At 61.9% G+C, this 54735-nt stretch carries 59 protein-coding genes and 2 tRNA genes (1 of these 61 only partly in view); 23 read left to right on the top strand and 38 right to left on the bottom strand.

Features of this window, described 5'->3' with window-relative positions; all coding sequences use genetic code 11:
* On the bottom strand, positions 1 to 1358 hold the 5' portion of the coding sequence (locus M3N55_RS02390) for a YcjX family GTP-binding protein (protein ID WP_249056036.1). 64 nt of this gene lie to the left of the window's left edge; 1358 of the gene's 1422 nt are visible here — the first part of the coding sequence; the start codon lies at positions 1356 to 1358; its stop codon lies beyond the left edge, outside the window.
* A 45-nt stretch (positions 1359 to 1403) separates the two neighbouring features.
* On the bottom strand, positions 1404 to 2021 hold the full coding sequence (locus M3N55_RS02385; RefSeq protein ID WP_249056034.1) for a glutathione S-transferase: 618 nt from the start codon (positions 2019 to 2021) through the stop codon (positions 1404 to 1406).
* A gap of 88 nt (positions 2022 to 2109) precedes the next feature.
* Between M3N55_RS02385 and M3N55_RS02380 the strand changes: the two genes are divergently transcribed.
* Positions 2110 to 2727 carry a class I SAM-dependent methyltransferase gene (locus tag M3N55_RS02380; protein WP_249056032.1) on the top strand — a complete coding sequence of 206 codons (618 nt, stop codon included), beginning with the start codon at positions 2110 to 2112 and terminating at the stop codon, positions 2725 to 2727.
* Positions 2728 to 2745: 18 nt separating this feature from the next.
* Here the strand turns inward: M3N55_RS02380 and M3N55_RS02375 are convergent, their stop codons facing one another.
* Positions 2746 to 3615, bottom strand: a complete 870-nt coding sequence (locus tag M3N55_RS02375) for a branched-chain amino acid aminotransferase (protein ID WP_249056030.1) — start codon at positions 3613 to 3615, stop codon at positions 2746 to 2748.
* A gap of 168 nt (positions 3616 to 3783) precedes the next feature.
* Here M3N55_RS02375 and M3N55_RS02370 point away from each other — a divergent pair, with 168 nt between their 5' ends.
* Positions 3784 to 4290 (top strand): MarR family winged helix-turn-helix transcriptional regulator, encoded by a 507-nt coding sequence (locus M3N55_RS02370; RefSeq protein ID WP_249056028.1) that lies wholly within the window; start codon positions 3784 to 3786, stop codon positions 4288 to 4290.
* Entirely contained in the window at positions 4290 to 5009 is a 720-nt protein-coding gene (locus tag M3N55_RS02365; RefSeq protein ID WP_249056026.1) for a response regulator, read from the top strand. The genes M3N55_RS02370 and M3N55_RS02365 overlap by 1 nt, the downstream gene beginning before the upstream one ends.
* Before the next feature lie 39 nt (positions 5010 to 5048).
* Here the strand turns inward: M3N55_RS02365 and purD are convergent, their stop codons facing one another.
* On the bottom strand, positions 5049 to 6311 hold the full coding sequence (gene purD / locus M3N55_RS02360; protein ID WP_249056023.1) for a phosphoribosylamine--glycine ligase: 1263 nt from the start codon (positions 6309 to 6311) through the stop codon (positions 5049 to 5051).
* Between the two features lie 82 nt (positions 6312 to 6393).
* On the opposite strand from purD, the gene xseA reads away from it, so the two are divergent.
* Complete coding sequence (xseA, locus tag M3N55_RS02355; protein WP_428982588.1) at positions 6394 to 7809, top strand: exodeoxyribonuclease VII large subunit; 1416 nt, start codon at positions 6394 to 6396, stop codon at positions 7807 to 7809.
* A gap of 87 nt (positions 7810 to 7896) precedes the next feature.
* Here xseA and M3N55_RS02350 read toward each other — a convergent pair whose 3' ends face one another.
* The 6 genes from M3N55_RS02350 to M3N55_RS02325 form a co-directional block, all read right to left on the bottom strand.
* The gene (locus M3N55_RS02350; protein ID WP_249056020.1) at positions 7897 to 8145 is read right to left on the bottom strand and encodes a hypothetical protein; all 249 of its coding nucleotides are present in this window, start codon (positions 8143 to 8145) and stop codon (positions 7897 to 7899) included.
* Between the two features lie 111 nt (positions 8146 to 8256).
* Entirely contained in the window at positions 8257 to 8871 is a 615-nt protein-coding gene (gene plsY / locus M3N55_RS02345; RefSeq protein ID WP_249056579.1) for a glycerol-3-phosphate 1-O-acyltransferase PlsY, read from the bottom strand.
* Positions 8871 to 10154 (bottom strand): dihydroorotase, encoded by a 1284-nt coding sequence (gene pyrC, locus M3N55_RS02340; RefSeq protein WP_428982587.1) that lies wholly within the window; start codon positions 10152 to 10154, stop codon positions 8871 to 8873. The genes plsY and pyrC overlap by 1 nt, the downstream gene beginning before the upstream one ends.
* A 9-nt stretch (positions 10155 to 10163) precedes the next feature.
* Positions 10164 to 10595, bottom strand: a complete 432-nt coding sequence (locus M3N55_RS02335) for a hypothetical protein (protein WP_249056017.1) — start codon at positions 10593 to 10595, stop codon at positions 10164 to 10166.
* A 3-nt stretch (positions 10596 to 10598) separates the two neighbouring features.
* A complete protein-coding gene (locus M3N55_RS02330; protein WP_249056015.1) occupies positions 10599 to 11066 on the bottom strand; it encodes a hypothetical protein in 468 nt (155 codons plus the stop codon).
* Positions 11059 to 12027, bottom strand: a complete 969-nt coding sequence (locus M3N55_RS02325; RefSeq protein ID WP_249056013.1) for an aspartate carbamoyltransferase catalytic subunit — start codon at positions 12025 to 12027, stop codon at positions 11059 to 11061. The genes M3N55_RS02330 and M3N55_RS02325 overlap by 8 nt, the downstream gene beginning before the upstream one ends.
* Positions 12028 to 12136: 109 nt before the next feature.
* Between M3N55_RS02325 and M3N55_RS02320 the strand changes: the two genes are divergently transcribed.
* From M3N55_RS02320 to M3N55_RS02305, 4 genes are all read left to right on the top strand, one after another.
* Positions 12137 to 12934, top strand: coding sequence for a uracil-DNA glycosylase (locus M3N55_RS02320; protein ID WP_249056578.1), 798 nt, complete (start codon positions 12137 to 12139; stop codon positions 12932 to 12934).
* A complete protein-coding gene (gene moaB / locus M3N55_RS02315; protein WP_249056012.1) occupies positions 12931 to 13473 on the top strand; it encodes a molybdenum cofactor biosynthesis protein B in 543 nt (180 codons plus the stop codon). The genes M3N55_RS02320 and moaB overlap by 4 nt, the downstream gene beginning before the upstream one ends.
* A 75-nt stretch (positions 13474 to 13548) precedes the next feature.
* Positions 13549 to 15027: an efflux RND transporter periplasmic adaptor subunit gene (locus M3N55_RS02310; RefSeq protein WP_249056010.1), complete on the top strand. Its 1479-nt coding sequence runs from the start codon at positions 13549 to 13551 to the stop codon at positions 15025 to 15027.
* A gap of 3 nt (positions 15028 to 15030) precedes the next feature.
* Positions 15031 to 18465, top strand: coding sequence for an efflux RND transporter permease subunit (locus tag M3N55_RS02305; RefSeq protein ID WP_249056008.1), 3435 nt, complete (start codon positions 15031 to 15033; stop codon positions 18463 to 18465).
* Here the strand turns inward: M3N55_RS02305 and M3N55_RS02300 are convergent.
* Positions 18441 to 19256 carry a protein-disulfide reductase DsbD domain-containing protein gene (locus M3N55_RS02300; RefSeq protein WP_249056007.1) on the bottom strand — a complete coding sequence of 272 codons (816 nt, stop codon included), beginning with the start codon at positions 19254 to 19256 and terminating at the stop codon, positions 18441 to 18443. The genes M3N55_RS02305 and M3N55_RS02300 overlap by 25 nt on opposite strands.
* Before the next feature lie 141 nt (positions 19257 to 19397).
* Here M3N55_RS02300 and M3N55_RS02295 point away from each other — a divergent pair, with 141 nt between their 5' ends.
* Positions 19398 to 19991, top strand: coding sequence for a YqgE/AlgH family protein (locus M3N55_RS02295; protein WP_249056005.1), 594 nt, complete (start codon positions 19398 to 19400; stop codon positions 19989 to 19991).
* 60 nt (positions 19992 to 20051) lie between these two features.
* On the top strand, positions 20052 to 20609 hold the full coding sequence (locus M3N55_RS02290) for an NYN domain-containing protein (RefSeq protein WP_249056003.1): 558 nt from the start codon (positions 20052 to 20054) through the stop codon (positions 20607 to 20609).
* Here M3N55_RS02290 and paaZ read toward each other — a convergent pair.
* From paaZ to M3N55_RS02250, 8 genes are all read right to left on the bottom strand, one after another.
* A complete protein-coding gene (paaZ, locus tag M3N55_RS02285; RefSeq protein ID WP_249056001.1) occupies positions 20606 to 22657 on the bottom strand; it encodes a phenylacetic acid degradation bifunctional protein PaaZ in 2052 nt (683 codons plus the stop codon). The two genes, M3N55_RS02290 and paaZ, sit on opposite strands and share 4 nt — an antisense overlap.
* An 11-nt stretch (positions 22658 to 22668) precedes the next feature.
* Positions 22669 to 23736: a 2Fe-2S iron-sulfur cluster-binding protein gene (locus tag M3N55_RS02280; RefSeq protein WP_249055999.1), complete on the bottom strand. Its 1068-nt coding sequence runs from the start codon at positions 23734 to 23736 to the stop codon at positions 22669 to 22671.
* Between the two features lie 10 nt (positions 23737 to 23746).
* Complete coding sequence (gene paaD, locus M3N55_RS02275) at positions 23747 to 24253, bottom strand: 1,2-phenylacetyl-CoA epoxidase subunit PaaD (RefSeq protein ID WP_249055998.1); 507 nt, start codon at positions 24251 to 24253, stop codon at positions 23747 to 23749.
* Positions 24247 to 25017 (bottom strand): 1,2-phenylacetyl-CoA epoxidase subunit PaaC, encoded by a 771-nt coding sequence (gene paaC, locus M3N55_RS02270; protein WP_249055996.1) that lies wholly within the window; start codon positions 25015 to 25017, stop codon positions 24247 to 24249. The genes paaD and paaC overlap by 7 nt, the downstream gene beginning before the upstream one ends.
* A complete protein-coding gene (gene paaB, locus M3N55_RS02265; RefSeq protein ID WP_249055994.1) occupies positions 25017 to 25301 on the bottom strand; it encodes a 1,2-phenylacetyl-CoA epoxidase subunit PaaB in 285 nt (94 codons plus the stop codon). The genes paaC and paaB overlap by 1 nt, the downstream gene beginning before the upstream one ends.
* Positions 25302 to 25372: 71 nt before the next feature.
* Positions 25373 to 26350 (bottom strand): 1,2-phenylacetyl-CoA epoxidase subunit PaaA, encoded by a 978-nt coding sequence (paaA, locus tag M3N55_RS02260; RefSeq protein WP_249055992.1) that lies wholly within the window; start codon positions 26348 to 26350, stop codon positions 25373 to 25375.
* 15 nt (positions 26351 to 26365) lie between these two features.
* Complete coding sequence (gene pcaF / locus M3N55_RS02255; protein WP_249055990.1) at positions 26366 to 27571, bottom strand: 3-oxoadipyl-CoA thiolase; 1206 nt, start codon at positions 27569 to 27571, stop codon at positions 26366 to 26368.
* A 98-nt stretch (positions 27572 to 27669) separates the two neighbouring features.
* On the bottom strand, positions 27670 to 28527 hold the full coding sequence (locus M3N55_RS02250; protein WP_249055988.1) for a PaaX family transcriptional regulator: 858 nt from the start codon (positions 28525 to 28527) through the stop codon (positions 27670 to 27672).
* Between the two features lie 190 nt (positions 28528 to 28717).
* Between M3N55_RS02250 and M3N55_RS02245 the strand changes: the two genes are divergently transcribed.
* The 4 genes from M3N55_RS02245 to M3N55_RS02230 all read left to right on the top strand — a co-directional run bounded on the left by M3N55_RS02245 (position 28718) and on the right by M3N55_RS02230 (position 32198).
* Positions 28718 to 29761 (top strand): TRAP transporter substrate-binding protein, encoded by a 1044-nt coding sequence (locus M3N55_RS02245; protein ID WP_249055983.1) that lies wholly within the window; start codon positions 28718 to 28720, stop codon positions 29759 to 29761.
* Positions 29762 to 29836: 75 nt separating this feature from the next.
* On the top strand, positions 29837 to 30421 hold the full coding sequence (locus tag M3N55_RS02240) for a TRAP transporter small permease (RefSeq protein WP_249055981.1): 585 nt from the start codon (positions 29837 to 29839) through the stop codon (positions 30419 to 30421).
* Complete coding sequence (locus M3N55_RS02235; protein WP_249055979.1) at positions 30418 to 31914, top strand: TRAP transporter large permease; 1497 nt, start codon at positions 30418 to 30420, stop codon at positions 31912 to 31914. Before M3N55_RS02240 ends, M3N55_RS02235 begins: the two co-directional genes overlap by 4 nt.
* A 131-nt stretch (positions 31915 to 32045) precedes the next feature.
* The gene (locus tag M3N55_RS02230) at positions 32046 to 32198 is read left to right on the top strand and encodes a hypothetical protein (RefSeq protein ID WP_249055977.1); all 153 of its coding nucleotides are present in this window, start codon (positions 32046 to 32048) and stop codon (positions 32196 to 32198) included.
* On the opposite strand, the gene M3N55_RS02225 is transcribed toward M3N55_RS02230, so the two are convergent.
* The 12 genes from M3N55_RS02225 to M3N55_RS02170 all read right to left on the bottom strand — a co-directional run bounded on the left by M3N55_RS02225 (position 32188) and on the right by M3N55_RS02170 (position 41478).
* The gene (locus M3N55_RS02225; RefSeq protein WP_249055973.1) at positions 32188 to 32997 is read right to left on the bottom strand and encodes a division plane positioning ATPase MipZ; all 810 of its coding nucleotides are present in this window, start codon (positions 32995 to 32997) and stop codon (positions 32188 to 32190) included. The two genes, M3N55_RS02230 and M3N55_RS02225, sit on opposite strands and share 11 nt — an antisense overlap.
* Positions 32998 to 33126: 129 nt before the next feature.
* Positions 33127 to 33348, bottom strand: a complete 222-nt coding sequence (rpmE, locus tag M3N55_RS02220; protein WP_249055971.1) for a 50S ribosomal protein L31 — start codon at positions 33346 to 33348, stop codon at positions 33127 to 33129.
* Between the two features lie 11 nt (positions 33349 to 33359).
* A complete protein-coding gene (gene rplS, locus M3N55_RS02215; RefSeq protein ID WP_249055969.1) occupies positions 33360 to 33740 on the bottom strand; it encodes a 50S ribosomal protein L19 in 381 nt (126 codons plus the stop codon).
* Positions 33741 to 33970: 230 nt separating this feature from the next.
* Complete coding sequence (locus M3N55_RS02210) at positions 33971 to 34402, bottom strand: cupin domain-containing protein (RefSeq protein ID WP_249055967.1); 432 nt, start codon at positions 34400 to 34402, stop codon at positions 33971 to 33973.
* A 10-nt stretch (positions 34403 to 34412) separates the two neighbouring features.
* Complete coding sequence (locus M3N55_RS02205; protein ID WP_249055963.1) at positions 34413 to 35198, bottom strand: sulfite exporter TauE/SafE family protein; 786 nt, start codon at positions 35196 to 35198, stop codon at positions 34413 to 34415.
* Complete coding sequence (guaB, locus tag M3N55_RS02200) at positions 35198 to 36646, bottom strand: IMP dehydrogenase (RefSeq protein ID WP_249055961.1); 1449 nt, start codon at positions 36644 to 36646, stop codon at positions 35198 to 35200. Before guaB ends, M3N55_RS02205 begins: the two co-directional genes overlap by 1 nt.
* Before the next feature lie 70 nt (positions 36647 to 36716).
* Positions 36717 to 37706, bottom strand: coding sequence for a TDT family transporter (locus M3N55_RS02195; protein ID WP_249055959.1), 990 nt, complete (start codon positions 37704 to 37706; stop codon positions 36717 to 36719).
* On the bottom strand, positions 37703 to 38362 hold the full coding sequence (gene gph, locus M3N55_RS02190; protein WP_249055957.1) for a phosphoglycolate phosphatase: 660 nt from the start codon (positions 38360 to 38362) through the stop codon (positions 37703 to 37705). Before gph ends, M3N55_RS02195 begins: the two co-directional genes overlap by 4 nt.
* Positions 38359 to 39057, bottom strand: a complete 699-nt coding sequence (rpe, locus tag M3N55_RS02185) for a ribulose-phosphate 3-epimerase (protein WP_249055955.1) — start codon at positions 39055 to 39057, stop codon at positions 38359 to 38361. The genes gph and rpe overlap by 4 nt, the downstream gene beginning before the upstream one ends.
* A gap of 145 nt (positions 39058 to 39202) precedes the next feature.
* Entirely contained in the window at positions 39203 to 40150 is a 948-nt protein-coding gene (gene lipA, locus M3N55_RS02180) for a lipoyl synthase (protein ID WP_249055953.1), read from the bottom strand.
* Positions 40151 to 40232: 82 nt separating this feature from the next.
* Positions 40233 to 41174: a hydrogen peroxide-inducible genes activator gene (locus M3N55_RS02175; protein ID WP_249055952.1), complete on the bottom strand. Its 942-nt coding sequence runs from the start codon at positions 41172 to 41174 to the stop codon at positions 40233 to 40235.
* Positions 41175 to 41220: 46 nt separating this feature from the next.
* On the bottom strand, positions 41221 to 41478 hold the full coding sequence (locus tag M3N55_RS02170; protein WP_249055951.1) for a BolA family protein: 258 nt from the start codon (positions 41476 to 41478) through the stop codon (positions 41221 to 41223).
* A gap of 118 nt (positions 41479 to 41596) precedes the next feature.
* Between M3N55_RS02170 and M3N55_RS02165 the strand changes: the two genes are divergently transcribed.
* Together M3N55_RS02165 and M3N55_RS02160 are read left to right on the top strand one after the other, a co-directional pair.
* A complete protein-coding gene (locus M3N55_RS02165) occupies positions 41597 to 42232 on the top strand; it encodes a J domain-containing protein (RefSeq protein ID WP_249055949.1) in 636 nt (211 codons plus the stop codon).
* A 317-nt stretch (positions 42233 to 42549) separates the two neighbouring features.
* Positions 42550 to 42624, top strand: a tRNA-Gly gene (locus tag M3N55_RS02160).
* Between the two features lie 34 nt (positions 42625 to 42658).
* Here M3N55_RS02160 and M3N55_RS02155 read toward each other — a convergent pair.
* From M3N55_RS02155 to rpmB, 4 genes are all read right to left on the bottom strand, one after another.
* On the bottom strand, positions 42659 to 43189 hold the full coding sequence (locus M3N55_RS02155; RefSeq protein WP_249055947.1) for a Crp/Fnr family transcriptional regulator: 531 nt from the start codon (positions 43187 to 43189) through the stop codon (positions 42659 to 42661).
* 160 nt (positions 43190 to 43349) lie between these two features.
* Positions 43350 to 45455, bottom strand: coding sequence for a DEAD/DEAH box helicase (locus M3N55_RS02150; RefSeq protein ID WP_249055945.1), 2106 nt, complete (start codon positions 45453 to 45455; stop codon positions 43350 to 43352).
* 33 nt (positions 45456 to 45488) lie between these two features.
* Positions 45489 to 45565 (bottom strand) — tRNA-Arg (locus tag M3N55_RS02145).
* Positions 45566 to 45678: 113 nt separating this feature from the next.
* On the bottom strand, positions 45679 to 45966 hold the full coding sequence (gene rpmB / locus M3N55_RS02140) for a 50S ribosomal protein L28 (RefSeq protein WP_249055942.1): 288 nt from the start codon (positions 45964 to 45966) through the stop codon (positions 45679 to 45681).
* Positions 45967 to 46255: 289 nt separating this feature from the next.
* Between rpmB and M3N55_RS02135 the strand changes: the two genes are divergently transcribed.
* On the top strand, positions 46256 to 46987 hold the full coding sequence (locus M3N55_RS02135) for a hypothetical protein (RefSeq protein WP_249056607.1): 732 nt from the start codon (positions 46256 to 46258) through the stop codon (positions 46985 to 46987).
* On the opposite strand, the gene meaB is transcribed toward M3N55_RS02135, so the two are convergent.
* Both meaB and M3N55_RS02125 read right to left on the bottom strand, forming a co-directional pair.
* On the bottom strand, positions 46966 to 47955 hold the full coding sequence (meaB, locus tag M3N55_RS02130; RefSeq protein ID WP_249055940.1) for a methylmalonyl Co-A mutase-associated GTPase MeaB: 990 nt from the start codon (positions 47953 to 47955) through the stop codon (positions 46966 to 46968). The two genes, M3N55_RS02135 and meaB, sit on opposite strands and share 22 nt — an antisense overlap.
* A gap of 70 nt (positions 47956 to 48025) precedes the next feature.
* Positions 48026 to 48481, bottom strand: a complete 456-nt coding sequence (locus M3N55_RS02125; RefSeq protein WP_249055937.1) for an Lrp/AsnC family transcriptional regulator — start codon at positions 48479 to 48481, stop codon at positions 48026 to 48028.
* Between the two features lie 138 nt (positions 48482 to 48619).
* On the opposite strand from M3N55_RS02125, the gene hppD reads away from it, so the two are divergent.
* From hppD to M3N55_RS02100, 5 genes are all read left to right on the top strand, one after another.
* Complete coding sequence (gene hppD / locus M3N55_RS02120; RefSeq protein ID WP_249055935.1) at positions 48620 to 49711, top strand: 4-hydroxyphenylpyruvate dioxygenase; 1092 nt, start codon at positions 48620 to 48622, stop codon at positions 49709 to 49711.
* 164 nt (positions 49712 to 49875) lie between these two features.
* On the top strand, positions 49876 to 50667 hold the full coding sequence (gene paaG / locus M3N55_RS02115; RefSeq protein ID WP_249055933.1) for a 2-(1,2-epoxy-1,2-dihydrophenyl)acetyl-CoA isomerase PaaG: 792 nt from the start codon (positions 49876 to 49878) through the stop codon (positions 50665 to 50667).
* 2 nt (positions 50668 to 50669) lie between these two features.
* Positions 50670 to 51101: a hydroxyphenylacetyl-CoA thioesterase PaaI gene (paaI, locus tag M3N55_RS02110; protein WP_249055931.1), complete on the top strand. Its 432-nt coding sequence runs from the start codon at positions 50670 to 50672 to the stop codon at positions 51099 to 51101.
* 3 nt (positions 51102 to 51104) lie between these two features.
* Positions 51105 to 52418 carry a phenylacetate--CoA ligase PaaK gene (gene paaK, locus M3N55_RS02105; RefSeq protein WP_249055930.1) on the top strand — a complete coding sequence of 438 codons (1314 nt, stop codon included), beginning with the start codon at positions 51105 to 51107 and terminating at the stop codon, positions 52416 to 52418.
* A gap of 1 nt (position 52419) precedes the next feature.
* Entirely contained in the window at positions 52420 to 53016 is a 597-nt protein-coding gene (locus M3N55_RS02100) for a TetR-type transcription factor C-terminal domain-containing protein (protein WP_249055929.1), read from the top strand.
* Positions 53017 to 53067: 51 nt separating this feature from the next.
* Here M3N55_RS02100 and rpsO read toward each other — a convergent pair whose 3' ends face one another.
* The gene (rpsO, locus tag M3N55_RS02095) at positions 53068 to 53337 is read right to left on the bottom strand and encodes a 30S ribosomal protein S15 (protein ID WP_249056576.1); all 270 of its coding nucleotides are present in this window, start codon (positions 53335 to 53337) and stop codon (positions 53068 to 53070) included.
* A gap of 246 nt (positions 53338 to 53583) precedes the next feature.
* Between rpsO and M3N55_RS02090 the strand changes: the two genes are divergently transcribed.
* Positions 53584 to 54543: a calcium-binding protein gene (locus M3N55_RS02090; RefSeq protein ID WP_249055927.1), complete on the top strand. Its 960-nt coding sequence runs from the start codon at positions 53584 to 53586 to the stop codon at positions 54541 to 54543.
* The last annotated feature ends 192 nt before the right edge of the window (positions 54544 to 54735 follow it).

The following is a 54735-nucleotide window of genomic DNA, read 5'->3' as shown; positions in this document are numbered from 1 at the left end:
CCGGGGCGACGGGTCAGCCCGACGGGGGCAAACTGCATGACGCCGAAATCGGCATCGAGCCATTTTGCCGCCCCGTCCCGCGCAGGTCCGATCAGCGCCATAGGGTCTTCGGGCAAGGCACCGGCGAAGAACGCAGCTTGCTTGCCACTTTCCATCAATGTGCCACGGACGCAATCAAGCGTTTCGCCCTCACGGGTATGCTGTTCCTCGACCGTGGCGCGCACGGCGGCAATGGCCATGGCTTCTGTTCGTGCGCCCGCGAAATCAGCCCGGTCGCGGGCTTGGCGCAGCAGCGCCGCCATCAAACCGGTCAATCGCGCGTGTTGGCTGTGGTGCAGGTGGTCGGCCTTGGTTGCGGCAAAAAGCAGGCGTTCCACGCGCTTTCCGCCCAGCAGTCTGGTCAGCCACGCATTGCGACCGGGGCGGAAGGCGGACAACAGCTCGGTCATCGTCTGGCCGAGTTGGGCCACGGCATCTGGCCCGGCATGAACCGCGCCCAGCACATCTGCCAGCACGATCTGGCGGTCGATCCGGGCAAAATGGTCGCGAAAGAACGGGCGCACGACCTGCGCCTTGTAGGCCTCGAACCGGCGTTCCATCTCGCGCCCCAAGCTGCCGCGCTGGCCCTTGTGCGTCATCGGCGCGAATGTCAGCGCCGGGCTGCCCGCCAGATCGCCCGGCAGCAGGAACCGTCCCGGAGAGATATCGGGCAAGCCTGCCGCCCGCGCCGCGCCAAGATAGTCGGTAAAGCTGGCGGCCAGGTCTTGCGCGCGGGCTTCATCATGGGGGGCGTCGGGGTCGGTGCCTGACAAGGCGTCCAGATAGGCCGCTGCATAGTCACGTCGTTGCATGGCGGCCAAAAGGTCACTGCTCCATTGGGCAAAGCTTTTGTCCAGCAGCGTCAGGTCCAGCAGCCATTCGCCCGGATAATCAATAATATCCAGATGCTGCACGCGTGCGCCGCGCAAACCGCCCAGCATTCCGCCCGACCGCACACGGAAGGAAAGCCGCAGTTGCGACACCTGCCGCGTGCTGTCGGGCCAATGCGGATTGGGGCCGGTCAGCGCGGCCAGATGGCGTTCATATTCAAACCGCGGGATCGTGTCATCGGGTTGCGGTTGCAGGTAGGCCGCATCGATCCGTCCATCGCTGACGGCTTGCAGCCCGCCCATACGCCCGCGGTCCAGCAGGTTTGCCACCAGTGAGGTGATGAACACCGTCTTGCCCGCCTGCGATAGCCCCGTCACACCCAGCCGCAACCGATTGTCAAACACACCGCCGGTGACAGCATTGCCAAGTTGCGCGGCGGTGTCTTCCACCCCACGCAGCACATCGCCTGCTAAACGCCCGATACCCATAAGCCCCACATCCTTGCCTTGACCCTAGATAGGGGGCAGGGGCGCTTAGGGGAAGAGGCGGGGCGCATCGCCTTCGGCCCAGACCGGGGCCTTTGTCATGACCTTGGCAAAACGGCCAGAGGTCAGAAAGCACGCAAGCCAGCCATGCAGGCGCGGCCAATCCTGCGCATCGAACCACGGTTTGTCGATAAAGGCAAATTGCCGGATGAAGGGCAGCATGGCGTAATCAGCCAATGTGGGGCGGTCGAACAGCCATTCATCCAGCGTTGCATCCAAGGCCGACAGATGGGCGCAGGCATCGGCCAGATGCGCGGCGCTATCGTCTTTCGGGTAGCGGCTGGCATATTTTACCCGGTCCAGCGCATGTTTGAACGGCCCGTCATTGCGCGCGATCCAGTCATACCCCTTTTGGGGCATGTCCAGCCAGCCCTCCGGGTCATGTTGGCGCAGCGCCCAGAGCATGATGTCCAGGCTTTCATCAATCACACCGTCGCCCGTCACAAGGCACGGCACTGTTCCAGAGGGAGAGGTGGCCAAGAACGCCGCTGGTTTGTCGCGCAGCAAGATTTCGCGCAACTCTACCTGCACGCCGGTTGAAGCCAGCGCCAGACGCGCGCGAATTGCATAGGGGCAGCGGCGGAAGGAATAAAGGCACGGGGTCATTCAACCTGTCTACCGCGTGGGCGAACAGATGCCAATTCAAACGCGCGCAGCGCTCTGCTACACCTGTGCCAAACCGAAAGGAGTTGTCATGCAAGACGCGGAGTTCTGGAGCAAAATGGCCCCGCGCTACGCCCGCGCCAAGATTGGGGATATGGACGGCTACTCTCGCAGTTTGGAGCAGATAAAGCCGGTCTTGCGTGGCGGGCGTGTGCTGGAACTGGGGTGCGGCACTGGCCTGACCGCCATGTCACTTGCCCCGCATGCCGAAAGCTATACTGCTAGCGATATCGCGCCAGGCATGATCGAGATTGCCAAAGGACGGCTGGCCGCGCAGCCGATGGCGAACCTGACCTTTCAGGTGGCACAGGCCGAGGATTTCGGGCCAGAACAATTCGACGTGGTTCTTGCCCAGAATTACCTGCACTTGCTGCGTGATCTGCCCGGCACGCTAGCCCATGTTCACAGGCTTTTGCCCGAAGGCGGGGTGTTTATTTCGAAAACCCCGTGTTTGGGTGCCGCGCCCTTCTACATCCGTTGGTTGGTGCCGGTCTTGCAAGCGGTGGGCAAGGCACCCTACCTGACGATGGTCACGGCAACAGATCTGGAACAGGCGCTGCGGCAAGCCGGATTTGCCTGTGACCCGACCGAATGGCACGCCAGCCGTGGCCGCGACCTGCGCGCCTTTATCGTGGCGCGCAAGGTCTGAGCCGTGGTGCTGCCTGTGTCAGGCCCGCACCAGTGCTTCGTAGCTTTCAGCCACATCGCGGGTGATTGCGCCAACCTGAAAGTGGTAGTCGCCAATCTGGCCTACCGGTGTGACCTCTGCCGCCGTGCCGGTCAGCCAACATTCGCTGAATGAGTCCAGTTCTTCCGGCAGGATGTGGCGTTCATGCACGACCAGTCCCTTGTCGCGCAGCATGGCGATAACGGTCTGCCGGGTGATGCCGTTCAGGATCGCATCGGGGATAGGGGTGTGCACTTCGCCATCCTTGACGAAGAACACGTTTGCACCGGTCGCTTCGGCCACATAGCCGCGATAATCATAGAACAGCGCATCCGAGCAGCCTTTTTCCTCTGCCGCATGTTTTGACATGGTGCAGATCATATACAGGCCCGCGGCTTTGGCGGCAGTCGGGATCGTGTCGGGCGAGGGGCGGCGCCATTTGGCAATATCCAGCTTCGCGCCCTGCATCTTTGCGTCGCCGTAATAAGCGCCCCATTCCCACGCAGCGACGGCCAGACGCACCGGGTTGCGGCGGGCGGCAACGCCCATATCTTCGCCCGCACCGCGCCATGCGACCGCGCGCACGTAAGCATTACTCAGCTTGTTGGCGGCCAGCACTTCGGCCTTGGCGGCGTCGATCTGGTCGGCGGTGTAGGGGATTGGCATATCCAGCAGGCGGCCCGATTCCAGCAGGCGTTCGGAATGCTCATGGCCTTTGAAGATCTTGCCGTCATAGCAGCGCTCGCCCTCGAACACGGAAGACGCATAATGCATGGCATGACTTAAGATATGCACATTGGCATCGCGCCACGGCACCAGCTTGCCGTCCATCCAGATAAACCCGTCCCTGTCGTCATACGCCCCGGCCATCGGTGCCTCCATGTGCATAGTTTTCAAATATTGCGCAAGTTAGGTCCGCATCGGACATAAAGTTACGCGATTTCCAGCATTGGCTACCGATTCGGTCTTGGAATGTCAACAAGGCTGACATAACATTGCCCAAAGAGTGATCGAAGCTGTAACATCGGGAGGCGATGCATGGTGCAAACCGGACCAAACCCCAGCAGCGGCGAGAATCTGCTTTTCCTGACGGATGAGCAGCTTCGCAAAGGGATAGAGGCGATGTTCTTCGCCTATCGTGGCTTTACCGCTGATCCTGACCGTATTCTGGAGGAATACGGATATGGCCGCGCGCATCATCGGGCGCTGCACTTCATTAACCGTAGTCATGGGACCACGGTGAACAACTTGTTGAACACCCTTGGTGTCACCAAGCAATCGTTGAACCGCGTGCTGCGCGGCCTGATCGCGGACGGCTTGGTGGTGGCGCGCGTGGGCCGCACCGACCGGCGCGAGCGCAACCTTTTCCTGACAGAGGCTGGGCAAGAGCTGGAACGCAAGCTGGCCGAAGCGCAGCGGGTGCGCATGCGGGCGGCTTACCGCGCGGCGGGGCCGCAGGCGGTGGCCGGGTTCCGGCAAGTGTTGGAAGCGATGATGGATGATGATATCCGCCATACCTATAACGCGCTGAAGGATGGACGCTGATGCCCGAAGACACGGCACCACACCTTCTGGTCATTGATGACGATTCCCGCATCCGGTCCCTGCTTCAGAAATACCTGATGCGCAACGGGTTCTGGGTGACGATCGCGCGGGATGCTGTCCATGCGCGGCGGGTGCTGGCAGGGCTGGCCTTCGACCTGATCGTGCTGGACGTGATGATGCCGGGCGAAGACGGGATTACATTGACCCGCGCGATCCGGCAGTCCAGCGATGTCCCGATCTTGCTGTTAACGGCGCGCGGTGGGCCAGAGGACCGGATCGACGGGTTGGAAGCGGGCGCGGATGACTACCTGCCCAAACCGTTCGAGCCGCGAGAGCTGGTGCTGCGTATCAATGCAATTTTGCGGCGCAGCCCAAGCGATGTTGCCGAACCTTTGCGCCCGCAATTGCTGTTCATCGGGGCGCTGCGCTACGATATTGAAAAGGGAGAATTGAAGCGCGGCGATACGCCCATTCGTCTGACCCAGACCGAAGCCGCGTTAATGCGTTTATTCGCGCAACATTCCGGGGAAGTGCTAAGCCGCGAGGCATTGGTCGATTACCTTGGCCGTGACCGGGCCGGTCATGGCGGAGAAGTTGGGCAAGAACGCGCGGTCGATGTGCAGATCACCCGTCTGCGCCGCAAGATCGAAGCCGATCCGAAATCTCCGCGCCACCTGCAAACCGTGCGCGGCGCGGGATATATGCTGGTGGTAGAGTAGCGGGCGTCTGTTGACGGCGCGGCGGGGCAAGTCCCCGCCCTAGAGCGCCCGCCACCCAATATCACGGCGGTAGAACCCGTCGGGCCAGTCGATGTGGTCGACCATCGCATAGGCGCGGCCCTGTGCCTCTGCCAGCGTTGCACCGCGCGCGGTCACGTTCAGCACCCGCCCGCCATTGGCAAGCACTTGTCCGCCATTGGCCCTTGTGCCTGCGTGAAAAACCATGTGCGAGCTGTCCTCTGGGCATTGGTCCAAACCGCTGATAACGGTGCCCTTGGCATAGCTGCCCGGATAACCCCGCGCCGCCATCACCACCGTCAGCGCATGGTCATCGGCCCAATGCGCTTGAGCTTGGTCCAGCCGCCCTTCGGCGCAGGCCAGCATCAGGTCCAGCGCCTGAGCGCCCAGCCGCATCATCAGCACCTGGCATTCCGGGTCGCCAAAACGGGCGTTGTATTCGACCAGCCGAGGCTTGCCGTCCTCTATCATCAGCCCGGCATATAGCACGCCCTGATAGGGCATCCCGCGTCGCGCCATTTCCGCCATGGTGGGGCGGATGATGTCGTCCAGTGCGGCTTGGGCAATTGCATCGGTCAGCACCGGGGCCGGGCTGTAAGCGCCCATGCCGCCGGTATTTGGCCCCGTGTCGCCGTCGCCCACGCGCTTGTGGTCCTGTGCAGTGCCGATGGGCAGACAGGTCTCACCATCGACCAGCACGAAGAAAGACGCTTCCTCGCCGGTCATGAATTCCTCGATCACGACCTCTGCGCCAGCGTCCCCGAATTCTCCGCCGAACATGGTGTCGATGGCACCAAGCGCATCATCCAGCGCCATGGCCACGATCACGCCTTTGCCCGCGGCCAAGCCATCGGCCTTGACCACGATGGGCGCGCCTTGGGCTTGAACATAGGCGCGGGCCGCTTTGGCATCGGTGAAATGCGCATAGGCGGCGGTGGGCGCGTTCACGGAGGCGCAGATTTCCTTGGTAAACGCCTTCGACGCTTCCAGCCGCGCCGCTGCCGCCGAAGGGCCGAAACAGGTTACGCCCGCATCGCGCAGCCGGTCGGCCACGCCTGCGGCCAAGGGTGCTTCCGGGCCAATGACGACGAAATCAATCGCCTCTGCCTCGCAGAAGGCGACCACAGCAGAGCCATTGCAAATGTCGATATCGGCGCAATCAGCAATCTGGTCCATGCCCGCATTGCCCGGCGCGCAGATCAGCCGGTCGCATTTGGGGTTTTGCAGGATCGCCCATGCCAGCGCATGTTCGCGCCCGCCGCTGCCCAGAACAAGGATATTCATCGACCGCCCTCTCTTGGCCTTTGCCTGCGCGCGTTCTAGGCTGTGCGCCAAGCGGTGACAAGCAAAGGCGCGCGGCATGGACCTGATAGATGGCCCAGAGGATGCAATTCCGGGCAATACGCCAGAATTTACGGTGTCCGACCTGTCCGGCGCGGTCAAACGCACGCTGGAAGGCGAATTTGGCCGCGTCCGCGTGCGCGGAGAAGTCGGGCGCGTGGTGATCGCGCGCACCGGGCACATGTATTTCGACCTGAAAGACGACCGCGCCGTGATTGCGGGGGTCAGCTGGAAGGGGCAGGTCGCCCGCATGAAGGTGCGCCCAGAGGAAGGGATGGAGGTCATCGCGACAGGCCGACTGACCACCTTTGCGCCGCAATCGAAATATCAGTTGCAGGTTGAAAGCATCGAACCTGCTGGCGCAGGCGCGCTGATGGCCATGCTGGAAGCGCGGCGCAAAGCGCTGGCCGCCGAAGGGCTGTTCGATGCCGGGCGCAAACGCCGCTTGCCGTATCTGCCGCGCGTGGTTGGTGTCGTGACCTCGCCCCAGGGGGCGGTGATCCGCGACATCCTGCATCGGCTGAGCGATCGGTTCGGGGTGCATGTGCTGGTCTGGCCAGTGGCGGTGCAAGGGCAGGGGTGCGCGCCGCAGGTGGCGCAGGCGATCGAAGGCTTCAATGCGCTTGCCCCCGGCGGTCCCATCCCGCGCCCCGATGTGCTGATCGTGGCGCGCGGCGGCGGGTCCATCGAAGACCTTTGGGGGTTCAACGAAGAAATCGTCGTGCGCGCGGCGGCAGCAAGTGACATTCCCCTGATCTCTGCGGTCGGGCACGAAACCGATACCACACTGATCGACCACGCGTCCGACCAGCGCGCGCCAACGCCCACGGCGGCGGCAGAAATCGCAGTGCCGGTTCAGGCCGATCTTGTGGCGCATGTGTCGAACCTGAACGCGCGCTTGGTGCGTGGTGGGGCGCAAAGCGTGGCGCTGCGCCGCCAACGTCTGCGCGATGTGGGGCGGGCCTTGCCACGGCCAGAGAACCTGCTCGCGCCCGCCATGCAGCGCTTTGACCAATGGGCCGAACGGGTGCCGGGCAGTCTGCGCGCGGCGCTGCAAAGCAAACGCCAAGAGTTACGCGGGGCCGCGGCGGGGCTGCGCCCCACCGCGCTCAACACCCAGATCGCGCGGGGGCGCGAACGCCTTGATGGGCAATCGGCCCGCGCAGACCGCGCCGCGCTGGCACGGCTGGACAGTTTGGGCACACGGCTGGCATCGTTGGAACGGCTGCGCCAATCCTTGGGCTACCCGGCGACCTTGCAGCGCGGTTATGCTGTGGTCCGGGATGACGCCGGGGAGGTTGTGACATCTGCCACCCGTGCCGGGCAAGCAAACGCGCTTCAGGTGGAATTCAGGGATGGCACGCTGGACGTCATGGCGGGCAAACGGCCCAAATCTGGCAAGGGCACAAAGCCCAAGCCGGAACAGGGGTCGTTGTTCTGACCTGCGCATTCTGCGTGGCAAGCACTTGCGCACTCTCAGGCGCACGACCCTGGGGGTTCTGATTCCCTTTCAAGCCTCGAGACTTGTCTAAAGCAGAATTCCGATGATGATCCCGATGGCGATCGCGCCACGTATGCCACCCGGACCGGTGATTGCCAAAGCCCCCAATTCGCTTGCCTTTTCGGCATTTGATAGGGCTGCATTGTCTAGGATCTGTGCCACCGGCGCGCCATTTCGGGTATCGACACGCAGGGCGTCTTCAATTTCGGCCTTTATCGTCGGATCAAACTGCGCCTGCGCCACATGAGTGCGGATTTCGTTTCGGATGTCAGACATGGTGCCTCCTATTTTGCGAACCGGTAGTGATCAGAAGCTCGAGACTACTGGAACATATTGTTTTGACAAGCCGGTCGTGCAAGCTGGACGAGGCAACGAGGCTGCCGTTGCCTACCTGGCAGTCTTCTTCTTGAACCTTGGCTCCGTTCGGTTCCACAGTCGTTTTATATTCTCGCGGTGCTTGTAAAAGACCAGCAGTTTCGCCACCACAAGCACGCCCACAACCGGCAGATAGCCCATGAGCCCGGCATAGATCGACGACATCCCGCAGGCTGTCAGCCCGGCGAGTGACGAATAGCGGCTGGCCTTGAAGGTAATGATCCATGTGACGCAGGTGGCCAGCCCGACAGGCCATGCCAGCGCCAGCGCAATGCCGATAAAGGTCGCAACCCCCTTGCCGCCCCTGAACCCGATATAGACGGGGTAAAGATGGCCGATGAACGCTGCCCAGGCGGCCACCTGCGCGGCGTCCGGCCCGATCAGCCATCCCGCCAGCAGCGCGGCAATCGCGCCTTTCAGCGCATCCAGCGCGAAAGTGGCGACACCCGCTGCCTTGTTGCCCGTGCGCATGACATTGGTCGCGCCGATATTGCCCGACCCGATGGCGCGCAGATCGCCCAAGCCCATGACGCGGGCGATCACCACACCGAAGGGAATGGAGCCGAGCGCGTAAGAGCCAAGCCCCACCAGCCCCAGCAGCCACAGCGGAGTCACAAGGTCCGGGATCATGCCGCCACCTCTGCCGCATCGAACACGCAAGCGCCACCGACATAGGTTGCCAGCACACGGCCTTCCATGCGAGCGCCGTCATAGGGCGTGTTCTTGGATTTCGACGCAAGTTTGAAGCGATCCAGCACAAAGGGCGCATCGGGGTCGAACAGGACCAGATCGGCGGGGGCGCCATGCGACAATCGCCCGCTTGCCAGTCCCAGCCGTTGCGCGGGGTTGAAGGACAGCGCGCGCCAGATCCGTGGCAGATCCAGCCCTTCGGAATGGTAAAGCCGCATCGCTGCGGGCAGCAATGTTTCAAGTCCCACCGCGCCGGCGGCGGCTTCCTCGAAGGGCAGGCGTTTCGATTCCTCATCCTGCGGGGTGTGCATGGAGCAGATGACGTCGATCAGGCCGTCGGCCACCGCCTGCACCATGGCGCGGCGGTCGTCTTCGGATCGCAAGGGCGGGGTGAATTTGAAGAAGCTGCGGTAGCTGCCCACGTCCAGCTCGTTCAGCGTCAGATGGTGAATGGATATCCCTGCGGTCACATCCAGACCGTTCGCCTTGGCGCGTTCCAGCGCGGGCAGGCTGCGGGCGACCGTGATCTGATCGGCATGGTAGCGCACGCCGGTCATTTCGACCAAGCCCATGTCACGGTCGAACCCCATGCGTTCGGCCATGGGCGACACGGCGGGCAAACCGCGCAAGGACGCGAATTTACCCGACGTCGCACAAGCGCCCTGCGACAGACCGGGGTCTTGCGGGTGGCCGATGACCAGCGCGCCAAGCCCGCGCGCATAGGCCATGCAGCGTGACAGAACCTTGGTGTCGGTGCTGACGCGGTCGCCATCGGTGAAGGCCACGGCACCCGCATCCAGCAGAAAGCTGATTTCTGCCATTTCGCGCCCATCGCGCCCACGGGTCAGCGCGGCCATGGCGCGGATGTTCACCGGTGTGCGCGCGCTGGCGCGGCGGGTGACGTATTCCAGCACTTCGGGGGTGTCGATGGCGGGGTCAGTGTCGGGGCGCATGACGATGGTTGTCACACCCCCGCGCGCGGCCGCCAGCCCGGCAGTGCGCAGCGATTCCTTGTGCTGCGCGCCCGGTTCGCCCACCTGCACACCCATATCGACAATGCCGGGGGCCAGGCATTTGCCGCCGCAATCGACCGCTTGCGCGCCCGTGGGGCAGGGACCGTCGCGTTCTATGATCGCACCGCCCTGCACCAGCAGGGAACCGATTGTGTCGGTCCCCGCCTCTGGGTCGATCAGCCTTGCATTGTGAAACCACAGCATCAGCAGTTTTCCTTATCTAGCAATCGTGTTGCGCAGCAGGGCCGCCACGGCAGAGGGGTTGGCCAGTAGGTGGATCGCGTAGCGACGGGTATCGGTGTGCAGGATCAGCCCTGTCAGCCAGACGCGAATGCGGCGGATATCCGTCAGCATGACCTCTGTGTTCTGGTCCAGCACAAGGCGGCGATCGGTCAGCCAATAGACCGGCATGGGCCGCATCAACCGTTGCGCGACAATCGGGCCGAACAGAAAACCCAGCGTCATCAATGTGCCTAGCCACGACCTTTCGCTTTGGTCCCCGGTTGCCTGGTCAAAAACGTAAAGCCCCACAGTGACCACCGACATACCAAGCATTCCGAACAGCGCTTCGGTCAGGATCGCAACCTCACGGTCCTGTGGCACGCGGGCAATAAGCCGTTCGCCGGGGTGCAGGCTGATCTGCGTCACGGCTTACACTTCCCTGCGCTTGGACCGTTTCAGGCGCGCGGCCTCTATGTCGGCCACCACCCGTTCGGCTCCGTCGATGTGCTTTATCAGGTATTTGTCGCCCGCCTTGGTGATGATCTGGATATCGCCCATCAGGCGGCGCACTTGCGTCAGTTCCAGCAAATACACGCTGCGCCCGCCCGGCCCGATCAGCCGCGCATTGGTCAACCGCCAGCGGAATTTCATCTGCTCGGTATACAGCCACGCGCCCCGCACAGCCAAGGCCAGCACTGCCCCCAGCGCGCCGATCGCGGCATAGGGCGACCCGATGGCCCACAGCACCACGCCCGCGCCGACCATGCCCAGCACTCCCAGAATACCGTGGTCGCGCCAGTAGCGTCCCTTGTCAGAGCGGATCTCGCGCAACAGCTTCTCGTCGGGTTCCAGCGGGATATCGTCCGTGTCGGGGCGCGATTCGATGGGTTCATTCATTGGCAATGCTCCGCAAGCGGTCGCGTTTACGGCGGCGGCGCAGGTTTTGCGCCAGCAGGTCCATCGCTGCCATGCGCACCGCGACGCCCATTTCCACCTGTTCCTGAATCACCGACCGGTTGATGTCATCGGCAATCGCACCGTCAATTTCCACGCCCCGGTTCATCGGGCCGGGATGCATGACGATGGCGTCATCCTTGGCATAAGCCAGTTTCTCGGCATCCAGCCCGTAGCGGTGGAAATACTCGCGTTCCGAGGGCACGAAACCGCCATCCATCCGCTCGCGTTGCAGGCGCAGCATCATGACCACATCGGCACCTTCAAGCCCGGCCTTCATGTCGTCGAACACCTCGACGCCGAACTCTTCGACGCCCTTTGGCATCAGCGTTCCGGGGCCGACAAGGCGCACGCGGTTTTCCATCTTGCCCAGCAGAATCAGGTTCGAACGCGCCACCCGACTATGGGCAATGTCACCGCAAATGGCGACGGTCAGGCGGTGCAGCCGCCCCTTGGCACGGCGGATGGTCAGCGCATCCAAAAGCGCCTGCGTGGGGTGTTCATGCCTGCCGTCGCCCGCGTTCAGTACCGCGCAGTTCACCTTTTGCGCGAGCAGGTCCACCGCGCCGGAATTGCCGTGCCGCACCACCAGCAGATCAGGGTGCATGGCGTTCAGCGTGAGCGCGGTATCGATGAGCGTTTCGCCCTTTTTCAGGCTGGATTGCGCCATGGACATGTTCATCACATCCGCACCTAGACGCTTGCCCGCCAACTCGAAACTGGCCTGTGTGCGGGTCGAATTCTCGAAGAACATGTTGATCTGGGTCATCCCCTCCAGCGCGCGGCCATGCTTTTCGGCGCTGCGGTTCAGAGCGACATAGTCCTGTGCCAGATCAAGCAGTGTCGTGATCTCGACCGGGTGCAGATGTTCGATCCCCAGCAGGTGATCTTGGGTAAAGGTCATGGGGCACTCGCGCTTTGGGTCAGCGCCACGGGTATAGAAACCCTGCCACCATGCGGCAAGGGTAAACCGTGTGCTTTCCCTTGGGGCGCGGGCACGCTACCTGTTGCACATGGAATCGGTTTGGCAAGACGACTGGCATCTGGCGCGCGCCTATCTGGCGTGGCAGGCAGAGCTTGGCGCGACGGATGCGATTTGCGATGCGCCGGTCAATCGCTGTGACTTGCCTGCGAAGCTGACCAAACCAAGCGCACCGCCCCCTGCCGCGCAAGCCGCCCCGGTTGCAGCAGAACCGCAGGTGGACCCGGTGGCACAGGCGCAAGCTATGGCGCAGGCGGCGGGCGATCTGGACGCGCTGCAAGCCGCCATGGGTGCCTATGAGCATTGCGAGTTGAAGCGCGGCGCGCGCAATCTGGTGTTTTGTGATGGCCAACCCGGCGCGCGCGTCATGATCGTGGGCGAAGCGCCGGGCCGCGAAGAAGACCGCGTCGGCAAGCCCTTTGTCGGTGAAGCCGGGCAAATGCTGGACCGCATGTTCGCGGCCATCGGCATGGGGCGTGACACCCCCGACCCGGCCCGCGCGATTTATATCACCAACGTTCTGCCATGGCGTCCGCCGCAGAACCGCGACCCCTCGACAGAGGAACGCGCGATGATGCGGCCCTTCGTGTTGCGCCATATTGAACTCGCGGCCCCGGATATTCTTATCCTGATGGGGCGCGTCTCGGCGGGCACCGTGCTGGAGCGCGACGTGCGGATCACCAAGGAGAGGGGCGAATGGGCGCGTGTTCTGGGCCGCCCGACGATCCCCATGCTGCACCCCGCCTACCTGCTGCGCAACCCCGCCGCCAAACGCGAGGCGTGGGCTGATCTATTATCACTCCAAGCCAAGCTGAGAGAGCTGACATGAGCCGCATCGACCCCGATAAACCGTTTTTACCCGTGCGTTTCGCGGTGCTGACCGTGTCCGACACGCGCGCGCTGGCGGATGACCGTTCGGGCGACACTCTGGCCGCGCGCATCGAGGGTGCGGGCCATGTGCTGGCGGCGCGCGATATTGTCCGTGATGAACGCGCGCAGATTGCCGCGAAGCTGCGCGACTGGTGTGCTGATGATGGCATTGATGCGATCCTGACCACCGGCGGCACCGGTCTGACGGGTCGCGATGTCACGGTCGAGGCGCATCGCGACGTGTATGAAAAAGAGATAGAGGCGTTCGGGACGGTGTTCACGATTGTCTCGATGGAGAAGATCGGCACATCGGCCATCCAGTCGCGGGCTTGCGCGGGGGTGGCGCAGGGCACTTACCTGTTCGCGTTGCCCGGATCGCCCGGTGCCTGCAAGGACGCCTGGGACGAAATCCTGTCCAAACAATTCGATTTCCGCCACCGCCCCTGTAACTTTGTCGAGATTTTTCCCCGTCTGGACGAACATTTGCGACGGAAATGATGGGCTGCGGCGTTATAGCGGGTTGAACCATCTGCGCGCGCGGCGCGTATAGGGTGTAGCAAACTTGGAGTAGCCATGCGTTTTCTAACCCGCAGCCTGTTGGGGCTGTTCTTGGCCGCTGTGTCTGTTTCGGCCTTGGTCTATGCCGGGGCGACATTGGTCGGCGCCATTCAAAGCCGGGCCGAAGAAGCTGGCGGGCGTGGCGGCGAAGCGCGCGAGCGGGTCTTTACAGTGCGCGCTGTGACCGTAACGCCGGGGCAGGTTGAACCGGTGTTGTCAGCCTTTGGCGAAGTGCGCAGCCAGCGCACGCTGGAACTGCGCGCACCGGTCGGCGGACAAATCATAGAGCTGGGTGAAGGTGTCGAGGACGGGGCAGAGGTGACGGCCGGGCAGGTCTTGTTCCGGGTAGACCCGGCGGATGCCGAAGCGGCGCTTGCCATTGCGCAAAGCGATCTTGCCCGTGCCGAGGCCGAATTGCGCGAAGCAGAACGCGCCCTGACCCTTGCTGCCGAAGATGTGGCAGCCACGCAGGCGCAATTCGATCTGCGCGCCCGTGCGTTGGAGCGGCGCGTCGGGCTGACCGAACGCGGCGTGGCAACCGAAGCGGCGCTGGAAGAATCGGAATTGGCGGTTGCCTCTGCCCGACAGGCGCTTGTGGGGCGCAAGCAAGCCCAAGCCAGTGCCGAAGCGCGTGCCGATCAGGCTGCCACGGCGTTGGACCGCCAAAAGATCACCGTCTCAGAGGCCGCGCGGCGCTTGGCGGACACAACGGTGCGCGCGGGTATTTCCGGCACCTTGGCCGATGTCGCCTTGGTCGAAGGGCGGCTTGTGAATACGAGCGAGCAACTGGCCCGCATCATCGACCCTGCCGCCTTGGAAGTATCTGTGCGGGTATCGACCGCGCAGTATCTGCGGTTGATTGATGAAGACGGACGCTTGCGCGATGCAGGCGCTCAGGTCGCTTTGGAAGTGGCCGGCTATGAGATTTCGTCGCCCGGTCGTCTGGTGCGGGCTTCGGCCACGGTGGCCACGGGGCAAAGCGGGCGCGAGGTGTTTGTCGAACTCGCCAATCCGCGCGGTTTTCGGCCCGGCGATTTCGTGACTGTGCGCTTGTCCGAACCAGCGCTGGACCGTGTGGCCTTGTTGCCCGCAAGGGCCATTACCGCGGGTGGCGAGGTTCTGGTCATTGGCGAAGATAACCGTTTGAGCGCCCGGCCCGCCCGCGTGTTGCGCCGGCAGGGCGACGATGTGATCGTGGAGGTGGGCACGCTTGCCGGGGCAGAGATCGTGCGCGAAGTTGGCCCGATGCTGGGGGCAGGTATTCTGGTGCGCCCGTTGCGTCAGAATGCCGAGGGCCAGATACAGCCTGACGAGCCTGAGATGGTCATGCTGGACCCGGAACGCCGCGCGCGTCTGATCGCGCAGGTTGAAGGCAACGCACGCATGCCAGAACAGGTCCGCGCGCGGCTTATCACGCAACTTTCGCAAGACAGCGTTCCAGCGCAAACGCTGGAACGGTTGGAAAATGGCGGTGGTCCGCGCCAAGGGGGCTAAGCCATGAGCGCAGAGCAAAATTCGCATCGTAAGCGTCTGGCGGTTCAGGCCGTGGGCATATTCCGCTATTTCACCCGGCACAAGACCGCCGCCAACCTGCTGTTGGTCATCATGGTCGTGCTTGGGCTGGCCGCCATTCCGCAGATGCGGGCGCAGTTCTTCCCCGATGTTGTGGTCGACAATATTCGTGTCGATATCCCTTGGCCGGGTGCCGGGGCCGAAGATATTGACCGCGCGGTTGTGGAACTGGTCAGCCCGGCGCTGCAAGCTGTCGAGGGTGTGACAGAGGTCAGCGCCGAATCGCGCGAAGGCCGCGCCAGTTTCACGCTGGAGTTTGAGACCGGCTGGGACATGTCGCGCGCAAATAATGATGTGCAGGATGCGATTGATGCGGTGTCGAACCTGCCAGAGGATGTGGAAGACCCGCAAACCCGTCGGTCCAACTGGTCCGACCGTGTCACCAACGTGGTGGTCAGTGGCCCTGTCGCCACCGAGCAACTTGCCCGATTTGCTGATGAGTTTGCGGCCCGTCTGTATGATGCCGGGATTACTCGGACCATTGTGCGTGGCGTGGCCAGTGCAGAGGTCATGGTCGAGGTTTCCAGCCGCAACCTGATCGAGCATGACGTGACCATGGCCGAGATCGCGCAGGCCATCGCCCGAACTGTCAGCACCGACCCGACAGGCGATGTGGCGTCGGGCGCCGCGCGCGTGCGCACCGGGGTGGAACGCCGCTCTGCCACCGAAATCGCGCAGGTTGCCTTACGCACCCGGCCCGATGGGTCCGTTCTGACCGTGGGCGATATTGCCCGCGTTGAAAAAAGCGACATCAGCCGCGACCGCGCGTTTTTCGTGGGCCCCGACCCTGCGATCACGCTGCGCGTGGACCGCTCGCAACAAGGCGATGCGATTGCCATTCAGGCGCAGGTGGCCGAGATCGCGGCGCAGATGAACCGCAGTTTGCCTGAAGGGACAAGCATAGAGCTGGTATCCACCCGCGCCGAGTTCATCTCTGGCCGCATCAACCTGCTTGTAACGAATGCGCTTATGGGCCTTGGTCTGGTCGTGCTTCTGCTGTTCCTGTTCCTGAATGCGCGCACCGCGTTCTGGGTCGCGGCAGGTATTCCGGCGGCAATGATGGCGGCTATAGCGGGCATGTATCTGCTGGGTCTCAGCTTTAACATGATCTCGCTTTTCGCGCTGATTATCACGCTGGGGATTGTGGTCGATGACGCCATTGTGGTGGGCGAACACGCCGATTACCGCGCGCGCGAATTGGGCGAAACCCCGGCACAAGCGGCGGAAAACGCAGCAACCCGCATGGCGCAGCCGGTATTCGCCGCAACCGTGACCACGGTTCTGGCCTTTGGCGCGCTGATTTTGGTTGGCGGCCGTTTTGGCACGCTGATCGCGGATATTCCGTTGACTGTGATCGCGGTGCTTATCGCGTCACTGGTCGAGTGTTTCCTGATCCTACCGAACCACATGGCGCATTCTATCGCGGCGGGCCTGAAGAAAAGCTGGTATGACTGGCCCTCGCGGCAGGTCAACAAAGGCTTTCGCTGGGTGCGCGAGAAAGCGTTCCGCCCGCTGATGCAACTGGTCATCACGGCACGCTACCCGGTTCTGGCCGGGCTGGTGGCGCTTCTGGCTGTGCAATCGGCCAACCTTGTGCGGGGCGATCTGCCGTTCCGGTTTTTCAACCCGCCTGAACAAGGCTCGATCACCGGCAATATCGTGATGAATGACGGCGCCACCCGCGCCGATACGATCGAGATGCTGCGCGAGTTGCAGCGCGCCTCGGATGAACTGGCCGCACAGATAGAGACGGAAAGCGGGATCAACCCGATTACCTTCGCCATGGTTGAAGTGGGGGGCAATGCAGGCCGACCGCTGGCCAGCGCCGAGAACAAGGATGGCGACCTTTTGGGCGGTATTTCCATCGACCTCGTCGATGCCGATCTGCGCCCGATTTCCAGCTTTGCTTTTGCGTCGCAGCTTCAGGACATGGTCACGCGCCACCCGCAGCTAGAGGAATTCAGCTTCCGATCCTGGGGCTCTGGCCCCGGCGGGGATGGCGTATCGGTAGACTTGGCGGGCGGCGATGCGGAAACCCTGAAAGCCGCATCCGAAGCCCTGCGCGCCGCACTTGCCCCCTATCCGGAAATCACCGGGCTGGATGACAATCTGCCTTATGACAAGCCCGAACTGGTGCTGGAGCTGACCCCGCAGGGTCAGGCGTTGGGCTTTACCATCGACAGCCTTGCGCGTGATCTGCGCAACCGACTGACGGGGATAGAGGCCGCGACCTTCCCCGACGGCTTGCGCACGGGCCGCGTGCGGGTGGAACTGCCGGAAACCGAGCGCGCAGCCGATTTTCTGGACAGTATGCAGATGCGCTCGCCCAGCGGGAACTATGTGCTGTTGGGTGACATAGTGTCGGTGCAAGAACGCCAGGGCTTCAGCCGGGTGCTGCGCGAAAACGGCGCGCGGGTTGTCACCGTATCGGGCGATTTGTCGGAAGATGACCCGGCCCGCGCGCGCGAGGTCACTCTGGCGCTGGAAAACCAGATCCTGCCAGCGCTGGAAGCCGATTTTGGCATTGCAACACGGCTGTCGGGGCAGGCCGAGCAGGAACGCGATTTCCTGACGGATGCGTCCATCGGCCTTGGTCTGTGCCTGATCCTGATTTACCTCACTCTGGCATGGGTATTCTCTAGCTGGATGCGCCCCTTTGTGGTGATGGCGGTCATTCCCTTCGGCCTGATCGGGGTGATCTATGGCCACATGTCATGGGACATGGCGATGTCGATGTTCTCTATCGTCGGGATCATGGGGATGGCAGGGATCATCATCAATGATTCCATCGTGCTGGTGACGACCGTGGACCAATATGCGCGTGATCGGGGGCTGCTTCCGTCTATTGTGGATGCAGCTTGCGACCGTTTGCGCCCGGTTATCCTGACCACGCTGACCACCGTTCTGGGCCTTATGCCGCTGCTGTTCGAGACATCGACCCAAGCTGCGTTTCTGAAACCCACGGTCATTACGCTGGTTTATGGGCTTGGTTTTGGCATGATTATCGTGCTTTTGCTGGTCCCGGCACTTCTGGCCATCGGGCATGATGTGCGGCGGCTGTTTACCTCGCTGTCGCGGGCGATGACACAGCCTCAAGGTGGGGTTGCGCAACTGCCCCGACTGGCCGCGCTGGCGGTTGCGGGCTGGTTGGCCGCGACGTTGGGTTGGACTGTCTGGCAGGGCGCGCTTCCGGCTGTGCTGGGTGGGCTTGCGTCCGGGTTCGGTGACAACCCGCTGCGTGCGGCTATGGTGCTGGCTATTGGCGGCACGGCGGCCTTGCTGGTCATACTTTGGCTGGCAGGCGCGGTGGCTGTTGTTCTGGCAACCCGCCGCTCTCAGCGCGCCACTGCGCAGCCTTGATGCTCGAACGTGCCATCGGGTGTAATCAGGGTCATCCGAATGGTGCTGCGGTCGATGGCGGCGGTTTCGCCCTTCCGTGCGCGCAATATGGCCTGACCGGTCAACTGCCCCCCGGCGCGCAGTGAGGGCAGGTTTTGAACACGCCAAGAACTGCCGGGTATTTCCAGCAGGATGTATTCTTCGCCGGGCTGCTGGGGGATCGTCCAATGCGCGCTCAACTGCATACCTTTGCGGGCAGGTTGAAAGTCGCATTGCAGGTCGGACAGGCCCGCCGCGCGTGCTGTCGAGGGCCGACGCTCCAGCGATTGGCTGATCGTGCGGTCGGGCGCGCCACGCCCGTCCAGCGTGGCGGCAAATTCCATATCCACCGGAATGCATACATCGTCGCAAACACCAATGTTCAGGGCTGCGCGCAGATCAATCGGGCGATCGGTTTGGGTGGGTGTCAGTTCCAACGGCAGCACAAGTTCATCCGCATACCCGATGCTCAGATACCCCGCCTTGGTAAACAAGCGCGGTGCGGGCCAATGCAACCGCGCGCCCGCCAGATTCCCCGAACCCGACAGGTCAAGCCGCGGCGCGATGCCGCTTTCGCCCGGATGGCGCCAATAGGTGATCCAGTCGCGTGCCAGCCGCAGGTGCAGCGCGGCCATGATCGTGCCTTGCTCGGTGCGCCAGCCGGGACGGATTTCGGCCGCCACAATATCGGATGGGCGCGGCACTTGCGCATGGGCCGCGCTGCTGGCCCAGAGGCTTGCGCCAAGGAGCGCGCTGGCTATGGTTTTCATCATGGACATTTGCTTTTCATCCCCGGTCTGGGTGTAGATTGAAAGTCACATTTAGGCGAGAGTGCCGTGTCGTGGCTCAAAGGCTGCAACAGAAGCCATGACAAGGGCTATGCAAGCCCCCGGCCTCTGGGGCATGTTGGCAGTATGACAGACGCGGACAGCCTTAGCGGAACTTTGTTAATCGCCATGCCGGGAATGCCCGATCAGAGGTTCTCGCATGCGGTGGTGTTTTTATGCGCGCATTCCGAGGAAGGTGCGATGGGCCTGATTTTGAACAAGCCCGTGCCCGATCTGAATTTTGGCGCGCTCCTGAAAACGCTCGATGTGCCGATGCAAGGCGCGCATAGCGGCTTGGGCGATGCGCCTGCGCAAGCCAATGACCCGGTTTATTATGGTGGTCCGGTCGAGACCTCTCGTGGGTTCGTATTGCACACACCCGACGTATTCTTGACCGATAGTAGCCTGAGCGTGACTGAATTTGCGTCGCTCAGCACCTCTATGGATATTCTGGCGCAGGTTGCGCGCGGGCAGGGACCGGCAGAGGTGCGCTTGGCCCTTGGCTATTCAGGCTGGGGCGCGGGACAGCTGGAAGACGAGCTGCGCGCCGGCGGCTGGCTGACCTGCCCGGCCGATCCGGGTTTGTTATATGGCACGATGCCGGAACGCCTTTGGCTAGCCGCGTTGGACAAGATTGGGGTGGACCCCAGATTGCTATCCTCTAAATCGGGACGAGCATAATCTTGCCATAATTCGGGCCTAGCTTTGCGCAACCCAAAGTTGCCAAGGTCTACCTTAACCATGTCCCTGATTGATTTTACCGCCCTTGTCTCAGAGCACCGGCTTGCTGTCGCAGGCGTAGGCGCTCTTATCCTTATTGCGCTTCGCCTGATGCTGCGTTCACCGCGGCGCAAGTCGGGATGGCGGCCCGCAAAAGGCGCGCGTTTTATTCTGGTCGATGGGTCCAACGTGATGCATTGGCGCGACAACACCCCTGACATCGAACCCGTGCGCGAGGTGATCGCCAGCCTCAAAGCTCAAGGCTTTACCCCCGGCGTGGTGTTCGATGCCAATGCGGGCTACAAGCTGGAAGGGCGCTATCGCAACCACTACAAGCTAGCGCGCCGCATTGGCTTGCCGCATGAACAGGTCATGGTTGTGCCAAGGGGCGAACCCGCCGACCCAATGATCCTGCGCGTCGCGCGCGATTATGGCGGGCGCGTGCTGTCGCAAGATCGCTTCCGCGACTGGGAAGCGGAGTTTCCCGAATTGCGACGCCCCGATTTCCGGGTGCGCGGCGGGTATGATCGGGGCAAGCTCTGGCTGGACCTGAAAACACGGGTGGCTCAGGCGGCTTAGCCTTTCCATTCCTTCGCCACCATGGTCAGCACATCATATTGCGCGACAAGGCTGCCATCCTGCTTTGTCACTTCGCAGTCCCAGCGCACTTCGCCGTAATCGGCATCGGCGCGGGGGTTGATCGCCTTGCAGGTTAACGTCACGCCAAGCGCATCGCCGGGGTAAACCGGCGTCAGGAAGCGAAGATTGTCTATGCCGTAATTGGCCAGAACAGGGCCGGGATCAGGCTGCACGAACAAGCCCGCCGCGAAAGACACGATCAGGTAGCCATGTGCAACGCGTCCGTCAAAGAAAGGGTTCGCACGCGCGGCGTCCTCGTCCATATGGGCATAGAACGTGTCGCCGGTGAAGCTGGCGAAATGCTCGATATCGGCCAAGGTAATCTCGCGCTGCTCGGTCACAATGCGGTCGCCCAACCGAAGTTCTGCCAGCGATTTGCGGAACGGGTGCGTGCCGTCATGGCTATTCGCGCCCTTGGTCCATTCGCCGGTGACAGCCGCCAGCAGGCGCGGCGTGCCCTGCACGGCGCTGCGTTGCATATAGTGGTGCAAACCGCGCATCCCGCCCAGTTCTTCGCCCCCGCCAGCGCGACCGGGGCCGCCATGCACCAGCATCGGCAGGGGCGAGCCATGCCCCGTAGACGACTTGGCGCTGTCGCGGTTGCCGATCATCACCCGGCCATGGAAGGGCGCAAGCCCCAGCACGATTTCCTCTGCCACCTCTGGTGCGTTGGTGAACAGCGACGACACCAGCGACCCTTTCCCAAGCGCCGCAATCTCAATCGCCTGATCGGGGCTGTCATAAGGCAGAAGCGTGGCGACCGGGCCAAAGGCTTCGACCTCGTGGACTGCGTGGGCCGCCAGCGGCTGGTCAGCATATAGCAACACCGGGTTCAGGAACGCGCCGCGTTCGGCATCGCCCGACGCCACGCGCACCGCATCCGGGTTCCCCGCAACAATCTCTGCCCCTGCTTGCAACCGGGCAATCGCCGCGCGCACATCATCGCGCTGGGCTAGGCTGGCAAGCGCGCCCATGCGCGTGGCCTTGTCACCGGGCAAGCCCACCGCCACCTCTGCCATACGCGCGGCCAGTGCATCGCGCACCGCGCCCGTTTGCGCGCGCGGAATGATGACGCGGCGGATTGCGGTGCATTTCTGCCCGGCCTTGGCGGTCATCTCGCGCATCACCTCGCGGATGAACAGATCGAATTCGGGCGTGTCGGGTGTTGCATCCGGCCCAAGGATGCAGGCGTTCAGGCTGTCGGCCTCCATCGTGAAACGGGTGGAATTGCCAATAATCTCGGGATGCGCTTTCAGCATCTGCCCGGTCGCCGCAGACCCGGTAAATGTGACAACATCCTGCCCCGTCATATGGTCCAACATGTCGCCCACGCTGCCGCAGACCAGTTGCAAAGCACCTTCGGGCAACAGCCCCGTCGCCAGTATGCGCCGCACGACCAATTCGGTAAGGTAAGCAGTCTGGCTTGCGGGTTTCACGATGGCGGGCATCCCGGCCAGAAGGTTCGGCGCCAACTTTTCCAACATGCCCCAGACCGGGAAGTTGAACGCGTTGATATGCACCGCGACCCCGCGTAAGGGCGTCAGGATGTGGCGGGCCGAAAAGCTGTTATCGGGTGACAGCGCCTCTGTGAGGCCATCGGTTAAAACGCGGCTATTGGGCAATTCGCGCCGCGCTTTTGATGCGTAGTTCAGCAGCGTGCCGATACCGCCATCAATGTCGATCCAGCCATCCTTGGGCGTGGCCCCGGTGGCCAGCGACAGGGCGTGGAAATCATCCTTCTGCTCCAGCAGCGCCAGCCCGATCGCTTTCAGCATCAACGCGCGTTCATGCACCGTCATGGCCCGCAACGCGGCCCCGGCGCGGCGACCATGCGCCAAAGCCTCGGCCATGTCCAAGCCGCTGGCGTCAATCTCTGCCACAACTGCGCCGGTGGCTGCATCCAGCAGCGGTTTACAAGCGCCGCGCCCGTCGCGCCATGCGCCGCACAGGTAGCTTTGCAGCCGCATCGGTTGGCTTGCGTCCAGCATGGCCGTTCCTTTCAGGTGTCGTAGCTTAGCACCAGCCGGTCACTGATCGGGGTGCATTGGCAGGTCAGCACATAGCCCGCGCGCACTTCGTAATCTTCCAGCGCGTGGTTCACGGCCATCTCTGCCGCGCCTTCCAGCACCTTGGCGCGGCATGTGGAACACACGCCCGCTGTGCAGGAAAACGGCGCATCCAGATTGGCCCCAAGGGCAGCTTCCAGAACGGTCGTGCCATCCATCGGCAGCTCAAGGTTGCGTGTCGTGCCGTCCAGCGTGACAGACAGCGCACAGGTTTTGCCCGTGTTATCGCGTGTGGTTGCGGCGGGCTTTGCCGCGCGCCCCGGTTGTGCTGCGCCAAACAGCTCATATTTGATCTGCGCGTCATTCAATCCGTGGTCACGCAAAACTCCAGCAATGGTCTGCATCAACGCCTCTGGCCCGCAAATGAAGGCGGTATGCACGCCCGTAAGGTCAATCCACTGCGTGAACAGCTTGTCCAGCTTGGCCGTATCCAGCCGACCGGTGAACAGTTCAATCTCTTGCGCGTCCTGCCCCAGAATATGCAGCACCGAAAGACGGCTCAGATACTGATCTTTCAAATCCTCCAACTCGCCCCGGAACATGATCGAAGCTATCCGCCGATTGGCGTAAACCAGCGTGACCCGCGCTTCGGGTTCGCGCGTCAATACCGTGCGGATGATGGACAGGATCGGCGTGATCCCCGACCCGGCGGCGAACATCAGGTAGTGCCGCCCTTCTTCTGGTGCGAGCGGGGTGTAGAACTTGCCCTGCGGTGGCATCGCCTCCAGCACATCGCCGGGTTTTAGCGCGGTATTGGCCCAAGTGCTGAACGCGCCGCCTTCGACCCGTTTTATCCCCACACGCAGCGCGCCGTCATCCAGCCCGGCACAGATGGAGTAAGAGCGCCGCAATTCCTGCCCCTCGAAATCGCGCCGAAAGGTCAGGTATTGGCCCTGTGTGAAGCGGAACGCCTCCTCATTTTCAGGCGTTAACGTCACGACCACACTGTCATGGGTGTCGCGCGCAATATCGGTCACGGTCAGGGGGTGGAAACGGCTCATTCGCGTGTCCTCAGATGCATTTGAAATAATCGAACGGCTCTAAGCAGTCGCGGCACTGATACGCCGCTTTGCATGGTGTAGAGCCGTGTTGGCTGACCTTCTGCGTGGCCTCTGACCCGCAACGCGGGCAGGCGACGACAACGGCCCTGCCAGTCAATCGGTTAACCCGGCCTGCGACAACGCCCGTGGCCCCGGTGCCGTCCACCGGGGGCGCAATCCCGTAAGCGCGCAGTTTGTCGCGCGCAGCGTCGGTTAGCCAGTCGGTGGTCCATGGCGGCGACAGCCTTTGTTCCATCCGCACCTGCGCGACACCCTTTTCCCGCAAGGCGCGCTCAATCTCGAAATTGATGACCGACGTCGCAGGGCAGCCCGAATAGGTTGGCGTGACGGTTACGACAACCGCATCCCCCTCCAGCACCACATCGCGCACAATGCCCAATTCGGTGACGGAAATCACAGGGATCTCCGGGTCTGGCACCTTTGCCAGCCATTCCCAGATTTGCGCTTTATCTACCATGTTGCGTCCGGGTAAGCGCGCGGCAGGAATTGCATGGTTGCCAGCATGTGCCCCAGATGTTCCGAATGCTGACCCTGCTTGCCGCCCTTATGCATGAAGCCGCCGTCAGGAATGGCCAGCGTCGCCTCTGCCAGAACATCGCGCACCAGCCCGTCCCATGTGGCCTGCAACCCGACCAAATCGGGCATGATCCCGGCGTCTGCCAGCGCCGTATCGGTCGCGTCTGGCGTCATCATCTCGCCGGTATAGGGCCAAAGCGTGTCTAGCGCGACCTGCATGCGCGCATGGCTTTCATCGGACCCATCGCCCAGCCGGATCACCAGATCAGCGGACCGTTCCAGATGATATGCCACCTCTTTTCCGGCCTTGGCGGCAATCTCTGCCACACGCGCATCACGCGATTGCGCCAATCCCGTCAGCATTGGCTGGTGCCATGCGTCGAACAGGAATTGCCGCATCAGGGTGTGGCCAAAATCACCATTCGGGCGTTCGACCAGCAGCAGGTTGCGAAACTCCCAGACATCGCGGTGAAAGGCCAAGGCATCTGCGTTGCGCGCCTTGCCCTCCATCTCGCCCGCCAGCCCCAGCCACATTTGGGTCTGGCCAATCAGGTCCAGCGCCGTATTGGCCAGTGCAATATCCTCTTCCAGAACTGGTGCGTGCCCGCACCATTCCGACACCCGGTGCCCCAGCACCAGCGTGCTGTCGCCCAAGCGGCACAACCCCGCGAACAAGGCCGCGTCCATATCCACCACAGCGCCCATCACATATGTCCAATTTCGTCAGGGATGTCGAAAAAGCTCGGGTGGCGGTAAACCTTGTCCTGCGACGGCTCGAACATCGGGCCTTTCTCGGACGGGCTGGAGGCCGTGATCGCCGAAGACGGCACCACCCAGATGCTCACTCCCTCATTGCGGCGGGTATACACATCGCGCGCATGGCGCATCGCCAACTCCGCATCGGGCGCGTGCAGGCTGCCAACATGCCGGTGGTTCAGACCATGCTGACCACGAATGAAAATCTCCCAAAGGGGCCATTCCGCAGACATCGCTTTACCCTTTCATCCTTGCAAAAATATCCTGGGGGTAGGCCGCAGGCCGTAGGGGGCAAAGCCCCCTGTCATTCGGCAGCAATTGGCGCAGACCGCTGTTTTGCCGCATGCGCCATCAATCCATCGCGCACCCAAGCACCATCGTCCCATGCCTTTTGCCGCGCGGCCAGGCGTTCGGCATTGCAAGGGCCGTTACCTTTCAGCACCTCGAAAAACTCGGTCCAGTCGGGTTCGCTGAAATCATAGCCGCCCTTTTCTGCGTTCCAGCGCAGGTCCGGGTCGGGCACGGTCAGGCCCAGATATTCGGCTTGCGGCACGGTCTGGTCGACGAATTTCTGCCGCAGCTCGTCATTGGTGTTCATCTTGATCTTCCACGCCATGCTTTGCGCGGAATGGACCGAATCCTTGTCGGACGGACCGAACATCATCAGGCTGGGATACCAGAAGCGGTTCAGCGCATCCTGCGCCATGTGGCGCTGCGCTTTGGTGCCATTCGCCATCTTGCGCATGATGTCGAAACCCTGCCGCTGGTGAAAGCTCTCTTCCTTGCAGATGCGGATCATCGCGCGGCTATAAGGGCCAAAACTGGTGCGTTGCAATGGCACCTGATTCATGATCGCCGCGCCATCCACCAGCCAGCCGACGGCGCCGATATCGGCCCAGGTCAGCGTCGGATAATTGAAGATCGAGGAATATTTCATCTTCCCGGCCAGCAGCGCCTCGGTCAGCTCGTCGCGTGACACGCCCAGCGTTTCGGCGGCGCAATAGAGGTATAGCCCGTGGCCCGCCTCATCCTGCACCTTGGCCAGCAGGATCGCCTTACGCTCCAAGGTGGGCGCGCGGGTGATCCAGTTGCCCTCGGGCAATTGCCCGACGATTTCGGAATGCGCGTGCTGGCCGATCTGGCGGATCAGCGTTTTGCGGTAGCCTTCGGGCATCCATTCCTTGGGCTCGATCTTTTCGCCCGCGTCGATCCGCGCCTGAAACGCAGCAAGCGCCTCTGGGTCGTCTTGCGTCGCCTCGGATTTCACCATCTGTGCATACATCTCGGCTCTCCTACTTCAGACACGTTCCAATATCAGCGCCACACCTTGCCCCACGCCCACGCACATGGTGCACAAAGCAAAGCGCCCTTTGCGGCGCTGCAATTCCCAGACAGCAGTCGCCACCATCCGCGCGCCGCTTGCGCCCAGCGGATGGCCCATAGCAATCGCGCCGCCATTGGGGTTCACATGCGGGACGTCATCGGGCAGGCCCAAGTCGCGCAACACGGCCAAGCCTTGGGCGGCGAAGGCTTCGTTCAATTCGATCACATCCATATCTGCAATGGTCAGCCCCGCAAGCGCCAACACCTTGCGCACCGCTGGGACCGGGCCAATGCCCATCCCGCGCGGCGCGACGCCAGCGGCGGCGCAGGCCAGGACGCGGGCGCGCGGGGTCAGGCCGTTGGCCTGTGCCGCCGCCTCTGACGCCAGCAGCAACCCTGCCGCGCCATCATTCACGCCGCTTGCATTGCCCGCCGTGACCGTCAGCTCTGGCCCGTTGATCCCGCGCAGTTTGGCCAGCCCTTCGGGTGTCGTATCAGGGCGTGGGTGTTCGTCGCGGTCGATGACGAGCACCGCGCCTTTGCGCTGCGGCACTTCAACCGTGCATAGCTCATCGGCAAAGCGCCCGGCATCCTGCGCCGCTGCCCAGCGCGCTTGCGAGCGCAGCGCGAAGGCGTCTTGATCGGCGCGTGACACGTTATAGTCGGCGGCCACGTTATCGGCGGTTTCCGGCATGGAATGCGTGCCATGCGCCGCGTCCATCTTTGGGTTGATGAACCGCCAGCCAATCGTTGTGTCGTAGACGGTATTCGCGCGCGAAAACGCGGCAGTCGCTTTGGGCATGACAAAGGGCGCGCGGCTCATGGATTCGACGCCACCCGCCAGCATCAGCGCGCAATCGCCTGCGCGGATGGCGCGCGCGGCCATGCCCACGGCATCCAGCCCCGACGCGCAGAGGCGGTTTACGGTTATTCCCGGCACATCCACCGGCAAATCGGCCAGAAGCGCAGCCATGCGCGCGACGTTGCGGTTGTCTTCCCCTGCCTGATTCGCGCAGCCGAGGATCACATCATCCACCGCAGCCCAATCAACCTGCATGTTGCGGGCGACCAAAGCGCGCAATGGAATCGCGGCCAGATCATCGGCCCGGACAGAAGATAATGCGCCACCGTAACGGCCAATGGGCGTGCGTTGCGCATCGCAGATGAAAGCGTGGGTCATCCGGCCCCTCCCAAGGCGCGATTGGTCACTCATCCATTATCATAACCCAAACATGTCACAAAATGAAGAGAAAATGTATTTCTTTTGTGCCGCTTTCGTCAAATCAAGCCGCAAGGCCCGGTCTGCAATGCCGCATGGCGTCCGGCAAGCACTTGGTCGCGGCGCGCAGCTTGCCCGTCATCCAGCGTCAGAATGGCGCGGGCGTGTTGTTCTGCCGCTGGGCACAGCGCAAGGTATCTTTGCCCGAAGGCTGTTCTTGCGTCCGGCTCTGGATGTCCTTGCGGCAACAGATGCGCGGGCAGGCGCGGCGCGCGCAGGGCAATCTTGCGCCAGGCATGGGTCAGGACCAAACGAGCCTGAAGGGCCGTTTTGGGATCTGGGATGGCTAAGGTCGTCATTGCCTGAGCAAGGTTCAGGAAGCCGTTGCAGTCTTGGGCGAGCGTATCGAGCGGGTAGACCTGCGCCAACATTGCGGACAAGTCGCTGCCCGACCCGTCGGCATAGGCGGTGAAGGCAACGGACCCGTCCGGCACCTCTGTACGCGCGGGGCCAAAGCCAAGCTGGGCAGAGATCGCCGCCATGCCAAGCCGCTCCAGCAAGTCTGGCGTATGCCCGCCCGGAAAGAACAGGAAGCGCCATGGCCGGTCCTGTGGCGCGGTATAGATGACTTGGGCCGCGCGCTCGAATTCTTCTTGCGCGTTTGGGCTTAAGGCATAGTAGCTGCGCCGCCCCCGGCGGGTTCCGATCAGTTGGCCTGCCGCCACAAGCCGCGAGACAGATGTTCGAACCAAAGTCTCGCTGATGCCCAGTTCGGCGCAGAGGTCGATCAGATGGCCGATCCATAATTCGCCGCCGCCGGGAAAGGCCACATCGCCGAACACGGTCACAATGAATGCGCCGGACCGTAGCGGGCAAAGTGCCTGGAGTTCGTCGAGACGGGTTATTCGGTCCGGCATGGGAACCCCCTGTAATTCCATTTGGTCAGAGTGCCGCCCCGTGGCAAACTGCGCAAGGGGATGGACGGAAGAGCAGCAGTCGCAGGCGTAAAATCAACCGCTCGGTCGAAAAAACACTAGCGCGAATGGCTGTCTTGTGCTTTCAAATTGATAGTTGCTAATGCAACATTATACACGGGAGGAGAAATTCATGACCTATCGCAGAACCCTGCTTGGGCTGATCGGCGGCGCTTTGGTCGGGGCCGCGAGCTTTGGCGCGGCACCCGCATTGGCGCAGGACGTCACGCTTCGGCTGCATCATTTCCTGTCTGCCCAAGCCAATGTGCCAACGCATATTCTGGATGTCTGGGCCGATAATGTCGAAGTCGCCAGCGACGGCCGCATCAAGGTTGACCGCTTCCCCAGCATGCAGTTGGGTGGCACGCCGGGCGAGCTTTATGACCAAGCCGCATCCGGCACCGCCGATGTGATCTGGACCGTGGTTGGTCTGACGCCGGGCCGATTCCCCAGCACAGAAGTCTTTGAACTGCCTTTCATGGTCAGCGATGCCCGCGCGGCGAGCTATGCCTATTGGAAGATGTATGAAGAAGCGATGCAGGAAGAGTTTTCCGATGTGAAGATGATCGGAACATGGGTTCACGGCCCCGGCGTGATTCATTCCGCCGACCCGGTTGAGCAGCCTTCTGACCTTGCCGGCATGAAGCTGCGTGGTCCGTCGCGCCTGACTGTGCAATTGCTGGAAAGCCTGGGGGCAACGCCTGTGGGTATGCCCATTGCACAATCGCCAGAAGCTATCTCTAAGGGTGTGATCGACGGTGCAGTCATGCCATGGGAAGTTGCGCCATCGCTGCGCATCCCGGAACTGGTGGAAAACCACACAGAGTTCGAAGGCAACATGCTGTATACCGTGACCTTCGTTCTTGCCATGAACCAAGCGCGTTATGACGGCCTGCCCGATGACCTGAAAGCGGTGATCGACGACAATTCGGGGCTGGAATTCTCTGTGTTTGCTGGGGGCACTCAGCAGGATTACGATGCGCCTGGCCGCGAAATGGCCGAAGAAATGGGCAACAACATCATCACCATCGGCGCCGATGCGGTTTCCAACTGGGTTGATCTGTCCGCACCAATCTACGAGCGTTGGATTGCCGATATGGCCGCACGTGGCAAAGACGGGCAGGCCATGATCGACCGGGCGCGCGAATTGATGGCCGAATACGCCGCGACGAACTGAGTCGACAATGACATGGAGGGGGCGCGCGTATCGGCGCGCCCTTTTCCACGCAGAGTCCGGGAATAGATCACGTTGATGCACCGATTCATCTTTGCACTGGCACGCGGCATGGCGCTTCTGGGAGGCGCGGTTCTGGCGGCATTGGTTGTCATGACCTGCATCTCAATTCTGGGGCGGCAAGTGAATTCGCTGATGCACATGGATGCCATCCAAGCGCTGGCACCGGGTTTTGCGTCATGGGCACTCGGCGCTGGGATCGGCCCAATCTTCGGGGATTACGAGATTACCGAGATGGGCATGGCGTTTGCGCTGTTTTGCTTTCTGCCGCTGTGCCAGTTGACCGTTGGTCACGCGCGGGTCGACGTGTTCACGTCGTTCCTGGGCCCGCAAAGCAACCGTATCCTGCGCATGCTGACAGAGATTGCGCTGGCCGGAGCACTGGTGCTGATTGCGTGGCGCTTGCAGGTGGCGACACAGGCACGGCTTGGCTCTGGCCAGACGACCTATCTGCTGGAATGGCCGGTCTGGTGGGCCTATGCAGCGTCCAGCGTGGCCGCTTGGGCCGGTGTTGTCGTCGCGGTCTATATGGTCTGGGTGCGGTTCATCGAAGTGACGCGCGGCAAAGACATTATCGGTGACGGCGGGGAGGCCGAACATTGAGCGACATCGCCATCGGCATCCTGTCTTTTCCCGCCCTTCTGGCGCTGATCTTCCTGCGCGTGCCGATTGGGCTTGCCATGTTCCTGATCGGGCTGTTTGGGCTGATCTGGGTGACGGGCGGCTCGCTTGTGCCGCTGGCACGGCTGGAAACCGAAACCTTCACCACCTTTGCCAGCTATTCCCTCAGCATCATCCCGATGTTCCTGCTGATGGGGCATTTCGCCACTTTGGGTGGGATGAGCCAGGCACTCTTTCAGGCGGCGGCGGGCTTTCTGGGCCACCGCAAGGGCGGGGTCGCCATGGCCGCGATCGGGTCCAGCGCGGGGTTCGGCGCAATCTGTGGCAGTTCGCTCGCCACGGCCGCCACCATGAGCCGCGTGGCCCTGCCGGAACTGAAACGCTACGGCTATGCGGGCGGGTTTTCCACGGCCACGCTGGCGGCGGGCGGCACCTTGGGCATTCTGATCCCGCCCTCGGTTGTGCTTGTGATCTATGCCATCCTGACCGAACAGAACATTGCCAAGCTGTTTCTGGCTGCGTTCATCCCCGGCATCATGGCGGCGATCGGTTATGTCATCGTCATCTCGATCTATGTGCGTGTGAACCCGGAATCGGCAGGGCTGCGCCCACCAATGCCCTGGGCCGAACGCTTCGCGGCGCTGGTCAAGATATGGCCTGTCTTGCTGGTCTTTGGCCTTGTCGTTGGCGGGATATATGCGGGCTGGTTCACGCCCACCGAAGGGGCGGCTGTGGGCGCGTTTGGCACCGGGCTGATCGCGTGGTTTAATGGCGGGTTGACACGGGCAACGCTTGCCGAAAGCTTTGTTGTGACGGCGCGGGCAAGCGCGATGATCTTTTTCATTATCTTCGGTGCGGCGTTTTACAATGGGTTCCTGGCGCTGACGCAGCTGCCCCAAAGCATTGCCGAATTTGTTGGGTCACAAGGCTATTCACCTTTCATGGTGCTGCTGATTATTCTGTGCTTTTACCTGATCCTGGGCTGCGTCATGGACAGCCTGTCGATGATCCTGCTGACCATCCCGATCTTCTGGCCGGTGATGATGGAGTTGGATTTCAACTTTATCAGCATGGCCGAACTGCACGCGATGCGCGCGGCCGAAGCATTCCGTGCAGGTGTGGACCTTGCGCCCGAAATGCTGCGAAGTATCGAGGATGCGCTGGCGGCGGGGGCTGAACTGACCCGTGAGCAGACCCGCGCCCTGGGTCTGCGCCGGGTGAACTCGCTGGCATTGGAGCGCGCCAATCTGGAACTGGTCGCCATCTGGTTCGGCATTCTGGTGTTGATCGTGGTCGAGGTCGGGCTGATTACTCCGCCGGTTGGGATGAACCTGTTCGTCATCAACGCGATGGACCCGAAAACCAGGATCACAGATACCTATCGTGCGGTGTTGCCATTTGTCGCCTCTGACCTGATCCGCGTGGCGATATTGGTGGCGTTTCCGGCGATCACCTACTTCCTGATTGCGGTATGATACATGCTACAGGTTGCAGATGGGTGCCGTAAAATCACCCAAAAGGGGACCGTAAATACCCAAACTGTGCCGTATTTCTGCCCCGGCACGTAATCATGGTTAAGGCATCATAAAAAATTGAGGCAGTTACCATGAAACCGACCATACAGACCCCCCGCCCATCATTGGCTCTGGAAGCGATCCTGTCCATCAAGGGCATGCCGCGCCGCCTGAGCGACCGTTACACTGCGCTGGAACTGGAACGCGATGAAGCTCTTCCCAAGCGCGGCCATATCAGACACTGACCACCACGTCGGGCAGATCAAGCGCGGCCAAAAGGTCGCGCACCTCTTGCCGTGCGGCGATATGGGACATGGTCATCGTCTCGCTACCGACATCTTTCAAGTCCAGCAATGTCAGGCCTTTGGGGAACAATTCGCGAAAGATCACCCGCTCGCTGAAACCGGGTGCAATGCGGAACCCGATGCGCTTGGCCAACTGCTCCAACGCGGCGCCCACCTTTCGTTTGTTGTGCATCGCGGTGGTGCCCAGACGGTTGCGCAGCACGATCCAGTCCAGCGGGCGCATTCCCGCTTCGGCCCGCGTTTGCCGTGCTTTCCAGACCATTTCGGAATAGATTGACGGAGCCAGAACACGGCCCGTATCGGGATCGGTCCGGGCCAGCAGGTCGAAATCGATGAAGCTGTCATTTATGGGCGTAATCAGCGTGTTCGCGACCGAATGGGCAAATTGGCTGTAACGTGTGTGCGACCCTGGACAGTCGATCAGCAGGAAATCGAACTGGTCCTGAACCTGTTCCAGCACCGCGCTCATCCTCGCATCTGCCAGATTCACTCCCTCGGGCAGGCTGGCCGCGTCTATTTCGGGTAACGCCATAAAAACCGGGCAGGGCAGGTCATGCGCGCCCTTCGCCATGAAACTGCGCCGGTTTTCAATATAGCGACCAAAACTAAGCTGGCGCAGGTCCAGATCCATCGCCGCCACGCGCCACCCCATTCGGGCCAACGCGACCGACACATGCATCGACATGGTCGATTTTCCTGATCCGCCCTTTTCGTTGCCGATGGTGATAATATGCGTCACGTCTGGTCCCCGCTTGTTCGGAAGGCACATCTATGCCGGGCGAGGGGCGGGCGCAAGCGGACGGCGCGGCCAGCAAAAAGGGCACAAAGGCCAGTGCCCTTGCGCCCCAATTTCTGCGTTCGGTTGGGTTCAGAAACCCAGACCGGCGTATTTGTTCTTGAACTTCGACACACGGCCACCTGCATCCATCAGGCGGGTGTTGCCGCCGGTCCAGGCCGGGTGCACCGTGGGGTCAATATCCAGCGACAGGGTGTCGCCTTCAGCGCCCCAGGTCGATTTCATCTGGATAACCGTGCCATCGGTCATCTTGACGTTGATCGTGTGGTATTCGGGATGCGTATCAGCTTTCATGGTCGCGCTCCTCAGGCTTTGTCTTTTAGCGGACGGTAGTTGGTCTTTTCGGCGATACGCGCCGATTTGCCGCGACGGTCGCGCAGGTAATACAGCTTCGCACGACGCACGCGGCCACGGCGGACCACTTCGATGCTGTCGATATTGGTCGAATACAGCGGGAAGATACGTTCCACACCTTCGCCGAAGGAGATTTTACGCACGGTGAACGAGGCGGCAATGCCGGTGCCGTGGCGGCGGCTGATGCAGACGCCTTCAAAGTTCTGCACGCGCGAGCGGGTGCCTTCGGTCACTTTGTAGCCAACGCGAATGGTGTCGCCGGCCTTGAAATCCGGGATGGTCTTGCCGAGTTCAGCGATCTGCTCGGCCTCTAGCTGTGCGATCAGGTTCATCGCGTATCCTTTCATTTGCCCGTGGTTTACCCACGTCTTGATGATGCCGGTCAGAGCTCTGGTCTTCGACCGGGTCCACCGCAGTGCCCGCCAGAGAATGCCCAAACGTATTTATCCGCGCTGCCCGCGTGCCTTATCCCGACCGAAGTTAAGGGGCTGCACACGCAAAACAGGCCATGACCCGAATCCGGGTATGACAGCGCGGCGTATAGGCGCTTGGGCGTGTTGCGTCAAGCGCCGGTCGGAATCTCGAAACCCTGTGGCGCAAGGGTAAACCCGTCAAACCGGAAGGCGGGCGAAACGGTGCAGCCGACCAGCGACCAGTCGCCAAGCGATTCGGCAGCTTGCCAGTGATGCGGCTGCACAATGGCCTGCGGCGCATGGCCTTTGCCTGCGTCGCCCAGAATGGTGCGGGTGGCGGGGCCGTGGTCGCTTTCCGACATATGCAGAGCCAGCGGCGCGCCGGCGTGGAAGTGCCATATCTCTGCGGCGTCTACCTTGTGCCAATGGCTGCGCTCTCCGGCTTGCAACAGGAACAGAATGGCGGTGCCTGCCGGGCGTGCGCCCTCCTGCGCATCGGCGATCCAAGTCTGTCGATACCAACCGCCTTCCGGGTGGCGCTCCAGCTTGAAGCGGGCAATCAACGCGTCTGCGGTTGTCATGTGTTTTCCTTCAGCCCAGAAGCGCGGCAAGCCCGTCCCATACAAGCTTCACCCCCACCAGCGCAATCATGCCATACATCAACGGATAGAACAGCTCTGCACGCAGATGTTTCACGACTTTCGCGCCCAGCAGGGTAGAGCCGACCGCGAGCGGTAGCAACACCAGCGCGCTTGTCAGCGTTGTGGTATTGAACTGCCCCAACGCGGCATAGGGCACCAGTTTGACGACATTGACGACGGAAAAGAAGATTACCGTCGTCCCGGTATAGATGCGCGGGTCGAAGCCCAAGGGCAGTGCATAGACCTGAAAGGGTGGTCCACCTGCATGGGCTACGAAACTGGTGAAACCCGCGATCCCGCCCCAGAAACTGCCGCGTGTGCGGCTTTGCCCGCGAGGCTGGACCGGCCCACCGCGCCGGGCCAGCGCCATCCGCGCGACAAAGCCCAATGCTACCACGCCAACCAAGAGGCGGACCATAGCCTCTGGCGTGTAGGCGGCGGTCAACCCGCCCAGTGCAATGCCAAAAGCCGCGCCGGGCAGAGTGTGCCACAGCGTGGCCCGATCGAACCAGCCACGCCATGCCCATAGGCTGACCGCGTCCATCATCAGCAGCACCGGTAACAGAAGCGCCGCCGCTTGCACGGGCGACATGACCAACGACAGGATCGGAACGCCCATCAGCGCGAACGCACCGCCAAGACCGCCTTTGGACAGGCCAACAAGAAAGACCGCGACAAGCGCCGCGGTCAGACTAGGGACGTCACCAAAGAGCGTCAGCTCGGCCAGTGCCTGCATCAGCCAACCCGGTAATTCGGGCTTTCGCGGGTGATCTGCACATCATGCACATGGCTTTCCTTCAGCCCGGCATTGGTAATGCGGACGAATTCGCAGCCGCCGCGCATATCTGCAACCGTGGCGTTGCCGGTATAGCCCATCGCGGCGCGAAGGCCGCCGACCATCTGGTGCAGCACATTGCCGACCGACCCTTTGTAGGGAACTTGCCCCTCAATACCTTCTGGCACCAGCTTGTCGCTGGCCGCATCCTTCTGGAAGTAACGGTCGGCAGAGCCGCGCGCCATGGCGCCAAGGCTGCCCATGCCGCGATAGGATTTGAAGCTGCGGCCCTGATACAGGATCACCTCGCCGGGTGCTTCATCCGTGCCGGCAATCGCGCTTCCGACCATGGCGCAGCTTGCGCCCGCCGCGATGGCCTTGGCGAAATCGCCCGACATCTTGATGCCACCATCTGCGATGATGGGCACGTCGCCCGCCGCTTCGGCGCAATCCATGATGGCAGTCAATTGCGGCATGCCCACACCGGCCACAACCCGCGTTGTGCAGATAGAACCGGGGCCAATGCCCACTTTTACGGCATCCGCGCCCGCGTCGATCAGTGCGCGCGTGGCGGCAGCGGTGGCCACGTTGCCTGCCACAACCTGCGAGTTCGGAGCCTCTGCCTTGATCCGGGCAACTGCCTTGGCAACCCCTTCGGAATGGCCATGCGCGGTGTCGATCACGACAAGGTCCACGCCCGCATCAATCAGCGCCATCGACCGCTCGTAGCCCGCATCGCCCACGGTGCTGGCAGCGGCCACGCGCAGGCGGCCCAATTCGTCCTTGCAGGCCGTGGGGTTCAGAACCGCGCGGTCAATGTCGCGCAGTGTCAGCAGACCGGTCAGACGGCCCGCGGCATCGGTCACAAGCAGCTTTTCAATGCGGCGCGCCTGCATCAGGCTGCGCGCTTCCTCACGGTCTGCGGGCTCGCGCAGAATGGCCAGATTGTCGGCGCTCATCATCGCTTTGACCGGCGTTGAATCGTCGCTGGCAAAGCGCATGTCGCGGTTTGTGACTATACCCAACACGCGGCCCTTTTCGTCCACGACCGGAAAACCCGTCACGTTGTAACGCGCTTGCAGTGCCTTAGCGTCAAGCAGGGTCTGGTCGGGTGTAAGTGTGACCGGGTTATAGACAATCCCCGATTCGAACCGCTTCACGCGGCGCACGGCTTCGGCCTGTTCGTCCACTGTCAGATTGCGGTGGACAACGCCCATGCCGCCAGCTTGCGCCATGGCAATCGCCATAGAGGCTTCGGTCACCGTATCCATCGCCGATGATAGCAACGGAATGTTCAGGCGAATGTCCCGGGTCACAAAGGTCGAGGTGTCGGCCGTGGTGGGCATTACCTTGGAAGCGGCGGGCACCAGCAGCACGTCGTCGAATGTATATGCCTCGCGAATCTTCATCACCGCTCTCCTGAATTTGGTGTCACGCTTGGCACGTCCCCTTTTCATGCCTTGCGCGAAAATGAAAGCCCTAAGCCTCGGCTGCGTTCGTCTTCGCCGCCAGTTTGCCGCCGGGCCACAGCTTGAACACGCGATAGGCGACCCAGGGCACAACCAAGGTGGCTGCAACCAGCGCGATCCCACCGATCCCACTCATCGCGCCCTGGCCTTGCGAAAGCGTTACCAGCGCCGATGCGAAGGCCGCCAGCGGGAATGTGAACGCCCCCCAAAGTGGCGAGAACCCGGCCGTCACCAGCCATCTTGCAGAGACGACAAGCGCAATCAGGATCGCGGCGGCCAAGGCGCTGAAAGCATAGGCGGGCGCTTGCAGCCCGGCACCCGCGGCCACCATTGTAAACAGGCTGGCAGGGGCAAGATGAATGGCCAGAAGCGGGCGCAGCGGTGCAGGTGGCACACGGGTCAGCAACTGCCTTGCGCTCGCGCCCCAGATCAGCCCTGCGGGCAACAGCATGGACCAAAGCAGCCAACGCGCGATTTCTGGGTAGCCCAGTGCATTCGCGGCCAGCCCGCCGATAATGAAGCCAACGTAACTCAGGTGAAAGACCGGCGTGACCACACGCCCTTCTTCCGGGCCGCGCAGGATGGCAAGGGTGATCGCCACGACCAGCCCGACATGGACCGCGAAGGCCAGAAGTGTCAGGCCCGTGGCAAGACCGCTGGCGTAAGGGGCCAAGACCACGGCAAACAACATCAGGCAAAGGCTGGCCGCCGACAGACCCGCGCGCCCCGGCAGCACGCGCAGGTCTTCCATGAAGGTTGCCGGACGGCGCAAAGGCTTTGCCAGATAAGCTGCAAACGTGTACAGGAACAAAATCGAGGTCGCGCCAAGGATCAGATCGCCAATGGCAGGTGTGACCCCGAAAGCCCCTGCTGCCGCGCGCCAGCCCAAGCCCAGCCCGAACAACCCCATAATTGGCTGGAACAGCGCAGGCGGCGTGCGTCGTCCAAAGCCGGGTTTGGGAAGTTCCAAAGGCGGTGGCAGAGGGCGGCGGCTGGTCATGCAGCGGGGTCTTTCAAGTATTCAGTCAACAGGTTGTAATCGTCGAACCGGAATTGATGATACATATCTTCCGGCGCTGTGTGCCGATAGCCTTCGGTGAACAGGCCAAACCGAGCGCCCGCGCGTTGGGCGGTCTCTGCATCTGTTTCGCTATCCCCGATATAGGTGATCTGGGGCAGCGTCAGCCCAAGGCCATCGACCACGGCGATCAGGGGGGCAGGGTCGGGCTTGGCCACGGCCAGACTATCGCCGCCGATCACCACGTCGAACAAGCGGTCCCAATCCAGATGCGCCAGAACTGCGCGGGTCGGCCTCATCGGTTTGTTGGTGCACAGACCAAGAGCAAACCCCTCGGCGCGCAAGTCCTCCAGCACCTCGACTACGCCGGGGTAGATGCGGGTATTCTCATGTGCGCGCTCATAGAAATGCAGGAAGCGTGCGTGCAGATGGTCGGTGCGCGCAGGCTCATTCTCGCCTGTCACCGCGCGCTCCATGCGTTCCACGAAAATGCGCGCTCCGCGGCCGACAAAGCTGCGCGACTGCTCGAAGCTCACAAGCGGCAGCCCCTCGCCCTGTAAAACTGCGTTGGCGGCAGCATGAATGTCGGGCGCACTGTCGATCAGTGTGCCGTCCAGATCGAAGATAACGGCTTTCATACCATGGTCCCTGTCATGCTCTCGGCTGCGGCCCGGATTGCGCGAATATTGGTGCCATAGGGCGCCGGGTTGTCCACCGACCCGCCTTTGAATACGGCAGAACCGGCAACCAGAACATCCGCGCCGGCGCGCGCCATGATGGGGGCGGTGTCGGGCGTTATGCCGCCGTCAATCTCTATATGAATTGGGCGCTCTCCGATCAGCGCGCGCAGACGCTGCACCTTGTCGGACATGTCGATAAAAGCCTGCCCGCCGAAACCGGGGTTGACCGTCATCACGCAAACCAAATCCAGCAGGTCCAGCAGGTTTTCCACCCCGTCCAGCCCCGTGCCGGGGTTCAGCGCAAGCCCTGCCTTGGCCCCGCTGGCGCGAATGGCCTGCAACGTGCGGTGAATATGCGGCCCGGCTTCCATATGCGCGGTGATGATATCCGCCCCGGCCTTTGCGAAGCCCTCGATATAAGGGTCTACGGGAGCGATCATCAGGTGCACATCCATCACGCCGCGAATATGCGGGCGGATGGCGGCACAGGTGGCGGGGCCGAAGGTAATGTTGGGCACGAAATGCCCATCCATCACATCGACATGCACCCAATCTGCGCCCTGATCTTCGATGGCCCGGCATTCGGCCCCGAAATTGGCGAAATCAGAGGCAAGGATCGACGGTGCAATCTTGATAGCGCGGGAAAAGCTCATGGGCGGGCCTCGTGTCTTGAATCGATGTTACAGGCGTCTATTACGCCCGAAGCCGCGCGAATGCACCCCCGCTACCCGGCTTCATCTTGCGACAAATACTCCCGCCGGAGGCATCCGCCGATCTGCCACGCGTGACCGGTCAGCTTCAGACCGCAAATTTCGCCAGCCGCGCCGCGCGCAGTCGGGCAAAATCATCGCCAGCGTGGTAGCTTGATCGCGTTAGCGGCGTGGCCGAGACCATCAAGAACCCTTTGCCAAGCGCGGCTTTCTCATAGCTTTTGAACTCGTCCGGGGTCACGAAGCGGTCAACTCTGTGATGGCGCGACGTGGGTTGCAGATATTGGCCAATGGTCATGAAATCCACATCGGCGCTGCGCATGTCATCCATAACCTGCAACACGCCTTGGCGTTCTTCGCCCAAGCCGACCATGATGCCCGATTTGGTGAACATGGTCGGGTCCAGTTCCTTGACGCGTTGCAGCAGGCGCAGGCTATGGAAGTAGCGCGCGCCGGGGCGGACGGTGGGATAAAGTCCCGGCACGGTTTCCAGGTTGTGGTTGAACACATCCGGCCGTGCCTCGACCACGACCTCCAACGCCGAAGGCGCGCATTTCAGGAAATCGGGGGTCAGAATTTCGATGGTTGTGTCAGGGCTGCGATGGCGCACGGCGCGAATGGTCTGGGCGAAATGTTCTGCCCCGCCATCGTCCAGATCGTCCCGGTCAACGCTGGTGATGACGACATGTTTCAGCCCCAGCTTTTCGACTGCATGGGCCACGCGCCCCGGCTCGAACGCGTCCAGAGTGTCGGGGCGACCGGTCGCGACATTGCAAAAGGTGCAACCGCGCGTGCAGATTTCGCCCATGATCATCATGGTGGCGTGGCCTTGGCTCCAGCATTCTCCGACATTGGGACAGCCCGCTTCCTCGCAGACTGTGGTCAGCTTATGCTCGCGCATGATCTTGTGGGTTGCGGCATAGCCCGCGCCGCCAGGCGCCTTGACCCTGATCCAGTCAGGTTTCTTGGGCTGGGTCTGCACCGGGCGGTGCGCCTTTTCCGGGTGGCGTTGGTCGGGCAGTTTCAGATCGCGCACGGGCTGTCCTCCTCAGAACTGTTAGTCACATAACCCGGTTGGGGCGCAAAAACAACGCGGGCGCGGCATGGCTGGTATGCATTTATCTCATGTCCGGGGGGGCAATCTTTTCGGCTTGTGCGATCTGGGCGTGCGCGGCCTGTTCGATATGCTCTGCCAATTCGGCGAACCAATCTGATTGCGCGGTGCCGCTGCGGCGCACCAATGTCACGCAGCGCGCGGGTTCGGGCGCGTCGAAGCGGCGCAGGGCAAGATCGGGCGTGCCGCGCGTTTCAGTGGCCAGCGCGATTTCGGGTAAAAAGGTTAGCCCGAAGCCCTGTGCGACAAGTCCGCACAATGTGGATAAGGATGACGCGCCAAGATCCAGCCGTGTCTGGCGACGGTCAAGCGCGCAGACCTCCAGCGCCTGATCGGCAAGGCAATGCCCTTCGTCCAGTAGCAACAACTGCTCTGGCGGCAGGCCGACCGGGCGCAAGGCTTCCGGGCTGGCCCCCAGTGTGCTTAGCCGCGACGGGCTGCCGGCCAACACGAAGCGGTCGGTAAACAGGCTTTGCGCAATAAGGTCGGGTGCCGGGGCTGGGTCTGCCAGCACAACTGCGTCCAGCAAACCGCCCCGCAATCCGTCCAGCAAATCCGCGGTCTGCGCCTCTCTCAGGCGCAGGTCACGGGTAATGTCGGCGGCGCGCAATGCGGCCAATGTGCCGGGCAACAGATACGGTGCGACAGTCGGGATCATCCCGATATTCAACTCGCCAAGCCCGCGCGCATGCCGCGCATCTGCCTCGAGCTCCATTGCTTCGGCCAGAATGCGATCGGCGCGCTCCAAGACGCTGCGCCCCGCTTGGGTCAGCCGCAGGTCGCGCGGGCTGCGTTCGATCAGTGCAGTGCCAAGGATCGCTTCCAGTTCCTTGATCTGCATCGACATTGCCGGTTGGCTGACATTCACCAATGCAGCCGCGCGCCCGAAACTGCGGGTTTCGGCAAGCGCGCGGAAGTAATGCAGTTGGCGAAGCGTGATTTTCATAAGCGCGGATTATGCCTTATGCGTAAAACGCTGGCAAACGCTTATGTCAGCCGTCAATATCCAGCGCAAGCGCGTGAATGCGCCCGACCAGTTCGGCCCCAAGGGCGCTATGCACCGCGCGGTGGCGCGCCAGTCGGCCCATGCCGCCCAGTTCCGCTGCACGAATACGCACGTTGAAATGGGTTTGCCCACCATCCTGCCAGCCGCTGTGGCCGCGATGGCTCTCGCTGTCATCTTCGACCGCCAATTCGCGCGGGGCGAAGGCGATCTGCAACTTTTGTTCTATTTCATCACGAATCAGCATTGTCTGTGCGGTTCCTCTTCAATCCTGCGTCAAAGATAACTAGTGTTGCGCCTCCGAGTCGAAAAGCCCCGGTCGGGGGCTAAATGCACCGTCACCAAAGCGCAAAGCCGAGCATGTCATGGACCGCAAACCTCTTTTCGAATTTGATATCAGAGCTTCTAGCGACAAGAAGAAGCGTGCCCGTGGGCGGCGTGGCATGTCGGGGGCGTGGGAAACCTCCGTCCGGCAATGCGAACACGCTGGCTGTTCCGAGGACGGAAAATACCGCTGCCCGAAATCACCGGACCAGCTGAACGAGTATTTCTGGTTCTGTAAGGACCACGCACGCGAATATAATTTGAAGTGGAACTATTTCGAAGGCCAGTCAGAGGCAGAAATGCTGGACGAGATGGAGCGCGACCGTGTCTGGGGCCGTGCAACACAACCGCTTGGGTCCAAAGACGAGCGGCTGGCGTGGCAAAGGCTGGGCATCGAAGATCCGCACCAGGTGCTGGGCGACAATGCAACGCGCAACCCCGGCAAGGGCAACCCGTCTGCCGGCACCCGCAAACTGCCTGCGCCAGAGCGCAAAGCGCTGGAAATCCTTGATGCGCGCGACAGCTGGAGCCGGACCGAGATTCGCAAGCAATATAAAAGCCTTGTCAAAGACCTGCACCCGGATCGTAATTCCGGCGCCCGTCATGACGAGGACCGGTTGCAAGAGGTCGTCTGGGCGTGGGATCAGATCAAGGACAGCCGTTATTTCCGCGATTAAACAGCCTGCCCAATGCGTGGCCACCCGGTGCTGGGCGTTGTGATACGCAGAGTTTGCGCAGGATAATTTCCACTCTGTGAATAATGGACAGGTCCCGCAGCACCTGCGCCGCCGGGTCGCGTGGGGGCAAGAGCACCCGGTTCAATGTCTCTGGATCGGTCATGTCTGGCCTTCGGTCTGGGGTGGACCGAGTTTCGCTCAGAAGTCTTGCGAAACCGTTTCTGTGGGCTGAGAAAAAATGTCGCGAAAACTTCAAAGACTGCGCGTTTCCCCCTTGCAGCCCCGCGCGCAATTCTCTAAATCGCACCACATAGAGAGCGGGCGTAGCTCAGGGGTAGAGCATAACCTTGCCAAGGTTAGGGTCGGGCGTTCGAATCGCCTCGCCCGCTCCAATTTCCGCCAAGAAGTGACCACTACCCCACCGGGTCACTTGTCTGAACGGCGGCGCGACAGTTCCCGATAAAGTGTTTCGCGTGACACGCCAAGTTCCGCTGCAACCTGTTGCCACGCGCCCTTTTCAGGCAGCATATTCCCGTCCAGCAGCCATGCGTCCAGCCGGTCCTTCACGCGGGGCAGGGTGCGGATTTCGGCACGCGTGCGCGCAATTTGCACCTCTCGCGCCAAGCGGCTTGCCCATACGCGCGCCAAGCTTGGGTTCAGGTCAAGCGCCGTCAGAAAGTCTGATTTGGGCAGGCTGGCAAGTTCGCACGCTTCAGTCGCCACAGCATCGCAATGGTATTTTTGGGAATACACAGACGCTTCGGCCACGATTTGTCCCGCCTGCGCGCGTTGCAAGACAAGCGTATGGCCCTGCGTGGTGTTGCGCAGAAGTGCGATCACGCCCTTGCGGACCATGAACAGGCTATCCGGTGCATCGCCTGCATGAAACAGCGTTTGCTGCGGCGCAAGCTGTAGAACACTGGCCTGTGAGAACAGGGTTTGCACGGGGTCTGACATGACCGCAACCATATGGAAACACAGCTTCTGCCGCAACACACGGCGCAGAAACCGCATTGGTTAAACCGAATGGAGCACTGCTGGTTCAGCGGATCGATGCGGTGCCAAAATGCCATGACGCCGCCAAATGGCGGCGTCATAATATTTGTGCGGGGCTGTTTTAGCCCTTGGGTTTGGGGCTGGGCTTCGCGCGGGGTTTGCGGGGCGCTGCGGCCCCAGCCTTGCCCGGCGCAACGAAGCGTTTCGACGTGTCGCGCGCATCGGCGGCAGGTTTGGGTTTGCTGAACGGTTTGTCACCCGGCTTGCCTGCGGGCTTGCCGCCGGGTTTGCCAAAAGATTTGCCGTCGGGTTTACCAAAGGATTTTCCGTCCGGCTTTCCTTTGAAACCTTTGCCCTTCGGCGCATCATCCCAGGATTTGCGTGGCGCATCGCGCTCGGGGCGATCCTCGCGTTTGGCTGGCGCCGCGCGCTTTTCATAGGGTTTGACTGCGCCATCGTCGCGCGGTTTCGGGTCGCGTGGCTTCGGCTTGTCGCCAAAGGCGCGGTCCCCCTTGGGCTTATCCCATTTCGGTTTTGGGCCGCTGGGACGGTCGGACGGGGCCGGACGCGGGCGCGCTGGACGGTCCGGGCGGTCCGACCTATCGGCGCGTGCCGGGCGCTCGGAGCGTTCTGGCCGGGGTCCGGATTGCAGATCGGGCGCGCCATCCATCAGGCGGGCGGTGACCCCATCTTCCAATGTGCCGCCGTCTCCCAAGCCAGCGATGAAGGCATCGACAGATCCGGCCGTAATCTCTACGTAGGTTTCCGCGTCCTGCACACGGATTGCGCCGATCGCGTCCTTGTCCAGACCACCGGTGCGGCACAGAAGCGGTAGAAGCCAACGGGCTTCGGCGCGCTCGGCACGGCCAACGGATAGCGCGACCCAGCGGCTGGGGCCGAAAGGTGCCTTTTCGCGGCGCACGGGTTTGGTGTCGGCTGGCAGCAGGTCTTCGGGCGCAGCATGGCGCGACTGATACAGTCGCAGATAGGCCGCCGCGATTTGGTCGGGCGAATAGCGCGCGAGTAGCTTTTCGGCGAAGACGGTTTCGGTTTCGCTGGCCGCTTCGGACCAGACTGGATCGGACAAGAGGCGTTCTTCGTCACGCGCCAAGATATCTTCGACCGAAGGGGCTTCGACCCATTCAGCGTTGATTTTGGCCCATTTCAGGATGCGTTCGGCGCGTGCGCGCGCTTTAGGCGGCACGATGAGTGCGGAAATGCCCTTGCGGCCCGCCCGCCCGGTGCGGCCAGAGCGGTGCAGCAGACTTTCGGTATTGGTGGGCAGTTCGGCGTGGATCACAAGGTTCAGCTTCGGCAAGTCAATGCCGCGTGCCGCCACATCAGTTGCCACGCAGACCCGTGCGCGACCATCGCGCATGGCTTGCAGCGCGTGGGTGCGTTCGGTTTGGGACAGTTCACCAGAGAGGCTAACCACCTGCAAACCACGATTCGCAAGGCGCGCGGTCAGGTGGCTGACCATGGCGCGGGTGTTGGCAAAGACCAGCGCGCTTTCATCATGATGAAAGCGCAACAGGTTGAAGATCGCACTGTCCACATCCGACTGCGCCACGCGTACTGCGTGGTATTCGATGTCGCTGTGTTGCTTGGTGCCGCCCAGCGTGCTGATGCGCTGCGCGTCGCGTTGGTATTGCTGCGCCAGTTTGGCGATGGTCGGTGGCACGGTGGCCGAGAACAGCAGGGTGCGGCGATTGGCAGGGGCCTCTCCCAGCATGAATTCCAGATCCTCGCGGAAGCCCATGTCAAGCATTTCGTCCGCTTCATCCAGCACCACGGCGCGCAATTCGCCAAGGTCGAGTGCGTTGCGCTCTATGTGGTCGCGCAAGCGGCCTGGTGTGCCGACAACAATATGTGCGCCACGCTCCAGCGCGCGGCGCTCGGTGCGCATGTCCATGCCGCCGACGCAAGATGTGACAACCGCGCCGGTGCGCGCATAGAGCCACGTCAATTCGTGCATCACCTGGCTGGCCAATTCGCGCGTGGGGGCCACGACCAGCGCCAAGGGTGCGGCGGCAGGGCCGAATTGTTCTTTATCGTCCAGCAGCGAAGGTGCGATTGCCAACCCGAACCCCACAGTTTTGCCCGACCCGGTCTGCGCCGAGACAAGCAAATCCTGCCCCGCCAGATCGGGCGCGCTGACCGCCTGTTGAACAGGGGTAAGCGTGTCGTAGCCACGCTCTGCAAGTGCCTCGGATATCGGGGTTATCATGGTCGGGGTGTTCCTTGGGGAAAATGGGGCAGGTGGCGATCCCGGAAGGACTTGAACCCTCAACCTGCCGATTAGAAGTCGGCTGCTCTATCCAGTTGAGCTACGGGACCCGCGTTCGTGGTTTAAGAACGGATCGCGCCAGAATGCAACGGGGTTTGCCCCCTCTGCAACGCAAAAGCCCCCGGCTGGACCGGGGGCGATCGGTGCTGTGCGGCCCGAAGGCTTAGGCGGCGGTTGCCGCTTTGGCCAGGTCACGCTTGATTTTCAATGCGTTGGACGACAGTTCATCGTCCTTGGCTTTCGCCAGGTAAGCATCCAGACCGCCACGGTGATCGACCGAACGCAGCGCAGCCGAAGACACGCGCAGCTTGAAGCTGCGGCCCAGAGCTTCGGACATCAGCGACACGTCTTGCAGGTTCGGCAGGAAGCGGCGCTTGGTCTTGTTGTTGGCGTGGCTTACATTGTTGCCCGTGATCGGGCCTTTTCCGGTCAGTTCGCAACGGCGCGACATGGGTTCATCCTCGTTTTTGTGCGGGGCGCGCGCAGTCGGTCCAGCACGGCGCTTTCCATATACAATGGCGCCGTGCATGCAGCGCTCAGATCTCAGATCGTTCTCTTATGAGGGAAAGCGGATGCAGTCAAGAGGGCCGCTGAATCCACATATTACCTTTTTAAGGATGAATTTCTGCCACATTTAAAGGGCTTCATTCTCATAATTTAAACCGTCATGCGCCGTGATGCCGCTGCTAAGTTGCTTCTGATCGGCTGACGTCAGAGTCAGATAATGTTCGAGGTGTGAAATGATCAAGAAATTTGTTCTGTCGGAGTCGGGTGCGGTCACTGTGGACTGGGTCGTGCTGACGGCGGCCAGCGTGGGCTTGGGTCTGGCATCTGTTGCCGCAGTTCGAACGGGCAGTGGGTCTTTGGCAGATGCGATCTCGGCCAGCTTGTCTGGCGCGTCGGTCATGGCGCTGGACGGCCTTAACCGAATGGGGTTCGACGATGGGAATTTCTTGGGCTGGTCGACAAACCGAACGGGTTTCAGCGAAGCGCTGGGCACATTTCTTGGGCCGTTCGCGGGGCACGAAGACGCTGTAACGCATGATGTGATCTTGCCGGATGGCGCGACCGAAGCGACGATCAGCTTCGACCTGCTTTTGCTCGATAGTTGGGATGGCATTGGACGGGTTTCCGACTTTGCTGCCGGTGGTCGCGGCGACGGGATCGCTTTTAGCATCAACGGGACCGAGATTGGTTATTCTTCAATGACCAATGGGTCGGCAGGCACGCCCAGCGGAACCTTCGAGATGAGTGGAACGACCTATTCCTATGAATTGACGCAGGCTTCCAGCGGCGCCTATTTCAGCCCATCGGATGGCGGTGGCAATTGGAGCGATGCGGTCTGGAATGTGACCGTGACCGCAGATAACCCGCCTCCGGGTGGGTTTCAGTTCGGTGTCAACGGCACGTCGAATCAAGGCATTACTGACGAAAGCTTTGGGATCGACAATTACGTTATCTCGTCGGACTGACCTAGTGCGGAAACCATCGCCTGAGCCGCTGTCGGGGCGGTCGTGTCGCCGCGCTCTACGGCCTTGGCGAGCTCGGCCAAACGGGCTTGCGCTGCGGGGTGTTGAAGCCTGGCGAGCAAGGCCTGTCGAACCTCTTCGGTAAACCAGTGACGAGCCTGTTCGGCGCGGCGTCGGTCCCAGTGGCCATGCGCGCGCCGCCAGTTCACCAGTGCGATGATCTCGTCCCAGACGCCGGGCAATCCGTTGTTTTCCAGCGCCGAGACTGTCAGCGCTTTGGGAAAGCCTTCGGGGTCTTCGGGCCGCTTGCGTAGCAGCCTCAGTGCGCCCGCGTAATCGGCGCAGGTCCGATTCGCCGTGGCCTTCAGGTCGCCATCGGCCTTGTTGACCACGATCATGTCGGCGGCTTCCATAATGCCGCGTTTCACACCCTGCAATTCATCGCCGCCCGCCGGGGCCAGCAGCAACAAAAACACGTCCGACAGGTCCGCAACCACGGTTTCGGACTGACCCACGCCCACGGTTTCCACCAGCACCACGTCAAACCCTGCCGCCTCGCACAGCGCCACCGCGTCGCGTGTGCGACGCGCGACGCCGCCCAAATGCGACTGGCTGGGGCTGGGGCGGATGAACGCTTGCGGCGCGCGCGACAAGTGGTCCATCCGCGTTTTGTCGCCCAGGATCGACCCACCGGTGCGCTTGCTGGACGGGTCCACCGCCAGCACTGCCACACGCAAGCCCTTTTCTATCAGCATAAGCCCGAAAGATTCGATGAAGGTAGATTTGCCCACGCCCGGCGTGCCGGACAGCCCGATGCGGATGGCTTGCCGCCCGCTTTGAGCCAACTCCTCCAGCAGCGCCGTGGCTTCGGCGCGGTGGTCCGTCCGGCCGCTTTCGGCCAGCGTAATCGCGCGGGCCAGTGCCCGGCGCTCGCCGTTCAAGACGCCCTGAGCCAGTGCTGAAACGTCCATTCGGTGCCCCCTCGCCAAACGTGACCTTGTTGTGCCTTGGCGTGGGGTCAAATGTCCAGAGCGCGCGGGGTCACACCGGCAGGGCCCCGGCCTGTTTCAACTGCTCCATCACGATCTGGCTTTGCACCCGCGCGACGGCGGCATGGGGCAAGATGCGGGCATGGATCAGCGTGTTCAGCGCGGCAAGATCGGCGCACCAGATGCGCAGCAGGTAATCGGCTTCCCCGGTCAGGGTCCAGGCGTTGACGACTTCGGGCAGGGTTTCGAGCAGGCGGCGAAAGGATTGCGCGCCTGCTGGGTCGTGATTGCCCATCTGAACTTGCACGAAGGCTTGCACGCCAAGACCTACGCGGCCGGGCGCGATGCGGGCACGGTAGCCTTCGATTATGCCGTGTTCTTCCAGCCGCTGCCGCCGCCGGGCGGCCTGAGATGCGGACAGCCCCACCCGGTCGCCCAGTTCTTGCGCCGTCATCATCGCGTTGCGCTGAAGCTGCGCTAAGATTGTGCGGTCTATCGGGTCAAGCATGCGGTGAAATCACAGTATATGATACATATCTGCGATATCATTGCATATTTCTGCGCTAATTGCCAGAATTTGCGCGAAAGTTGTATGTTGCATACGGTATTCTACGGCCCAGATACATCTTTGCAACAGGAGCACCCTATGGGCCCCTTCCCACATGCCGCCCCACGCGCCGCCATTACCGCCGATAACCCTGCCGGAACTGACGGGTTCGAATTCGTCGAATTCGCGCACCCAGAGCCGGATACGCTGCGCGACCAGTTCCGCGCCATGGGCTACACTCTGACCGCCCGGCACAAGCACCGCGAAATCGAGCTGTGGCAACAAGGCGACATCACTTATGTGCTGAACAACGACACGGGTAGCCACGCCGCGCGCTTTGCCGCAGAACACGGCCCCTGCGCGCCGGCAATGGGCTGGCGGGTGGTCGATGCGTGCCATGCCTTCGACCATGCGGTGGCCAAGGGTGCCACGCCCTACACCGCCCCCGGCAAGCTGCTGGAGGTGCCCGCGATTGTCGGGATCGGTGGATCATTGATCTATTTCATAGAGGATTACGGCGATACCCATCCCTATGCCGGGTTCGAGTGGATCACCGTGCCCAAGCCCGCAGGCGTGGGGTTCTACTATCTGGACCACCTGACGCATAACGTCTTCACCGGCAACATGGACCGTTGGTTCGGCTTCTACCGTGATCTGTTCAATTTCCGCGAAATCCGGTTCTTCGACATTTCCGGCAAATATACCGGTCTGTTCAGCCGCGCTTTGACCTCGCCTTGCGGGCGCATCCGTATTCCCATCAACGAAGACCGGGGCGAAACAGGGCAGATCGTGGAATACCTGAAACGCTATAATGGTGAAGGCATCCAGCATATCGCAGTCGGGACAGAGGATATTTACACCGCCACCGACGCCATAGCCGAACGCGGCATCCGCTTCATGCCCAAACCGCCGCAAAGCTATTACGACATGAGCCATGACCGCGTGGCCGGCCATTCGGAACCGGTCGCGGCGATGGCGACACACGGCATCCTGATCGACGGCGAAGGCGTGGTCGATGGCGGGGAAACCAAGATCCTGCTTCAGATTTTTTCGAAAACCATGGTTGGGCCGATCTTCTTTGAATTCATTCAGCGCAAGGGGGATGACGGCTTTGGCGAGGGTAATTTCAAAGCTTTGTTCGAGAGCATAGAAGCGGACCAAGTCGCGCGCGGGGTGTTGAAGTCGGGGTGATGCTGGCCATCTGCTGTTGCGTATCGGATAGTAATCTAGCAGCTCGGCTAACAGCCGCGCTCCCCTTGTGTTGTGCGGGTGCCAAAAGCAGATGATGCAGAAACAGAATTGACCGACCGGTCAGCTTATGCAAGTCTTGGGCTTCTCTGGGAGGAGAGTTGCCCATGTCTGACGACCCTGTGCTGCACCGGATAGACTCCGGTGTGTTGGAACTGGTTCTGAACCGGCCCGACAAGCTGAATGCCTTTACGCCGGAAATGCACGTAGCCTTGCGCGCGCAGATTGACCGCGCGGCACAAGACAGTGCCGTGCGCGCGGTGCTGCTGACCGGGGCCGGGCGGGGGTTCTGCGCAGGACAAGACCTTGGCGACCGCGACCCACGCCGCGGCGGGCCGAAGCCAGATTTGGGCGCGACAATCGGCACGTATTACAACCCTCTGATCCGTGCCATCCGGGCTCTGCCCAAACCCGTGGTTGCGGCAGTCAATGGCGTGGCGGCAGGTGCGGGGGCGAATATCGCGCTGGCCTGCGATATCGTTCTGGCGTCCGACAAGGCGCGCTTCATCCAGTCTTTTGCCAAGCTGGGGCTGGTGCCCGATGCGGGTGGGTCATGGGCCTTGCCGCGCTTGCTGGGAGAGGCGCGGGCAAAAGCCTTGGCGCTGGCTGCGGAACCGCTTTCCGCCACGCAAGCCGCCGAGTGGGGGTTGATCTGGCGCGCGGTGCCCGACGCCGACCTGATGCCAGAGGCGCGCGTGTTAACCGCCAAGCTGGCCAAGGGGCCGACCTTTGGCTTTGGCCTGACCAAGCAGGCCATTCAGGCAGCGGCGACCAACGATCTGGATGCGCAGTTGGAGCTTGAACAGGATTACCAGCGCCGGGCCGGTGCCTCGGACGACTATGCCGAGGGCGTAATAGCTTTTCTGGAAAAACGCGATGCAAGGTTCACAGGACAATGAGCATGACACCGCAAGAGATGGCCGAAGCTTGCGCCCGCGCCATGTGGAATGACGATAGCGCCAGCCAGCGACTTGGCATGGTGCTGGACGCCGTTGGCCCCGGCCATGCTATCCTATCCATGACCATCACGGACGACATGACCAACGGGCACGGCATGTGTCATGGCGGTTATATCTTCACGCTGGCCGACAGTGCTTTTGCCTTTGCCTGCAACAGTTACAACCAGCGTGTCGTAGCGCAGCAGTGCGCCGTCAGTTTCCTGAACCCCGTCGCGCGCGGCACGCGCCTGATTGCCACAGCGTCAGAGGTCAGCCGCCGTGGGCGCTCGGGCATTTACGATGTGCGCGTGACCGATGCGGACGGCACGGTCGTTGCAGAATTCCGCGGCCATAGCCGCAGCATCAAAGGCACCCATCTGGGCGAGGAGGCGTAGAGCATGGAAGACCTGTCCCCCAAACCGGGCGATCTGGACCCGATAGAGACCGCTTCTCGTGATGAGATCGCCGCGCTGCAACTGGAGCGGCTGAAATGGTCGCTGAACCATGCCTATAACGGGTCGCCCTTCTACCGCGCCAAGTTCGACGCGGCGGGCGTGCACCCGGATGATCTGCACACACTGGCAGATCTGGCGAAATTCCCCTTCACCGTCAAGACCGACCTGCGCGACACGTATCCCTTTGGCATGTTCGCGGCCCCCCGCGAGCAGCTTGTGCGGTTGCACGCATCCTCTGGCACCACGGGCAAACCCACGGTTGTTGGCTATACCCAAGGCGATATCGACCGTTGGGCCGATCTGGTCGCGCGGTCCATCCGCGCGGCGGGCGGGCGCAAAGGCGATATCGTGCATGTGGCCTATGGTTACGGGCTGTTTACCGGCGGGCTGGGCGCGCATTACGGGGCAGAGCGATTGGGCTGCACGGTTGTTCCCGTCTCGGGCGGCATGACCGAACGGCAGGTCACGCTGATTACAGATTTCAAACCCCGTGTCATCATGGTGACGCCCAGCTACATGCTGTCCATCCTCGATGCCTTCCACAAGGCCGGGCTGGACCCGCGAGACAGTTCGCTCGCGGTGGGCATTTTTGGCGCAGAGCCTTGGACCAACGCCATGCGCACCGAAATCGAACAGGCGTTCGACATGCACGCGGTGGATATTTACGGCCTGTCTGAAGTGATGGGGCCGGGCGTGGCGCAGGAATGCGTGGAAACCAAGGACGGGCTGCACTTGTGGGAGGACCATTTCTACCCCGAAATCATCGACCCCGCCACGGGCGAGGTGCTGCCAGATGGCGAGATGGGTGAGCTTGTGTTCACCACGCTGACAAAGGAAGGGCTGCCCATCATCCGCTACCGCACGCGCGACTTGACGCGGCTTTTGCCCGGCACCGCGCGGTCCATGCGGCGGATCGAAAAGATCACCGGACGCAGCGATGACATGATTATCCTACGAGGTGTCAACATTTTCCCCACGCAGGTCGAAGAGCAGATCCTGAAATGCAAAGGGCTTGCCCCGCATTTTCAGATTGAACTGACCCGCACGGGCCGGATGGATGACATGACCATCCACTCAGAAGCCACGCCACAGGTCGCCACCGATGATGCCCGCGCCGCCAGCGCGCGTGAATTGGCGCATCACGTCAAATCCACGCTGGGGGTGACGGCAAAGGTCGTCGTCCATAGCCCCGGCGGCGCGCCGCGGTCCGAAGGCAAGGCCAAGCGCGTGGTCGACAACCGCCCGAAAGCGGGCTGACATGGCCCGCTCGCGCGCCCATGATTTCGAGGCAAAGCAACGCGCTATCCTGCACGCGGCCGCTGCCGTGTTTGCAGAGGCCGGGATGGACAAGGCGTCGATGGCGCAGATCGCCGGGCGCGCGGATGTGTCCAAGGCGCTTCTGTATCATTACTACCCCGGCAAGGATGCGCTGATCTTCGACATTATCCGCACGCATCTGATGGAGTTGGACGCGGCCATCGCCGCCGCCGAAGATGCCAGCTTGCCGCCCCGCGACAGGCTGCGTGCCTTGGTTCATGCGGTGCTCGAGCAATACCGCGACGCCGATGATTACCACATGGTGCAACTGAACGGCACACGCACGCTGGCGGACGATCAACGCCGCGAAATGGTGGAACTGGAGCGCCGGATCGTGCGGCGCTTTGCCGTGGTCATTCGCGCGATTCACCCCGATATCGAACGCGACCGCCCCATTTTGACCGCCGTGACCATGTCGCTATTTGGCATGATGAACTGGGCCTATATGTGGTTTCGCGACGGTGGCCCCGTCAGCCGTGCCGAGTATGCCGATCTTGCAACCGACATTTTCCTGGGCGGGTTCGAACGCCTGCGATAAAACGCAAAACGCCCGCCAATGGCGGGCGCTGCTTGATCGCGTATCGCGTGCTTAGCGGCGGATGCCCAGCTTCGCGATCAACACGCGGTAACGTGCTTCATCCTTGCCGCGCAGGTAGTCCAACAGCTTCCGGCGCGTGGCGACCAGCTTCAGCAGGCCGCGGCGGGAGTGGTTGTCTTTCTTGTGCGTCTTGAAATGCTCGGTCAGGTTGGTGATGCGCTTTGTCAGCACCGCAACCTGCACTTCGGGCGAACCGGTATCACCTTCCGCGCGGGCATATGCCTTGATGAGCGCTTCTTTGTCTTCAGCCGTAATCGACATCGGGATCTCCTTTGTTAACGGTTTGATACGGCGCATGCCGGGATGTCGTCCAGCAAGGCCAAGAGTGTGCCACAGCACGCCATGACACGCCGCGGGCAATAGACCATCACCGCGCGGATGGGAAGCGAAAATGCAGCGGAACCGAATTAACCAACATTCAAGATAAACAGCAGAATATCCGCAAAACACTTCGGGTCATAATGCGAATCTGGCATGATCTGCCAAAGGTTGAATAAGGTTGCGTCTATGTGGTTGCTGTTGGGTTTGTTGGGAAGTGTGACGGCATTGTCGGCAAGCGACATGTTCACAGCACAGTCTTCGAGCGATTCGACCACCGATGAGGAAGAGGATGATCTGCAATCAGAAGATGTCCTTGTGGGGCGGGGTAGCAATGGTGATTTGCACCTGAGCATGGATTACCCCGATACCGATACCGACTTTGCCCCAGATGCCGAGCAAGTAGCGGTTACATCCCCTGCGGACGTTGGTGCGCCCGGTGCCGTGCTTGGCTTGTTCGACGGTTTGGGCGAACGCGTGCACAGCTCCGACACATATCCAGCCTTGCCGCCTGATGCGCCATTAACCCTGCATGGCGACGCAACCGACGACAACTTGCACGGCGGCGATTTGGACGATTCGCTTTTTGGCCATGACGGCGATGATCGCCTTGTTGGTCACAGCGGCGCTGACTGGCTAAGTGGTGGCAGCGGCGATGATAGCCTGATCGGCGGCGAGGGGGATGACACCTTATCGGGGGGTGACGGCAACGATACCCTTCTGGGTGGTTTGGGCAACGACCTGTTGCTGTCGGGCAGCGGGGCCAACACGCTTATGGCCGGGGACGGGGACGACAGGCTAATCGGGCAAGCCGGGGCCAGTTTTCTGAATGGCGGTGCCGGCAATGACCTATTGCAAGCCGGGGCGGGCAATCTGCTTCATGGTGGGGACGGGAATGACCAGTTCCGCCTTCCCGAAGCTGTTGCAGAAGCCGGACCTGCCCAGATACTTGATTACACGGCGGGAGAGGACGAAATCCAACTTAGCTACGACCCCAGCCAAGCGGTGCCCGAGCTTAGCATTACTTTCGATCCAGATGTTCCCGACCTTGCGGAAATCCGCCTTGCGGGAGACGTGCTCGCACAGGTTGCGAATGCTGGCGGCCTCTCGGTTTCTGACATCAGGCTCATTGCCCAGCCGGTGACGTGATCCGTTCAACCACCACAACGCTTGCGCTCGTTTGGCCCGATCTATGACACTACGAAACGCAAAAGGAGAGTGTCCGATCTTCTGTGTAACCGGGATCTGGTCCATGCTTCCTGAGAGGAGCAAGGACGATGACGATTTCCAAGGAACTGCTGGACGAACTTCTGAAGGGCTGCGAGCGCCCTGAAGATCTGC

It is taken from the genome of Roseinatronobacter domitianus, from assembly GCF_023336755.1.
In the GTDB taxonomy this organism is placed as follows: domain Bacteria; phylum Pseudomonadota; class Alphaproteobacteria; order Rhodobacterales; family Rhodobacteraceae; genus Roseinatronobacter; species Roseinatronobacter domitianus.
The sequence above is the reverse complement of the archived record's forward strand: the minus strand, read 5'-3'. Positions and strand labels throughout refer to the sequence as shown.

Excerpts from the sequence above, each read along its gene's own strand:
- M3N55_RS02385 (WP_249056034.1), bottom strand. The coding sequence starts at position 2,021 with ATGACCCCGTGCCTTTATTCCTTCCGCCGCTGCCCCTATGCAATTCGC.
- M3N55_RS02380 (WP_249056032.1), top strand. The coding sequence starts at position 2,110 with ATGCAAGACGCGGAGTTCTGGAGCAAAATGGCCCCGCGCTACGCCCGC.
- M3N55_RS02375 (WP_249056030.1), bottom strand. The coding sequence starts at position 3,615 with ATGGCCGGGGCGTATGACGACAGGGACGGGTTTATCTGGATGGACGGC.
- M3N55_RS02370 (WP_249056028.1), top strand. The coding sequence starts at position 3,784 with ATGGTGCAAACCGGACCAAACCCCAGCAGCGGCGAGAATCTGCTTTTC.
- M3N55_RS02365 (WP_249056026.1), top strand. The coding sequence starts at position 4,290 with ATGCCCGAAGACACGGCACCACACCTTCTGGTCATTGATGACGATTCC.
- purD (WP_249056023.1), bottom strand. The coding sequence starts at position 6,311 with ATGAATATCCTTGTTCTGGGCAGCGGCGGGCGCGAACATGCGCTGGCA.
- M3N55_RS02350 (WP_249056020.1), bottom strand. The coding sequence starts at position 8,145 with ATGTCTGACATCCGAAACGAAATCCGCACTCATGTGGCGCAGGCGCAG.
- M3N55_RS02330 (WP_249056015.1), bottom strand. The coding sequence starts at position 11,066 with ATGAATGAACCCATCGAATCGCGCCCCGACACGGACGATATCCCGCTG.
- M3N55_RS02325 (WP_249056013.1), bottom strand. The coding sequence starts at position 12,027 with ATGACCTTTACCCAAGATCACCTGCTGGGGATCGAACATCTGCACCCG.
- M3N55_RS02320 (WP_249056578.1), top strand. The coding sequence starts at position 12,137 with ATGGAATCGGTTTGGCAAGACGACTGGCATCTGGCGCGCGCCTATCTG.
- moaB (WP_249056012.1), top strand. The coding sequence starts at position 12,931 with ATGAGCCGCATCGACCCCGATAAACCGTTTTTACCCGTGCGTTTCGCG.
- M3N55_RS02310 (WP_249056010.1), top strand. The coding sequence starts at position 13,549 with ATGCGTTTTCTAACCCGCAGCCTGTTGGGGCTGTTCTTGGCCGCTGTG.
- M3N55_RS02305 (WP_249056008.1), top strand. The coding sequence starts at position 15,031 with ATGAGCGCAGAGCAAAATTCGCATCGTAAGCGTCTGGCGGTTCAGGCC.
- M3N55_RS02300 (WP_249056007.1), bottom strand. The coding sequence starts at position 19,256 with ATGATGAAAACCATAGCCAGCGCGCTCCTTGGCGCAAGCCTCTGGGCC.
- M3N55_RS02295 (WP_249056005.1), top strand. The coding sequence starts at position 19,398 with ATGACAGACGCGGACAGCCTTAGCGGAACTTTGTTAATCGCCATGCCG.
- M3N55_RS02290 (WP_249056003.1), top strand. The coding sequence starts at position 20,052 with ATGTCCCTGATTGATTTTACCGCCCTTGTCTCAGAGCACCGGCTTGCT.
- paaZ (WP_249056001.1), bottom strand. The coding sequence starts at position 22,657 with ATGCTGGACGCAAGCCAACCGATGCGGCTGCAAAGCTACCTGTGCGGC.
- M3N55_RS02280 (WP_249055999.1), bottom strand. The coding sequence starts at position 23,736 with ATGAGCCGTTTCCACCCCCTGACCGTGACCGATATTGCGCGCGACACC.
- paaD (WP_249055998.1), bottom strand. The coding sequence starts at position 24,253 with ATGGTAGATAAAGCGCAAATCTGGGAATGGCTGGCAAAGGTGCCAGAC.
- paaC (WP_249055996.1), bottom strand. The coding sequence starts at position 25,017 with ATGGGCGCTGTGGTGGATATGGACGCGGCCTTGTTCGCGGGGTTGTGC.
- paaB (WP_249055994.1), bottom strand. The coding sequence starts at position 25,301 with ATGTCTGCGGAATGGCCCCTTTGGGAGATTTTCATTCGTGGTCAGCAT.
- paaA (WP_249055992.1), bottom strand. The coding sequence starts at position 26,350 with ATGTATGCACAGATGGTGAAATCCGAGGCGACGCAAGACGACCCAGAG.
- pcaF (WP_249055990.1), bottom strand. The coding sequence starts at position 27,571 with ATGACCCACGCTTTCATCTGCGATGCGCAACGCACGCCCATTGGCCGT.
- M3N55_RS02250 (WP_249055988.1), bottom strand. The coding sequence starts at position 28,527 with ATGCCGGACCGAATAACCCGTCTCGACGAACTCCAGGCACTTTGCCCG.
- M3N55_RS02245 (WP_249055983.1), top strand. The coding sequence starts at position 28,718 with ATGACCTATCGCAGAACCCTGCTTGGGCTGATCGGCGGCGCTTTGGTC.
- M3N55_RS02240 (WP_249055981.1), top strand. The coding sequence starts at position 29,837 with ATGCACCGATTCATCTTTGCACTGGCACGCGGCATGGCGCTTCTGGGA.
- M3N55_RS02230 (WP_249055977.1), top strand. The coding sequence starts at position 32,046 with ATGAAACCGACCATACAGACCCCCCGCCCATCATTGGCTCTGGAAGCG.
- rpmE (WP_249055971.1), bottom strand. The coding sequence starts at position 33,348 with ATGAAAGCTGATACGCATCCCGAATACCACACGATCAACGTCAAGATG.
- rplS (WP_249055969.1), bottom strand. The coding sequence starts at position 33,740 with ATGAACCTGATCGCACAGCTAGAGGCCGAGCAGATCGCTGAACTCGGC.
- M3N55_RS02210 (WP_249055967.1), bottom strand. The coding sequence starts at position 34,402 with ATGACAACCGCAGACGCGTTGATTGCCCGCTTCAAGCTGGAGCGCCAC.
- M3N55_RS02205 (WP_249055963.1), bottom strand. The coding sequence starts at position 35,198 with ATGCAGGCACTGGCCGAGCTGACGCTCTTTGGTGACGTCCCTAGTCTG.
- guaB (WP_249055961.1), bottom strand. The coding sequence starts at position 36,646 with ATGAAGATTCGCGAGGCATATACATTCGACGACGTGCTGCTGGTGCCC.
- M3N55_RS02195 (WP_249055959.1), bottom strand. The coding sequence starts at position 37,706 with ATGACCAGCCGCCGCCCTCTGCCACCGCCTTTGGAACTTCCCAAACCC.
- gph (WP_249055957.1), bottom strand. The coding sequence starts at position 38,362 with ATGAAAGCCGTTATCTTCGATCTGGACGGCACACTGATCGACAGTGCG.
- rpe (WP_249055955.1), bottom strand. The coding sequence starts at position 39,057 with ATGAGCTTTTCCCGCGCTATCAAGATTGCACCGTCGATCCTTGCCTCT.
- M3N55_RS02175 (WP_249055952.1), bottom strand. The coding sequence starts at position 41,174 with ATGAAAATCACGCTTCGCCAACTGCATTACTTCCGCGCGCTTGCCGAA.
- M3N55_RS02170 (WP_249055951.1), bottom strand. The coding sequence starts at position 41,478 with ATGCTGATTCGTGATGAAATAGAACAAAAGTTGCAGATCGCCTTCGCC.
- M3N55_RS02165 (WP_249055949.1), top strand. The coding sequence starts at position 41,597 with ATGGACCGCAAACCTCTTTTCGAATTTGATATCAGAGCTTCTAGCGAC.
- M3N55_RS02155 (WP_249055947.1), bottom strand. The coding sequence starts at position 43,189 with ATGTCAGACCCCGTGCAAACCCTGTTCTCACAGGCCAGTGTTCTACAG.
- M3N55_RS02150 (WP_249055945.1), bottom strand. The coding sequence starts at position 45,455 with ATGATAACCCCGATATCCGAGGCACTTGCAGAGCGTGGCTACGACACG.
- rpmB (WP_249055942.1), bottom strand. The coding sequence starts at position 45,966 with ATGTCGCGCCGTTGCGAACTGACCGGAAAAGGCCCGATCACGGGCAAC.
- M3N55_RS02135 (WP_249056607.1), top strand. The coding sequence starts at position 46,256 with ATGATCAAGAAATTTGTTCTGTCGGAGTCGGGTGCGGTCACTGTGGAC.
- meaB (WP_249055940.1), bottom strand. The coding sequence starts at position 47,955 with ATGGACGTTTCAGCACTGGCTCAGGGCGTCTTGAACGGCGAGCGCCGG.
- M3N55_RS02125 (WP_249055937.1), bottom strand. The coding sequence starts at position 48,481 with ATGCTTGACCCGATAGACCGCACAATCTTAGCGCAGCTTCAGCGCAAC.
- hppD (WP_249055935.1), top strand. The coding sequence starts at position 48,620 with ATGGGCCCCTTCCCACATGCCGCCCCACGCGCCGCCATTACCGCCGAT.
- paaG (WP_249055933.1), top strand. The coding sequence starts at position 49,876 with ATGTCTGACGACCCTGTGCTGCACCGGATAGACTCCGGTGTGTTGGAA.
- paaI (WP_249055931.1), top strand. The coding sequence starts at position 50,670 with ATGACACCGCAAGAGATGGCCGAAGCTTGCGCCCGCGCCATGTGGAAT.
- paaK (WP_249055930.1), top strand. The coding sequence starts at position 51,105 with ATGGAAGACCTGTCCCCCAAACCGGGCGATCTGGACCCGATAGAGACC.
- M3N55_RS02100 (WP_249055929.1), top strand. The coding sequence starts at position 52,420 with ATGGCCCGCTCGCGCGCCCATGATTTCGAGGCAAAGCAACGCGCTATC.
- rpsO (WP_249056576.1), bottom strand. The coding sequence starts at position 53,337 with ATGTCGATTACGGCTGAAGACAAAGAAGCGCTCATCAAGGCATATGCC.
- M3N55_RS02090 (WP_249055927.1), top strand. The coding sequence starts at position 53,584 with ATGTGGTTGCTGTTGGGTTTGTTGGGAAGTGTGACGGCATTGTCGGCA.